Below are 55476 nucleotides of genomic sequence, written 5' to 3'. Positions count from 1 at the left end.
GCGCACCTCCAGATCGTCGACCACCCGTACGTGCTCGCCGTCGAACAGAACACCTCTCACTGGCCCCGGGCCTCCCTCGGCAGGCCGAGCACGCGCTCGGCGATGATGGTGCGCTGGATCTCGTCCGAGCCGCCGTAGATGGTGTCGGCCCGGGAGAAGAGGAACTGGCGCTGCGCTTCGTCGAGTTCGTACGGGTCCTGCTCGCTCCAGTCGCCTGGTCCGGCCGTCGCGGCCGGGCCCCGCACCGCCATCGCGAGCTCGCCCAGGCGCTGGTGCCAGCCGCCCCACAGCAGCTTGGCGACGCTGGGGGCGGCCGGGTCGCCGGCCGGACCGCCCAGGGTGCACAGGGCGTTCCAGCGCATGGTGCGCAGTTCGGCCCACTGGCGGACGAGGCGGGCGCGCAGCAGGGGATCGGTGTTCCCGCCCGCCGCGGCCCGCGCCAGCACCTGTTCCAGCTCGCGCTCGAAGCCGATCTGCTGGGCGAGGGTGGAGACCCCGCGCTCCACCGCCAGCAGGCCCATCGCGACCTGCCAGCCGTTGCCCTCGCCGCCGACCACGTGGTCGCGGTCGGCGCGGGCGCCGTCGAAGAACACCTCGTTGAACTCGCTCGTCCCCGTCAGCTGCCGGATCGGGCGCACCTCCACGCCCGGCCGGTCCATCGGTACGAGGAGGAACGAGAGGCCGTGGTGGCGGTGCGAGCCGGGTTCGGTGCGGGCCAGCACGAAGCACCAGTCGGCGTCCTGGGCCAGCGACGTCCAGATCTTCTGGCCCGTGACGCGGTAGCTTCCGTCCGCGTCCCGGGTGGCGGCGGTGCGGACCGCGGCCAGGTCCGAGCCCGCGCCCGGCTCGCTGTAGCCCTGGCACCAGAGCTCCTCTCCTCGGGCCACGGGGGGCAGGAAGCGGGACTTCTGGGCGGGGGTGCCGAATTGGATGAGGGTGGGGGCCAGGAGGTTCTCGCCCATGTGGCCCAGGCGGGGCGGGGCCTGGCTGCGGCTGTACTCCTCGGCCCAGATGACCTGTTGGGTGAGGGTGGCTCGGCGGTTGCCGTACGTCTCGGGCCAGCCGAGGCCGATCCAGCCTGCGGTGCCGAGGGTGTGTTCCCAGGTTCTGGGGGTGGCCGTGGGGTCGGGCCGGTTCGTGGCCAGCCACTGCCTGGCTTCCGTCCGGAACGCGTCGTCCTGCACGGAGAATCCGAACTCCACTGCACCCTCCCACGTGTCGTCGTGTCCCCCGCCCCGCCCCTTCCCTCAACCCTCCGGGGGCGGGAGGTCCGCCTGCGGACCGTGGCGGGCTTGTCGCGCAGTTCCCCGCGCCCCCAGGTGGGGCGGTTCGTTCGTCTGCGGGCTGTACTGGGTTGCTCGCGCAGTTCCCCGCGCCCCTCAAAAACCTCGTTCATCTGCGGACCGTGCCCGCTCCTCGCGCAGTTCCCCGCGCCCCTGAAGGGGCGCCCCGCAGGGGCGCATTCAAGGGGCGCGGGGAACTGCGCGAGCAACCCAGCACGGTCCGCGGACAAAGACCGGCCCGATCAGGGGCGCGGGGGACTGCGCGAGCAGCCCCCACCGGCCCGCGGACCAAGACCGGGCCAAAAAGGGGCGCGGGGAACTGCGCGACCAGGCCCCACCGGCCCGCACTCGGCCGTCCGTCGTCGCTATCCGTTCGGCCGCGCCCCCGAGGACGCCGCTCGGGACATTTCCTCCAGGCGTTCCAGCAGCGGCATCGGGTCCACCCCCACCACCCCCGGCACCACCTCGGCCAACCGCTCGGGCGTCCACGCGCCCCCCTCCGCGTACGCCGCCCGCAACTCCCTCGGCTGGGCCCAGACGGCGATCTTGGGGCCCGCGACCGTGTACACCTGACCGGTGACGCCCGCGTCGCGGGCGGCCTCGCTGAGGAGGTAGACGACGAACGCCGCCACGTCCTCGGGCTCACCGATCTCCTTGAGCTCCATGGGCACGTTCGCGGACATCCGGGTACGCGCGACGGGCGCGACCGCGTTGGCCGTGACCCCGTACTTGTGCAGCCCGAGCGCCGCGCTGCGGACGAGCGAGATGATCCCGCCCTTCGCCGCGCTGTAGTTGGCCTGCGCCACACTGCCCTGGTGGTTGCCGCTGGTGAAGCCGATCAGCGTGCCGGAGCCCTGCTTGCGCATGACCGCCGACGCCGCCCGGAACACGGTGAACGTGCCCTTGAGGTGGGTGGCGACGACCGGGTCCCACTCCTCCTCGGTCATGTTGAAGAGCATCCGCTCGCGCAGGATGCCCGCCACGCACACCACCCCGTCGATCCGCCCCCACCGGGCCAGCGCGGTGTCGACGATGCGCTGGCCGCCCGCCATCGTGGACACGTCGTCGGCGACGGCGACCGCCTCGCCGCCCGCCGCGGCGATCTCCTTGACCACCGCGTCCGCGATCTCGCTGCTGGGTGCCGCGCCCTCGATCGAGACGCCGTAGTCGTTGACGACGACCTTGGCGCCCGCCGCCGCCGCGGCCCGCGCGACCGCGCGGCCGATGCCCCGGCCCGCGCCGGTCACGGCGACCACTTTGCCTGCCAAGAAGTTCCCCACGCCCGGCCCCTTCCCGCGGTTTCTGACGGACCGTTAGATTTTATGACCCGTCGGCCGCGAGAAGACAAGACCCGGGGAGGGCCGGATAGATGACACTGCCAGCCGAGTTCCACGAGATCGCCGAGCGCGTCAACAACTGGGGGCGCTGGGGGGCCGACGACGAGATCGGGACGCTCAACCTGATCACCGACGACGTGGTGCGCCGCGCCGCCGCCACCGTCCGCACCGGCCACCGCGTCCCGCTCGCCCTCCCCCTGGAACAGAACGGGGTGCAGACCGGACTCATCCCGGGCCGGATCAACCCGCTGCACACCATGGTCCAGATCAACCAGGAGCTCTTCGGCCCGGGTACGGTCGCGACCAGCGACGACGCCGTGACGTTCGGCCTCCAGGCGGCCACCCACTGGGACGCCCTCACCCACGTCTCGCACTCGGGCCGGATCTACAACGGCCGCCCCGCCGCCACCATCACCGCCCACGGCGGCGCCGAGTTCAGCGGCATCGACAAACCCCGCCACCTCCTCTCGCGCGGGGTGCTGCTCGACGTGGCGCGCGCCCACGGCGTGGACCGGCTGCCCGGCGGCCACGCGGTCACCCCGGAGGACCTGGCGGCGGCCGAGGAGCTGGGCGGGGTCACGGTCGGCGCAGGCGACGTCGTCCTCGTGCGCACGGGGCAGATCCAGCTCTGCCTGGGCGGCGACAAGCACGCGTACGGCTTTCCGTCGCCGGGCCTGTCGGTCCGTACGCCCGAGTGGTTCCACGCGCGCGACGTGGCGGCCGTCGCCAATGACACCCTGACCTTCGAGATCTTCCCGCCGGAGATCGAGGACCTGTGGCTGCCGGTGCACGCCCTGGACCTGGTGGAGATGGGGATGCTCCAGGGGCAGAACTGGAATCTGGAGGAGTTGTCCACAGCCTGTGCGCAAGAGCGGCGGTACGCGTTCCTGCTGTCGGCGATGCCCGAGCCGTTCGTGGGGGCGACGGGCACCCCGGTCGCGCCGGTGGCGGTCTTCTGAAGATCCGGGAGCGAGACGGAGTCGCGGGGCGGGGTCTCGCCGGGGCCGGGCCCACTCGGAGACCGGGGCCGCGAAGAGCCGGGGCCACTCCGGGGTCGAGGGTCCTCCCGGTCCGCTCGCATCACGGGTGGCGGCGCGTCATGCGCACCCCGAGCACGGCACGGCGGCCGCCACCCGGCACGACGTGCCCGCCCTGCTCCCCATGCCCTGAAGGGAGCCTTGCCCTGAGCCGGCGTCGCGCCACGACCCGCACTCGCCGAGGAGAGCCAGGACCGGCCCGCAACGGACCGAGGCCAGTCCGCGCCCTCGGCGTCCCCTCGCGACGAATCGCTCATCCAAGGGTGATCAGGGCAACACGGCGCGTCAACACCTAGTGAAGGCTATGACCGTTACACCCGATTTGTGACGGCGCACGACGGCTCATACGCGCCCGGCTCGAACGCCCCGCCCGTGAGCTCCGGCGCGCCCCGGTCGGCTTCGCAGACTCCTTCGACCCCGCAGCCCCGGTCGACCTCGCACCAGATCGACTTGCCGGCGCCCTCGGGCTGCCAGCCCCAGCGGTCGGCGAGGCCGTCGACCAGCTCCAGACCACGGCCGTTGGTGTCGTCGCCGTCGGCGTGGCGCGGCTTGGGGGCGCACGCGCTCTTGTCGGCCACCTCGACCCGGACCGTGCCGCTGTCGGCCGGTCCGCCGACGGGCCCGAACAGCATCCGCAGCACGGCCGGACAGCCGGTGTGCACGACCGCGTTGGTGACGAGCTCCGAGATCAGCAGGATCAGCGTCTCGGCGAGGGGCTCATCGAGCCGTATCCCGCACCCGGCGAGCCGCGAACGGGCCCATCTGCGAGCGCGCCCCACCTCGGCGGGGTCGGCTCCGACCTCCAACTGAACCTGAAGCACCTGCACCGCTCACACCATCCGAACCGGCGGACACATCGCCTCGCGCCTCGACGAGCTCACGGAACGTGATTTCCGTACGAGACAGCATGGTTGACGTACAGTCACCGCAACAAGCGCTTCAGGCATATTCCAGCGCGAAGGAGTACGCGTAGTGCATACTGTGCGACGCACATTGCGGGGGGTCGAACAGGGGCACGCAGGATGCCTGGGGGATCGCACCCCACGGAGGGTACCCGAGGGCGGCCCCGACTCCGGGACGTGACGAGTCCGGCGAAGGACACAACCCGATATCGACGCTCGGTGACGCTTCATCATGCTTCGGCCAACGCCGCGTCAGAGTGCGGGCGGGCCGCGCGCGTCCGGCCCGCCGGACAGCTACGGCGCCTCCGCCAGCGCGGCCGCCTGGAGCTCCAGGGCGCGGGCCGTCGGCAGCCACCGCTCGCGCCGCAGCCAGGCCCGCTTCAGATGGAGGTGGACCTCCGCCTCCCAGGTGAAGCCCATGCCCCCGTGCACCTGGAGGCAGTCCCGGGCGCACTCCACCGCCGCCTCGTCGGCCAGCAGCTTGGCGCCCGCGATCTCCACCGGGTCACCGGTGACCGCCGCCGCGTACACGGCGACCCGGGCCACCTCGGTGCGCACCAGCATCCCGGCGCACAGGTGCTTGACCGCCTGGAAGGCGCCGATCGGCCGCCCGAACTGGATGCGCTCCCGAGCGTGTTGCACGGCCGTCGCGGTGCTGCGGCCCGCGCTGCCGAGCTGCTCGGCGGCGGTGAGCAGGGCCGCCTCGAAGCCGCCGTCCGCGCTCCCCCGCGCCACCCGGTGCAGCGGTGTCAGCGGGTCCACCGACCGGATCGGCTCGGCGCCGGTCACCTCGCCCCGTACGACGTCCGCCGCCGCCAGCCACTCCACCAGCCCCCCGTCGGGCGCGGTCACCACCGTCTCGCCCTCGGCGGCGCCCCCGACGTACCCGGCCGCCAGATGGGTGGCGACCAGCGGGCCGGGCAGCAGCGCGCGGCCCGCCTCCTCGAAGACGAGCACGGCCTCGGGCAGCCCGAGCCCCACGCCCCCGGCCTCCTCGGGCAGCCGCAGCGCGAAGAACCCGGCCGCCCCCAGCGCGCGCCACAGCTCCCGGTCGAGCCCGCCGCCCCCGACGGCCGCCCACAGCGCCTCGCGCCCGAACCGCCGGGCCAGCAGCGTACGGATCGAGTCGCGCAAGTCCCTTTGCTCTGAGGTGAGTTGGAAGTGCATCAGCGGGGTTCCTTCGGCAGGCCGAGGATCCGCTCGGCGACGATGTTCCGCTGGATCTGGGAGGTCCCGGCGGCGATGGTGTACGAGAGGGAGGAGAGCCGGTCCAGGCTCCACGGCCGGTCCAGGTCGAGGGCGTCGGGCCCGAGGACGGCGGCGGCGGCCTCGTACAGGTCCTGGCGGGCGTGCGAGTAGCGCAGCTTGAAGACCGAGCCGCCGACCCCGGGCACCCCGGTGGCGCCCGCCTCGCTCACGTTCCACTGGATCAGCCGCCACAGCGCGGTGAACTCGGCGTGCAGCGCCCCGAGTCGGCGTCTGAGCACCGGGTCGTCCCAGCTGCCGTTCTTGCGGGACTCCCGGGCCACCTCGGCCAGCGTCCGGCGGCAGGCGACGACCTCCCCGACGAAGGCGGTGCCCCGCTCGTAGGAGAGGGTCACCATGGTCACCCGCCAGCCGTCGTTCTCGGCGCCCACCCGGTTGGCCACCGGCACCCGCACCCCGTCCAGGAAGAGCTGGGCGAACTCGGCGGACCCGGCGAGGGTGCGCAGCGGGCGCACGGTGATGCCGGGCGCGTCCATCGGCATGGCCAGCCAGCTGATGCCCCGGTGCGGGGGCGCGTCGGGGTCGGTGCGGACCAGCAGTTCGCACCAGTCGGCGATCTCGGCGTGCGAGGTCCAGATCTTGGCGCCGGTGACCACGTACGCGTCCCCGTCGCGCACCGCCCGGGTGCGCAGGGACGCCAGGTCCGAGCCCGCGTCCGGTTCGCTGAACCCCTGGCACCACACCTCGTCGCCGCGCAGCACCGGCTCCAGCCACCGGTCCCGCTGCCCGGCGGTGCCCTCGGCCGCGATGGTGGGGCCCGCGTGCAGCAGGCCCACAAAGTTGGCGCCGACGTAGGGGGCGCCCGCGCGCTCGGTCTCCTCCAGGAAGATCAGCCGCCGGGCGGGCGAGGCGTCCCAGTGCACCTGGGCGTACCCGGCGTCGTACAGCCTGCGCTGCCAGCCGGTGTCGTAGGCGCGCCGCCCCGGCCAGTCCAGGGGGTCGGGGCGGGGCGGCAGCGCGGGCAGCACGCCCGCCAGCCACTCGGTGAGCCGGGCCCGGAACTCCTCCTCCTCGGGAGTGCTGGCCAGGTCCACTACAGGTCCAGGCCGAGCATCCGGATCGCGTTGCCGCGCATCAGCTTGTGGACGGTCTCGTCGTCGAGCCCCTTGACGTGGTCGAGGGCGACTTCCTTGGTGTGCGGGAAGGTGGAGTCGACGTGCGGATAGTCGGTCTCGAAGGTGGCGTTGTCGCGGCCGACGACGTCCAGCGAGGCGATGCCGTGCTTGTCGCGGAAGAAGCAGCAGAAGATCTGGCGGTAGTAGTAGGTGGAGGGCGGCTCGGGGACCAGGTCCTTGACCCCGCCCCAGGCCCGGTGCTCCTCCCACACGTCGTCGGCGCGCTCCAGGGCGTACGGGATCCACCCCATCTGCCCCTCGGAGTACGCCAGTTTCAGGCGCGGGAACTTCACCAGGACCCCGCTGAAGAGGAAGTCCATCATCGACGCCATCGCGTTGTTGAAGCTGAGCGACGCCTGCACGGCCGGCGGCGCGTCGGGACTCGCGGCCGGCATCTGACTGCTGCTCCCGATGTGCATGTTCACCACCGTCCCCGTCTCCTGGCAGACCGCGAAGAACGGATCCCAATGGCCGGAGTGGATCGACGGCAGACCGAGGTGGGTGGGGATCTCGGAGAACGTGACGGCCCGTACTCCGCGTGCGGCGTTGCGGCGGATCTCGGCGACGGCGAGGCCGATGTCCCACAACGGGATCAGGCAGAGCGGGATCAGGCGCCCGCCGCTGTCGCCGCACCACTCCTCCACCATCCAGTCGTTGTAGGCCCGCACACAGGCCAGCGCCACCTCCTTGTCCCGCGCCTCGGCGAAGGTCTGCCCGCAGAACCGGGGAAAGGTGGGGAAACACAGGCTCGCCTCGACATGGTTGAGGTCCATGTCCGCCAGCCTCGCCTGCGGATCCCAGCACCCCCGCCGCATCTCCTCCCGCGTGATGCCGTCGAGCGTCATCTCGTCCCGGGAGAAACCGACTGCGGCGATGTTGCGCTTGTACGGGAACTTCAGGTCCTCGTAGATCCACCAGTCGGTCGGCGGGCCGTCCGGGTCCATGGTGATGCGGTACTTGCCGCCGACGTAGGCCAGTTCGCCGATTCCGGCGGTGAGCGGGCGCGGGCCGCGCTCGCGGTACTTCGCCGGGAGCCAGGTCTCGAAGAGGTGGGCCGGTTCGATCACATGGTCGTCGACGCTGACGATGCGCGGCAGTTCCGTCATGGATGGGCCTCCGCCCGGCTGAGATCTGATGCCCCGTCAGAAATCAGGCTAGCCCCGCACCCCTGGACCGACAAGGCGGTGCGGCCTACGCTCTGGCCGTATCTGACTACCCGTCAGTTCCAAGTGTCACCGGGGAGCCACTGGGGGCCGAAGTGAACGACACCGCACACGCACTGGGCGCCGCGCCCACCCTCTGGGAGCTGGCCGCCCGCCGCGCCGAACGCACCCCCGACCGGCCCGTCCTGCTCCAGGACGACCGCTCCCTCACCTTCGGCGGGCTGCGGGACCGGGCCGAGCGGGTCGCGGCGGGGCTGTACGGGATGGGGGTGCGGCCCGGCACCGTGGTCGCCTGGCAGCTGCCCACCCGGATCGAGACCGTCCTGCTCTCCTTCGCCCTGGCCCGGCTCGGCGCGGTGCAGTCGCCGGTGATCCCCTACTACCGGGACCACGAAGTGGGCTTCGCGCTACGGGAGTCGGGCGCCGACTTCTTCGCCGTACCCGGGGTGTGGCGCGGCTTCGACCACACCGCGATGGCGCGGCGGCTCGGCGCGAAGGGCGTCTTCGAGGCGTACGAGAGGCTGCCCGAGGGCGATCCGGCCGTCCTGCCGCCCCCGCCCTCCGACGGCACGGCGGTCCGCTGGATCTACTGGACCTCCGGCACCACCTCCGACCCCAAGGGCGTGCTCCACACCGACCGCTCGCTCATCGCGGGCGGCTCCTGCCTCGCCCACGCCCTGCGCCTGACGGCGGACGACGTGGGCTCGATCGCGTTCCCGTACGCCCACATCGGCGGGCCCGACTACACCGTGATGCTCCTCCTCTACGGCTTCCCGGCCGTGCTGGTCGAGCACTTCGCGCTGCCGGAGTCGCTCGCCGCCTACCGGCGGCACGGGGTGACGGTGGCGGGTGGATCCACCGCGTTCTACTCGATGTTCCTCGCCGAGCAGCGCAAGCGGCCCGGCGAACCGGTCCTGCCCACGCTGCGGCTGCTGGCCGGCGGGGGCGCGCCGAAGCCGCCCGAGCTGTACCACGCGGTGGTGCGGGAGATGGGGTGCGCGCTCAGCCACGGGTACGGGATGACCGAGGTCCCGATGATCACGATGGGCTCGCCCGACGACACCCCCGAGAACCTGGCCACCACCGAGGGACGGCCGCCCGAGGGCATGGAGATACGCATCGTCGACGGCGAGGTGCGGCTGCGGGGCGAGGCGGTGTGCCGGGGGTACCTGGATCCGGCGCAGACTGCGGCGGCGTTCGACGCGGAGGGGTTCCTGATCACCGGTGACGTCGGGCATCTGACCGCCTCCGGGCATCTGGTGCTGACCGGGCGGATCAAGGACATCATCATCCGCAAGGGCGAGAACATCTCGGCGAAGGAGATCGAGGACCTGCTGCACCGGCATCCCGGGGTCGCCGACGCGGCGGTGATCGGGCTGCCGGATCCGGAGCGGGGGGAGCGGGTGTGCGCGGTGGTCGAACAGCGGCCGGGGAGCGAGGAGTTGACCCTCGCGGCGGTCACCCGGCACCTCCGCGCGGCGGGGCTCTCCGTGCACAAGCTGCCGGAGCAGTTGGAGGTGGTGGGGGGGTTGCCTCGTAATGAGGCGTTGCGGAAGGTGCTGAAGTACAAGTTGCGGGAGAGGTTCGGGGGTTGAACGCCCGGCCCCTGTCCGCAAACCGTGATCGCTCCTCGCGCCGTTCCCCGCGCCCCCGAACCCCCGGTCGACTGCGGACCGTGCGGGGCTGATCGCGCAGTTCCCCGCGCCCCTGAACCCGCCCTCGTCCGCGGACCGTACCTGGTTGCTCGCGCCGTTCCCCGCGCCCCTTGTTTGCCGCTGCGCGGCATCACCGGGGCGGCCCGAAGGGCCGCATCTCAGGGGCGCGGGGAACTGCGCGAGGAGCCACGGACGGGTCGCGGGCGGGCAGGCTCACGCCGAGAGGGGTTCCGCTTCGTCCGAGGACGCCGCCTCCACATCCCCGTACACCTCGAAGAGCCGGCGAACCCCCAGCGCCGCCAGCACCCGGTTGACATGGGACCCCTCCACCGCCCCCCGCGCGGGCAGGATCAGCCGCAACCGCCCCCGGCAGGACCGGATCAGCCGCCGCGCGGCGATCAGCACCCCCACCCCACTGGAGTCACAGAACAGCACTCCGGACAGATCGAGCACCACATAGTGCCGCCCAGCCGCCACCGCCTCGTGGATCACCCTTCTGACCTGGGGTGACGTCACCAGATCAAGTTCGCCGCGGACGTGCACCACGGCCCATCCGCCCAGCTCGGCCTCGCTCACCACCAGCGTCACGCGTCCGGTACCTCTCTGTGCCGTCGGCCCCCGCCCATCGTCCGCGCGCCTTCCCGACCGGCACCGGACGAAACCCTTCCGCCCTACCACGGGCGGACCCCTCGGGGGCGCACTTGCCGCAAAGGAGCGCTTCTTTCCGGCCGGGCGCACTACATTCGAAGGGACACGAGTACACAGAGGTTCAGACAAAAGGCACAAATTCGTACACGGGGTACAGAGCGCAAGCACACGGTTTGGGGAGCCGCATGGCGAAGGACGCACCACCTCGCTGGGACCGGAGGATGCAGCAGCGACTCGCGCGCGGCGAGGCGGCGGCGCTCGGCGAGCTGTACGACAGATTCGCCTCCCTGGTCCACAGCCTGGCCCACCGGGTCCTGGGTGACGACTCCGCCGCCGACCAGATCACGCGCGAGGTGTTCGGATACGTGTGGGAGAACCCCGACGCCTACGACCCCAAGCAGGGCTCCATGCGCTCCTGGGTCGCCAAGCTCACCCAGCGCCAGGCCGTACTGCGGCTGCGCCAGGCCGAGGCCGCGCAGTACGCGGAGCACGGCGGCGGCTCCACCGAGGAACTGGAGGCGAAGGTGCGGCGGGCCACCGCGGCCGCCCGCGCCGACTACATCGTCACCTCCATGCCCGCACCCCTGCGCCAGGCCCTGGAGCTGGCCTACCACCAGCGCCGCGACTACCGGCAGGCCGCCGCCGACCTCGCCATCAGCGAGGACGAGGCCCGGCGCAGACTGCGCCTGGGACTCCAGCTGCTGGCCACCGCCAACACCCGCCCGGCCGAGGGCTCCTCGCCGCCCGGTTACGGACGTGCCCGGTGAGCGGGCCCGCCGAGCAGGACCCGGCCCTGCCGGACGACGAGAACGGCACCCCGCGCATACCGCCCCCGCGCCGGGCGGCCGACGACATCGAGGAGCTCCCGGCCGCCGTGCCCGGACAGCGTGAACCCCGGCCCCCGCGCCCCGAACCCGTGGAGCGCACGCACGCCGTGCTGAAGTCGCTGCTCGGCGCGTGGGCGCTGACCGCGTGCTCGGCCGAGGAGACCGAGGCGGTCGAGGCGCACCTCACCGAGTGCGCGCCCTGCGCGGAAGAAGCGTTGCGGCTGCGGGACGCGGTGGCGCTGCTGCACACCGACCGCAGCCTCGACCTGGACCCGCTGCTGCGCTCCCGGGTGCTGGAGAACTGTCTGGGCAGGCGCCCCGCCCGCATCCCGGTACCGGCCTGGGCCACGCCCTACGACGCCGAGACCGCCCGCCTGGACGCGCTGCTCAACGACTTCGGCGACGCGGAGTGGCACGCGCCGGTGCGGCTGAAGTGGTTCGAGGACGAGCGCCAGGTGAGCCGCCGCACCACGGTGGCCGGGGTGATCGGCCATCTGCTGGCGGTGGACGGGCTGGTCGCCACCGCCCTCGGCCTGGACGACCCGAGCGGCGACGGCCGCCCGGCGGGCCCGACCGCGCGGACCGAGGCGCTGTGGACCTCCACCCGCTATCCGCTGACGCGGGCGGTGCGCGAACCGTGGCGCGAGCAGAGCCACTCACTGATCCGCACGGTGTCGTTCGCGGGCCGCGGGGTCGCCGAACTCGACGTGTCGTACGGGGAGTTCGCGCTGCCGCTGCGCGACGCGCTGCTCGACCGGGCCTTCGAGTGCTGGATCCACGCGGGCGACATCGCGGACGCGGTGGACTATCCGTACGACCCGCCGTCCGGCGCCCATCTGCACAAGATGATCGACCTCGCGGCCCGGATCCTCCCGGACGCGCTGGCCGCCCGGCGCCGTGCGGGCCTCGCGCCGCCCGCGCGCGGCCTGGTCACGGCGGGCGCGCCGGGCCGTTCGCTGCGGCTGGAGATCGAGGGCGTGGGCGGCGGCGACTGGTACATCGCGCTGGACTCCCCGGCCGCCGTCGGCTCCCCGGACCACCAGGTGGCCCACATCGCCCTGGACGGGGTGGAGTTCTGCCGCCTGGCGGCCGGGCACATCCCGCCGGAGGACACGGCGGCGGGCCGCATCGGCGACCGGGAGGCGGTCCGCGACGTCCTCTTCGCGGCGGCGTCGCTGAGCAGACTGTGATCCGCGCGGCCGGCTCGGCCCTGAGCCAGGAGCCGGGCTGAGGGCTCAGGGCTGAGGGCTCAGGGCTGAGGGCTCAGGGCTGAGGAGGGCTCAGGGCTCAGGCGAAGACGACCGTGCGGCGGCCGTTGAGCAGGATCCGGTGCTCGGCGTGCCACTTCACCGCGCGCGCCAGCGCCTGGCACTCCACGTCCCGGCCGACCGCGACCAGCTGGTCCGGGGTGACCTGGTGGCCGACGCGCTCGACCTCCTGCTCGATGATCGGGCCCTCGTCGAGGTCCGCCGTCACGTAGTGGGCGGTGGCGCCGATCAGCTTCACCCCGCGCGTGTGGGCCTGGTGGTACGGCTTGGCGCCCTTGAAGCTCGGCAGGAACGAGTGGTGGATGTTGATGATCCGCCCGCTCAGCTCCTTGCAGAGGTCGTCGGAGAGCACCTGCATGTAGCGGGCGAGCACGACGAGCTCGACGCCCTCGGCCCGGACCAGGTCGAGCAGCTCGGCCTCGGCCGCCGCCTTGGTGTCCTTGGTGACGGGGATGTGCCGGAAGGGGATCCCGTACGACCCGACGAGCTCGGCGAAGTCCGTGTGGTTGGAGACGACGGCCGCGATCTCCACCGGCAGCGCGCCGATCTTGGAGCGGAACAGCAGGTCGTTGAGGCAGTGGCCGAACTTGGAGACCATCAGCACGATCCGCATGCGCTCGTCGGCGCGGTGGATCTGCCAGTCCATCTGGTACGAGTCGCCGACGGCGGCGAAGCTGGCGCGCAGCTTGTCCACGGTCACCGGGGCCTCGGCCGAGAAGTGGACGCGCATGAAGAAGAGGCCGGAGTCACGGTCTCCGAACTGCTGACTGTCCTCGATGTTGCAGCCGGTGATGAAGAGATAGCTCGACACGGCGTGCACGATGCCCTGTTTGTCCGGGCAGGAGAGCGTGAGGACGTACTGGTCAGTCATCCAGGCAGGATGCCACAAGCGGCCGGTCCCGCCGGTCACCGCTCAGGATGCGGACCACGGCGTGGACCGCCCCACGGCCGCGCGGCGCCTAGGCGGCGCGGGTCAGGATGCGCAGGACTTCGAGGGAGCGCGGCTGTGCGTCCGGGTCGTCCGCGTCGGCGGTCGCGAGCCGTACGTGCGCCTCGCGCGCCGCCCGGACCGCCTCGGGCCAGCCGTGGTGGTCCAGGAAGGCCGATATCGGGGCGTCCGCGCCCACCTGGTGCATGATCCGCAGCACCCGCAGCACCGCCACGTCCACCAGGGCGGCCTCGCCGGAGTCGCGGAAGACCGTGCCGACGTACTTCTCGGCCGACCAGTTGTCCAGCCAGGTGTCCTCCACCAGCCGGTAGACCGCGTCGGTGATGTCCCCGTACCCCTCCCGTCCCGCCAGCCACACCTCGTGGTGGAAGGTCTCGTCGGAGAGCATGTGCAGCGCGGACCGCACGTTCGCGCGCCAGCGCCACCAAGGCATGTCATTCAACGGCATGCCGCCCATGGTGGAGGAGCGACGGCCGCGACGGGAAGAGCTGGCTGAACCTTGCTGCACGCATTCGATCGTACGTTCCCCCTCCGGGCACCGGTCCCGGGCCCCCTGCCCTGCCGGTAATTCACCTGGACGTCACCCACTGTTGGTACCCGCTCACCGGCGCGTTACCCGTGGGGCGGAATTGTGCAGGGACATGACCGGATGGCGTAGCTCCTCCTCCTCCCGCCCCTTCCACTCCGCGACGGCCGCACTGGTCGCCGCGTGCACGGCGGTCGGAGCCTCGCTGGTCTCCGGCTGCGGCGCGGTCCCTGGAGTCGCGGGGGGCTCCAGGGAGCCCGTCACCGTGATGACCTGGGCCCCCGAGGGCACCCGCTCGACCAACATGCCCGGAATGCCGTCGATGACCGAGGCGTACGCGCGCTGGGTCAACTCCCACGGCGGCATCGACGGCCACAAGCTCCAGGTCCTCACCTGCAACGAGCACAACACCGCCACCGGCGCCGCCGAGTGCGCCCGGCGCGCGGTGAAGGAGAACGCGGTCGCCGTGATCGGCTCGTACAGCCAGTACGGCCGCGCCTTCATGGCCCCCCTGGAAGCCGCCGGGATCCCGTACATAGGCGGGTACGGAGTCGCCGACGAGGAGTTCACCAGCGCCCTCTCCTACCCCGTCAACGGCGGCCAGGCCACGCTCCTCGCGGGCACCGGCAAGCAGCTCGCCGTGTGGTGCGAGCGGGTCTCGCTGGTCCGCCCCGACACCGTCTCCGGCGACAACCTGCCCGTCCTGCTCAACTCCGGCCTCACCGCCGGGCACCGCAAGCCCACCGTCGACATCCGCACCACCGACGACGCCGGCGACTACACCCCGCAGGCGCAGGCCGCGCTCGTCGGGGCCGGGGCGGGACCGGACGAGCCCGGCCGGATCGGCCGGAAGGCGGCGGCCGACCGGGCCCGCAAGGGGTGCGTCACGGCGGTGCTGGGCGACCGCACCGAGACGTTCTTCGACTCGTTCCGGCGCGTGGAGAGCGACGGCCAGAAGGTGCAGATCGCCTCGGTGATCGGCTCGGTCGGCCAGCCGCTGGTCAACCGCACCGGCGGCGCGGACGGCCCGTTCGAGGGCGCGTACATCACCGGCTGGTACCCGGAGGCGACCGATCCGCACTGGGGGCCGATGCGCGAGGTCATCCGGGAACAGGCGTTCCGGGACGACACCATCGACGCGGCGGACCCGGGGGTGCAGACGACCTGGATCGCCTGCACCGTCCTGAAGAAGGTCGTCGAGTCGCTCCACCAGGACAAGATCGCCCCGCACGACCTGGTGCGCGCGCTGAACAAGGGGCTCACCGTGGACACCGGCGGGCTCACCCCCGCGCTGCGCTGGAAGTTCGACGACATGCTGGCCGCGCCCGACTTCCCCCGGATCGTCAACCGGGACGTGACCTTCCAGGTCGTCAAGGACGGCCGGCTGACCTCGGCCAAGCCCGGCTTCACCGATGTGAGCTCCACGATGGAGGACGCCTCGGCGCTGGGCTGAGGCTCCTGGGCCGAGGTCCCGCCCCGGGTCCCCCGCCGCCGCTCAGAGCTGGGCGGCCGAGCGCTTGGTCAGGCCGTACTTGCCGGCGACGGCGTTCCACAGCCCGGCCGCGTGCTGCTTGGCGAGCGTCGCCTCGCCGCTGGAGCGGTCGCCCTGGGCGGCCTCCGGCGTACGGCGGGCGTGGCCGTGCTTGCAGCCCTTGCCCTTGCCGGACTGGTCGGCCCAGGTGGCGTAGTGGTTGTCGGCGGCGGCCGACGCCTGCCACGCCTTGGTGAGTTCGGCCGTCAGCTTCGCGTGGTCGGGCAGCTTGTCCACGGCGACCTTCTGCAGCCGGGTGACCAGCTCGCCGCGCTGGCGGGCGGCGTCGCGCAGGGTCGAGGCGGCGGCGTCCAGCTTGTCGCAGCCCCGGATGTCGGCGACCGCGCCGATCACCGCGTCCCGGCTGTTGTTGCTGTCCGCGAGCAGCTTGTCGAGCTCGACGGCCTGCGCCTTCGCCGGGTCGTCGGCGGGCTTGGCGTCCCCGCCGCCGGTGGTCGGACTGGTGGCGGCGATGGGCGCGTTGTCGTCCTTCTTCGCCCCGCCGCCGTCCCCGCCGCCCTGGCTGATCAGATACCCGGCCCCGAGCCCGACGACGGCGAGGGCGACCCCGACGCCCGCGATGAGGCCGAGGCGGGAGCGGCGGGGCGGCTCGTCGTCGTACGAGTCGTACGCCTGCGGGCCCGCCGGGGGCGGGGGCGTCTGGTACTGCTGCGGGGCCTGCGGGGGCGCCTGCACCTGGACCTGTACGGAAGGGGTCTGCGTGAAGCGCGGCAACTGGCTGGACTCCGCGCCCCGTTGGGCGCCCGCCCCTCCGTCGGTGCGGAAGAGGCTGTCGAACTCGGCGGGCGGCTGCCGCTCCTCGGGGCCGCCCGGGCGTATGCCGTACGGGACGTCCTGCGGGGCGGCGGCCGGGGCGGGGTCCGCCGGGACGGGCGGCAGGTACCGGGTGGCCTCGGCCCCGTGCGTCTCCGGCGGCAGCGCGCCCGGCGGGGCCGCGGGCACGGGGGCGATGAACTGGGTGGCGTCCGAGGCGCCCGGCACGGGGGCGATGAACTGCGTCGCGTCCGAGGCGCCGGGGACGGGCGCGAGGTACTGCGTGGCCTCCGAGCCGGTCACCGGGGCGATGAACCGCGTGGCCTCACCCGCGCCCGGCGGGAGCGGGGCCGACGTCAGGTACTGCGTCTCCTCGGCGCCCGGGCCCGCCGGGACGGGGGCGATGTACTGCGTCGCCTCCCCGCTCTCGGCCGGCAGCGGCTGCGCCCAGCCCTGCTGCTCCGGCCCCCACGGCTGCCCCCAGGGCGCGGCGCCCGAGGGGGCGGCGGCGGGGGCGGGGGGCCAGGGGGTGGATCCGTCGGCGGGCAGCACGACGCCCTCGTGTGCGGGCCGTACAGCGGGCAGCTGCGGCTCGTCACCCTGTCGGCTCTGCGTCACCGGGACTCCTACACGTGGGACTACGGAATCCCCGCCACGCTACCGGTTACTCCCCCCGCACTGCCACGCCCCCCAACCCCCACGAACCCCGGCCCCACAAGGCACCACGCCCTGCCCACCACGCCCCGCAGAGGGCCGGGGGCTTGTCAGGGGCGCGAGGAACGCCGCGAGCAACCCACCCCAACCGGCCCATGGACGGGGCTTGTCAGGAGGCGCGGGGAACAGCGCGAGCAACCCACCCCAACCCGCAGCCGAACGAGGGTTTCCAGGGGCGCGAGGACCAGCGCGAGAAGCGACCACCGGCCCAAAAAGGGGCGCGAGGAACGGCGCGACCAGCCCCCACCAACCCGCAGCCGAACACCGGCCTGAAAAGGGGCGCGGGGAACGGCGCGAGCAGCCACCACAACCCGCAGCCAAAGCACCGGCCCAAAAAGGGGCGCGAGGAACGGCGCGACCAGCCCCCACCAACCCGCAGCCAAAGCACCGGCCCAAAAAGGGGCGCGAGGAACGGCGCGAGCAACCCGCCACAACCCGCGGGCGGGCGACGGCCCGGGCCCGAGGGGGGCCCGGGGAACACCCCGGGGGGTCTAGGCCGCCTGGACCTCCAGCCTCGCGCCGAATTCCCGCACCGCCGGCTCCTCCGCATACGGCTCCAACCGCTGCTGGAGATCGTCGAGATAGTCCGCCCCCCGATTGGTGCGGAGGGTCGCGAGGAGGTCCACCGCCCGCGCCCCCGTCGCGCACGCCTCCTCCACCTCCCGCTGCTGCACCTGCGCCGTCGCCAGCAGGATCAGCCCGATGGCCCGGCGCCGCGCCCGCGACTCGGGGTGCCCCGCCAGGGACTCCTCGGCGCGCCGGGCCGCCGCCTCGGGCTGCCCCAGGTCCCGGTGGCAGTGGGCGAGTTCGTCGGCGAGGTAGGCGTGGTCGAAGTGGGCGATCCACGACGGGTCGTCGCCGGACTCGGCCGACGCCGCCTCCATCGCGGCCAGCGCCCGCCCCGCCACGGTCTGGCAGGTGCGCGCGTCACCGAGCAGCGCGTGCCCGCGCGCCTCGGCGGCGAAGAACATCGCCTCGGCCCGGGGCGTGACCCGCCCGCGCGCGCCTTCCTGCGCGGCCCGGGCGAGTTGGGCGATCTCGCGCGGGTTGCCGAGCTGGGCGGCGAGGTGGCTCATGGAGGCGGCCAGCACGTACCCGCCGTACCCCCGGTCGCCCGCCGCCTGGGCGAGCCGCAGCGCCTGGATGTAGTAGCGCTGGGCGAGCCCGGGCTGGCCGGTGTCGACGGCCATGTAGCCCGCGAGTTCGGTCAGCCGCGCCACCGCCGCGAACAGCTGGCGGCCGACGGTCTCCCGGTAGGACCCGGCGAGCAGCCCGGACACCACGCTGTTGAGGTAGTGGACGACGACCGGCCGTACGTGCCCGGACCCGAACCGGTGGTCGAGTTCGACCAGCGCCTGGGTCATGGCCCGGACCGCGTCGACGTCCGCGACCCCGACCCGCTGCCCCGCGTTCCGCGCGACCTGCGCGTCCGCGCCGGTGATCAGCCAGTCGCGGCTCGGCTCGACGAGCGCGGAGGCGGCGACGGTGGAGCCGGTCAGGAAGTCCCGCCGCCCGACGTCGCTGCGCCACAGCTCGCAGACCTGCTCGATGGCGCCGAGCACGGTGGGCGAGAACTGGAGCCCCACCCCCGACGCCAGGTTCTTGCCGTTGGCCATGCCGATCTCGTCGATCGTCACGGTGCGCCCGAGCTTGCGGCCCAGCGCCTCCGCGATGATGCCCGGCGCCCGGCCCCGGGGCTGCTGGCCCCGCAGCCAGCGCGCCACCGACGTCTTGTCGTATCGAAGATCCAGTCCGCGCTCCGCGCCGACCATGTTGACGCGCCGGGCGAGTCCCGCGTTGGAGCACCCGGCTTCCTGGATGAGCGCTTGCAGCCGTTCATTGGGCTGGCGCGCGACTAGAGGCCTGGCTGCCATGTGAACCCCCTGATGGCGGCAGTCGATCACTCCTGTGATCACTGCCCTGCGAAAAGGCAGAGAATGCGGAAGAAGCGGAGGAAAGCGCAGGAAGCTGTGACGACCGCTGGATTGCCCCCTTCTCCATAGCCCCCCGCTTGTGGCTACCCGCAACGAGAGGCGCGACCGCACGCGCGCCCCCGTCCATGCACCCATGCGCCCCGGATGCAGGATCGATGCTCCCGCGCCGCCCGGCGCGCGCCCGTAACCCGAGGTGGCGGCGGGAGTTGAGTTCTGCGTGGAAGAGACCATCACAGGCACGGAAGCCGCACAGATCCCCAAGCAGCGCGGCGACCAGCTCCTCGACAGCGCGGTGCGGTACGCGGAAGAGCGGCACTGGGACGTGTTCCCCGGTACTTGGCTGGAGGCGGCCGAGGGCGGGGAGCACTGCTCGTGCGGCAACACCGCCTGCCCGGCTCCGGGCGCGCACCCCTCCCGGCCGGACTGGGCGACCCAGGCCACGGGGAGCGCGGTCGCCGCGCGCCGTCTGTGGTCCAAGCAGCCCAAGGCTTCCATCCTGCTGCCCACGGGACGCACGTTCGACGCCATCGACGTCCCCGAGTCCGCCGGGTTCCTGGCGCTGGCCCGGATGGAGCGCATGGAGCTGACGCTCGGCCCGGTGACCTGCACCCCGGACCGCCGCATGCTGTTCTTCGTGCTGCCGGGCGCCGGCGCGAAGGTCCCCGACCTGGTGCGCAAACTCGGCTGGACGGCCGCGTCCATCGACCTCATCACCCGCGGCGAGGGCGACTACGTGGCGGCGCCCCCCACCCGTATCGGCGGCCACGGCGCGGTGCAGTGGGCCTGCCGCCCCACCCCCGCCAACCGCTGGCTGCCGGACGCGGAAGAGCTGATCAGCCCGCTGGCGTACGCCTGCGGACGCGAGGCGGCGGCTGCCCGGGCACGCCGCTCGTAGTCTGGTCCCATGACGTACGTACGGACGTACGGACGGGGACGAAAGGCACAGCACCATGCCCGACCAGACAGTCGACGGCGGTTCGCGGACCGGGAGCGGGGAGGCGGGCGGGCCGCCCGCGGTCCGGGTCAGCGATCTGTGGAAGCGCTTCGGCGACCAGATCGCGGTCGCCGGGATCGACCTGGAGCTTCCGGCGGGCAAGTTCATCGGCCTGGTGGGGCCGAACGGCGCGGGCAAGACCACCACCTTGTCGATGGTGACCGGTCTGCTCCGCCCCGACCGGGGCACGGTCGAGATCGGCGGCCACGACGTGTGGCGCGACCCGGTCGCCGTGAAGTCCCGGATCGGCGTGCTGCCGGAGGGACTGCGGCTCTTCGAGCGCCTCTCGGGCCGCGAACTGCTGGCGTACACCGGGCGGCTGCGCGGACTGCCCGGCGCCGAGGTCGACAAGCGGGCCACCCAGCTGCTCGACGTCCTGGACCTGGCGGGCGCCCAGCACAAGCTCGTCGTGGACTACTCGACGGGCATGCGCAAGAAGATCGGGCTCGCCGCTGCGCTGCTGCACAACCCCGAAGTGCTCTTCCTCGACGAGCCGTTCGAGGGCGTCGACCCGGTGTCGGCGGCGACGATCCGCCGCGTCCTGGAGCGCTACACCGCCTCCGGCGCCACCGTCGTCTTCTCCAGCCATGTGATGGAGCTGGTGGAGTCGCTGTGCGACTGGGTCGCGGTGATGGCCGCCGGGCGCATCCGCGCCCAGGGCACGCTCGCGGAGGTGCGGGGCGGCGCGGACTCGCTGCAGAGCGCCTTCCTCGAACTCGTGGGCGCCCACGGCCGTGACACCGGCGAGGCGCTGGACTGGCTAGGCGGCGGTGCGGCCCGATGAGCACCACCTACGACGCCCCCGCGGGGCGGACCGCCCCCGGTCCGCCCTCGCTGACCCCCGTCTTCGTCCGGCTGAAGCTCTCGCTGCTCCGGAACGGGCTGCGGCAGTCCGGCGGCCGGCGGGCCGCCTACATCACCTCGGCCGTGCTCGCCCTGCTGTTCGCCGCGCTCCAGCTGCTCGGCCTGATCGCGCTGCGCGGGGACGCGCACGCGGGCACGGTGACCGTGCTGCTCACCGCCGTACTGGCGCTCGCCTGGGCGGTGATGCCGCTCTTCTTCCCCAGCGGCGACGAGACGCTCGACCCGACCCGGCTGGTGATGCTGCCGCTGCGCCCGCGCTCGCTGATCGTGGCGCTGCTGGCGGCCTCGCTGGTGGGCATCGGGCCGCTCTTCACGCTCTGCCTGGTGCTGGGTTCGGCGATCGCGGTCGCCGGGAGCTGGGCGGCGGGCGCGGTCGCGGCGGTCGCGGTGCCGCTGACGGTCCTGGTGTGCGTGGCGCTGGCGCGGGCGGTCGCGGCGGCCAACACCCGGCTGCTGACCTCCCGCAAGGGCCGCGATCTGGCGGTGCTGAGCGGTCTGGTGATCGCCGTCGGCTTCCAGGTGGTGAACTTCGGGGCGCAGCGCATCGGCGACTCCGGCGGCCTGTCCACGCTGGACCCGGCCGCGGACGTGGTGCGCTGGCTGCCGCCGGCGGCAGCGATCGGCGCGGTCGACTCGGCGGCCGACGGCGCGTACGGGCGGGCGGTGCTCCAGCTGCTGCTCACCGCCGCCGCCCTGGCCGCCCTGCTGTACGGCTGGCAGCGCTCGCTCACCCGGCTGATGACGAGCCCGGACGGCTCGACCGTGCGGCCCGCCGACACCGGCCGCGAGAAGTCCGGGGCGGGCCTGGCCGGGCTGCTGCCCGAGGGGCGCACCGGCACGGTGATGCTGCGCACCCTGCGGTACGCCTGGCGCGATCCCAAGACCAAGACGGCGTGGATCACTTCGCTGGCCATCGGTCTGATCGTGCCGCTGTTCAACGCCCTCCAGGGGCACGGCACGGTGTACTTCGCCTCGTTCGGCGCGTTCATGCTGGGCGCCCAGATGTACAACCAGTTCGGCCAGGACACCTCGGCGTTCTGGATGGTCGTCCAGACGATCTCCTCGTCCCGGGACGCCTATCTGGAGCTGCGCGCGCGGGCGTTGGCGATCCTGCTGGTGACCCTGCCGTACACGGTCCTGGTCGCGGTGGTCACCGCCGGGGCGATCGGCGACTGGGCGGCGCTGCCCGAGGCGCTGGGGCTCTCGCTGGGGCTGCTGGGCGCGATGCTGGCGACGGGCGCGGTCGCCTCGGCGGTGTTCGCGTACTCGATCCCGCAGGACAGCCGCAAGAACGTGGCGCCGGGCCAGGGCGGCATCGCGTTCCTGGCGATCACCGGCGGCATGCTGACCAGCGGGCTGCTCTGCGCGCCGCTGATCGCGCTGGTGATCTGGCTGCACGTGGCCGGCCACCACGACTCGCTTTGGCTGGTGCTGCCCGCGGGCGTGGTGTACGGGGCGCTCGTGGCGTACGCCGGGCTGCGCGCCGCGGCCCCGCGCACCGCCAGGCGGCTGCCGGAGATCCTGACGGCGGTCAGCCGGGGCTGAGCCGCTCCGCCGGGAGTCCTTACGGGTTCGCGGGCGCCACTCGCACGGGTGGCGCCCGCGGTCGCGTCCGGGCGGGGCGGGGCGACGGACGCGCCCGGCTCGCCGTTCAGGAGGACGGGACCGGCTCGTCGGCCGTCTCGCGCAGGAAGGGCTCGACCACGGCCCGCCAGCCCTCCGGCTGGTCGTAGTGGACCAGGTGCCCGGCGTCGGCCACCTCCGCGTACCTCCCCCGGGGCAGGACGCGGACCATCTCCTGGGCCTCGGCGCGGCCCAGCTCGCCGTCCAGGCCGCGCACCACCAGGGCCGGGCAGCGGACCTGGGCCAGCTCCTCCCAGTGCGCGTCGTAGACCCAGGTCTCGCGGGAGCGGAGCATCTGGCGGCGGGAGAAGACCGGGCGCCAGCCGTCGGCGCGCTCGGCCATCACCTCGGCGAAGAACTCGCCGCGCGCGGGGCTGGGCCGCTCCACCCAGGGGTCGTCCTCGCCGAACCACTTCCGTACGTCCGCGAGCGTCGCGAACGGCACCGGCCAGGACTTGAACCAGTCCTCCCACTCGCGCTGCGAGGCCGTGCCGAGCGCGGAGGCCCGCATGTCGCAGACGACCAGGGCGCGCACCAGGTCGGGGCGGCCGGCGGCGAGCTGCCAGGCGGTGAGGGCGCCCATGGAGTGGCCGATCAGGGTGACCGGGGCGAGGCCGAGCTGCTCGATGGCCGCCGCCGCGTCCGCCACGTACGCCTCGCGGGTGTACGGGCCTTCGGCGGGCTTCTCGCTGCGGCCGTGGCCGCGCTGGTCGAGGGCGACCGCCCGGTGCTTCTCGGCCAGCCAGCGGGCGGTGGACGCCCAGTGCGCGGCGCGGCCCATCAGGCCGTGGAGCAGGAGCACCCCCGGCGCGGGGTCGGCCGAGCGGCGGCCCTTGGGCGGGTCGGCGAACTCCCAGGCGGCGAGGCGCACGCCCTCGTGTCCCGTCACGTCGCTGCGTCGCACCATGTGTCCTGGCACCCCCTTCGGCTCCGAAGCTCTGAGGTCAGTTCACGGCAGGGTATCGAACCTCTATTCGAAAACTCGCGTCTCTCGCGCAACACCCCTCGTTCGAGTGACCGGACTCAAGGATTGACGGCTCGCGCCGAGGGGAGATCTCCTGCGGGAGGCGGGCGGCCACGACGAGCACGAGGGGCCGGCCGAAGGGGACTGACCCCGGGAGCTCGGGGCTCCGGGTCAGCACCGGGGAGGGCAGGCCCCGGCGCCGCAGGGCGCCGGGGTCCTCGTCCGTTCCAGGAGGTCCGGCGGCCGGGCCGAGGGGCACCAGGGGCGCAGGATCGTTCCGCACGAGCCCCCTCCCTCCCGGGCCGCGCGCCCGTACAGGTCATATGCCTCAAGCGACAGCCTGGCACGCGAACCGTCCGTCCGCTGCCGATCCGACCGGAATTCCCGGCCCGGCGGGCCGTCGGCGCCGCCCCGCCAACTCCCTTGCGCCCCAAGCGGAACGGGGGCGGCGCGGCGCCCTGCGCACGTCACCGGCCCCCGTCGTGGACCCTCGGGGCCGTCAGCCCCGCAAAGCCCTAGCGCTTGGCCACGAAGACGTGGGAGGCCACGTCGCCGTCGAGCTCGGCCGCCTCGCCGCTGCTGCCGACCAGGACGCCGCCCGGCGAGCGCGTGACGCTGACGACCGCGCCGGGCTGCACACCCGCGCGCCGCAGCGTGTACATCAGCTGGGCGTCCGTCTGGATCGGCTCGCCGATGCGGCGCACGACCACGGTCATGCCGTCCTCGGTCGCCTCCAGCTCGTTGAGGCTGATGATCCCGTCCTCCAGGAACGCGTCGGCCTCGGACTTCTCGCCCAGCTCCTCCAGGCCCGGGATCGGGTTCCCGTACGGCGACTCGGTGGGGTGGCGCAGCAGCTCCAGGACGCGGCGCTCCACCGCCTCGCTCATCACGTGCTCCCAGCGGCACGCCTCGGCGTGCACCTGCTCCCACTCCAGGCCGATCACGTCGACCAGCAGGCACTCGGCGAGGCGGTGCTTGCGCATCACGCGGGTGGCGAGCCTGCGGCCCTCGTCGGTGAGCTCCAGATGGCGGTCGCCCGCGACCTGGACCAGGCCGTCGCGCTCCATCCGCGCGACCGTCTGGCTCACCGTCGGCCCGCTCTGGTCGAGTCGCTCGGCGATCCGGGCGCGCATGGGGACCACACCCTCTTCCTCAAGTTCGAGGATGGTGCGGAGATACATCTCCGTCGTGTCGATCAGTCCGGACATACGTGCCCCTCGATGCTGTGACTGTTGAAAGCACTCGTGCGCTGGCCCTGACCCCAATTCTGACGCATCGCACTGACAACCGTGCCCCGGCGGGGGCCCCGGCCGGGGTGCGGGCGTATTGACACGGGAATGGTCCAGACCGCAACGTGTGCGGCGGCACCCCCCATTCCGACCCCCCGGCACCTCCCCGGCACCTCCCCGACCACCCCACCGATCTCACCCCCGGAAAGGGCCCAGGCGATGAGCGAGAGCAAACTGGCCGGTCAGTTCTTCGACGCGGCCATCGGGCTGCTCCAGCGGGTACGGGACGAGGAGGCGGACAGCGTCGCCGCCGCCGGAGCCGCCGTCGCCGACGCGGTGGCGGCGGGCGGGCGGCTCTTCGCGTTCGGCGCCGGGCACTCCTCGCTGGCCGCGCAGGACGTCGTCTACCGGGCGGGCGGGCTCGCCCTGATGAACCTCCTCGCGGTGCCCGGCACGGTCGGCGTGGACGTGACGCCCGCGCCGCTGGGGTCCGCCCTGGAGCGGGTGGACGGGCTCGCGGGCGCGGTCCTGGACTCCAGCCCGGCCCGCCCCGGCGACGTCGTCGTGATCATCTCCCTCTCCGGCCGCAACGCGCTGCCGGTGGAGATGGCCATGAACGCGCGCGCCCTCGGCCTGACCGTCATCGGCGTCACCTCCGTGGCGTACGCGGAGGGCACCAAGTCCCGGCACGTGTCGGGCACCTTCCTGCGCGACCACTGCGACATCGTCCTGGACAGCAAGATCGCGATCGGGGACGCGGAGCTCACCCACGAGGGGGTCGAGGCCCCCTTCGCGCCCGCCTCCACCGTCGTCACCAGCGCGCTGATGCAGGCCATGATGGCCGCCGCGACGGAGTCCCTGGTCGAGCGCGGCATCGAGCCGCCGCTGCTGCGGTCCGGCAACGTCGACGGCGGCCACGAGTGGAACGGCCGGGTGATGACGGAGTACAGGGACCGGATCTTCTTCCGGCACTGAGAGCGCGACGGGCCGGGCCCCGGTCACGGCGCCGGGCGCCCGGAGCTTCGAGGTGTCCGGGCCCCGGCGCGCCCGGCGGCTCAGTGCTCCAGGGCCCGCGCCAGGTCCAGGGACGCGGCCACCCGGACCGCCACGCTCTCCGCGTACGTCGCGTCCGGGCGCTCGAACGCCGGGCGGCCGGGGCCGCGCAGGAACGTCAGGACGCCGACCGTACGGCCCCGGCTGCGCAGGACCGTGCACAGGGCGTGGCGGGCGTCCGGCGGCCACTGGCGCTCCTCCGCCCAGCTCTGCGCCCCCGCGCCGCCGCTGGCCCGGACCGAGCCGATCCGGTCGGCCGCCTGGAGCGCGGGGTGGCCCGGGGCGTAGCGGACCGGGAAGCCGCCGCCCGCCACCGGGGCGACCGGGCCCGGCGCGGACGCCGGGGACGCCGCCGTCCGCACCAGCCGGTCCTCGCCGACCGCCAGATCGACCAGCGCGTGCTCGGCGAAGCCCGCGAGCGCGAAGTCCAGGTACGCGGTGGCCGCCTCCGCCGGGTCCTCGCACTCGGCCGCCGTGCGCGCCGCCCGGTGCAGCTGGTTCCACCGGAACCGCAGCCGGTCGGCCTCCTGCTCGGCGAGCTTGGCGTCGGTGACGTCCTGGAAGAGCCAGGCCACCCCGAGCGGCACCGGCTCCTCGGCCAGCGGCGAGGCGAGCCGCAGGAAGCCGCTGTGCCAGCAGCGCCGCCGCTCGCCCTCGGCGGTGCGCACGGTCGCCCACAGCTCGGCGGGCGAGGCGGGCGCGCCCTCCGCCAGTACGTGGTGGAGCGCGCCCTCCAGCTCGTCGACGCCCCGCACCACCAGCTCGCCCAGCGGGCGCCCGAGCAGGGTGGCGCGGCCGGTCCCCAGGGCGCGGGCCGCGTACGCGTTGACGACGGTGGGCCGCAGGTCCACGTCGACCAGGACGACGCCCCAGGAGCCGTCCTCGAACAGGGCCTCGCTGAGCGCGATCGAGCGCTCCAGGTCGATCTGCGCGTGCACCTCGCTGAACGCGCAGTACACGCCCGCCGGTGTGCCGTCCGCGCCCCGCACCCCGGCCGACTGGGTGCGCACCAGGACCCGGCCGCCGTCCTTGGTGAGCAGCGCGAACTCGTGGACCTGGCGGCCCGGCGCGTCCATCGCCGCCATCAGCCGGCCCTCCACCTCGCCCGCGTCGGCGGCCCGCACCGCCCACCCGGCGAAGCCCTTGCGGCCCACCGCCTCCCCGGCGCTCCAGCCGAGGATCCGCTCGGCCTCGCGGTTCCAGTGGGTGACCGCGCCGGCCGCGTCGAAGGCGCAGAGCGCCGCGTCCATGCCGTCGAGCAGGGCGGCGAGCAGATCGCCGCCGGGTTCGGGCTCGGCCGCCGCGCCGGGACCGTCCTCGTGCTCCCGGTCCGGCTCGTCGGGACCGAGGGCGTTGGTGGTCTCACTCCGGGAAGCACTCATCCTGGCACCCCCTGCAGGACGTGTCGCCGCGTCACGCCGACGCACCGACCCTCGTCGGATCATTCAACTGGAACGTGACGGATCCCACACCGACTTCCCCGAAATCCCTTCGCCCCAGGGATCGTTTTGCGACGCCGGGCCGGGCGGAACCGCGCGCGCCCGCTCCCCGGCCCTCAGCCGCCCGGCCCGCCGCTCCAGCGCACCTCGCCGTCCCGGCGCTCCCGCGTCGGGGCCAGCCCGGCCGCGCGCGCGACGGCGGCGGAGGCGGTGTGGTCGGGGTGGATGTGCGCGACGACGCGGCGGACCCCGTGCGCGGCGAGCCCGGCGACGAGCGCCCGCGCGGCCTCGGTGGCGTACCCGCGGCCCTGCCAGGGCGTGCCGATCACCCAGGCGACCTCCGCCGCGGCGCCCTCCACAGTGGCCTGGACCGTACCCACCGGACGGCCGTCCCCGCGCAGCCGCACCACCCAGTTGAGCCAGTGCACGGCCGGGTCGGGCGACCCGGCGGCCAACCTCTCGTACCGCGCGCGCAGTTCGTCCCGCGCATACGGGGCGCCGCCGGTGAACCGGTGCAGCGCGGGGTCGCCCAGCACGTCCGCCATCTCGTCGGCGTGCCCGGCCCGCAGGGGCTCCAGGTCGATCCGCGCGGCCGACATCGCCCACGCGCGCGTAAACGCCTTTTCCGGCCCGCCGTCTTCGAACATAGTGACGCCCATGACCTCACTTGTACGTCATGTGACGTTCGACTGCGCCGACGCCCACGCCCTCGGCACCTTCTGGGCCGCGGTCCTCGACGGCAAGCTCGCCGACGAGGACCTCCCGGGCGACCCGGAGGCCCTGGTCACCACCGAGGGCGCCGCGCTGCTCTTCGTGGCGGTCGAGGACGCCAAGGCCGTGAAGAACCGCGTCCACCTCGACCTCCAGCCCCAGGACCGCACCCGCGACGAGGAGGTGGACCGGCTGCTCGCCCTCGGCGCCACCCTGGTCGGCGACCACCGGCGCCCCGACGGCGGGGGGTGGGTGACCCTCGCGGACATCGAGGGCAACGAGTTCTGCGTGGAGCGGTCCGCCGGGGAACGGGCCGGGTGAAGAGCGGCCGTTAATTCGGTTGTCGCGCCCCGCGCGGCTTCCTAATGTGTGGTGCACACGAGAAGGGAGGTGGTTCGGCAGATGTATGGATACCGGACGCGTGAGGTGACTGCGGGCTAGCGCCTGCCAGTCGCACTCTCTGTGCGGTGCCGGCTTGTCGCCGGCCGAATTCCCAGCAGTCACCGACCCGCGGGCTCGCCGGCACGTCCGGCCGGCTCCTCTCCGGAGGAACCCGAGCCCGCGGGTTTCTGCGTGTCCCGGCCCCGCCGGGCGCTACGGGGCGAGGCGCTCGACGCGCCACTCGTCCGGCCCCGCCGGCACATAGCGCAGCCGGTCGTGCAGCCGGTTCTCATGGCCCTGCCAGAACTCCACCGCCTCCGGGACGATCCGGAAGCCGCCCCACTGCGGCGGCACCGGGACCTCGGTGCCCTCGGGGTGGCGGGCCGCCAACTCCTCGTAACGGGACGTCAGTTCCGCCCGGGAGGCGAGCGGGGCGGACTGGGGGCTCGCCCAGGCGCCGAGCTGCGAGCCGTGCGGGCGGGAGCGGAAGTACGCCTCGGTCTCCTCCCGCGGCACCTGCCCGGCGGTGCCGGTGACGATCACCTGGCGGGAGATCTGGTGCCAGGGGAAGAGCAGCGAGACGCGCGGGTTCGCCGCCAGTTCGCGGCCCTTGCGGGAGGCGTAGTTGGTGTAGAAGACGAACCCGCGGTCGTCGTACGCCTTGAGCAGGACCGTGCGCGTCGACGGGTGGCCGTCGGGGGTCGCCGTGGCGACGACCATGGCGTTCGGCTCGTGCAGCCCCGCGGTGACGGCCTCCTTGAACCAGCGGGCGAACTGGGCCATCGGGGTCGCCGCGAGGTCCGCCTCGTCGAGGAGGGTGGTGCGGTACTGGCGGCGCATGGCCGCGGGGTCGTGATCGGTCACGGCGTCATCCTGCCGCAGGGCGGCCGGGCGCGGCGGGGCGGCCGGGACGGATGCCGGAAGGGGCGGCCGGGACGGGCACCGGGGAGGGCGCCGGGAGGGGCTGCCGGGGCGGATGCGGCGGCCGGGGACGGAAGGCCATGTTCCAAATGGCACGGCGTGTCATTTTTCCCGGCACGGAGGGTCGCCAACCCTCCGCGCGGCAAATGGGGCAGTGTGCCGGATGTCACGCTTCCCCGCACCCGTCGAACCCGCCAAACTCTCCGCTGGGCCACTGTGGCCCCCCTACTACCCGGTGGGTGAGTTACCGCCGCAACGGGCAATACGGGGGAAAGGGGCACCCCCGCCCGCGTCCATCCCGCAGCTGTCGCACGCAACACGAGGAGCCGCCCGATGTCCGACTTCGTACCCGGACTTGAAGGAGTCGTCGCGTTCGAGACCGAGATCGCCGAACCCGACAAGGAAGGCGGTGCCCTGCGGTACCGCGGGGTCGACATCGAGGACCTCGTCGGCCACGTGTCGTTCGGGAACGTGTGGGGCCTGCTCGTCGACGGCGCCTTCAACCCCGGCCTGCCGCCCGCCGAGCCGTTCCCCATCCCCGTCCACTCGGGTGACATCCGCGTGGACGTGCAGTCCGCGCTCGCGATGCTCGCCCCGGTCTGGGGCCTCAAGCCGCTGCTCGACATCGACGAGCGCACCGCCCGCGACGACCTGGCGCGGGCCGCCGTGATGGCGCTCTCGTACGTGGCGCAGTCGGCGCGCGGACAGGGCCTGCCGATGGTGCCGCAGCGCGAGATCGACCGCGCCGAGTCCATCGTCGAGCGGTTCATGATCCGCTGGCGCGGCGAGCCGGACCCCAAGCACGTCAAGGCCGTCGACGCGTACTGGACGTCGGCCGCCGAGCACGGCATGAACGCCTCGACGTTCACCGCCCGCGTCATCGCCTCCACCGGCGCCGACGTCGCCGCCGCGCTCTCCGGCGCGGTCGGCGCGATGTCCGGCCCGCTGCACGGCGGCGCCCCCTCCCGCGTCCTCGGCATGATCGAGGAGATCGAGCGGACCGGCGACGCCACCGCGTACGTCAAGAAGGCCCTGGACAAGGGCGAGCGCCTGATGGGCTTCGGCCACCGCGTCTACCGCGCCGAGGACCCGCGCGCCCGGGTGCTGCGCCGCACCGCCAAGGAGCTGGGCGCGCCCCGCTTCGAGGTCGCCGAGGCGCTGGAGAAGGCGGCCCTCGAAGAGCTGCACGCGCGCCGCCCCGACCGGGTGCTCGCCACCAACGTGGAGTTCTGGGCCGCGATCATGCTGGACTTCGCGCAGGTGCCGGCGCACATGTTCACCTCGATGTTCACCTGCGCCCGCACCGCGGGCTGGTCGGCGCACATCCTGGAGCAGAAGCGGACGGGCCGTCTGGTCCGCCCGTCCGCCCGCTACATCGGCCCGGGTCCGCGCGACCCGCGCGAGGTGGCGGGGTTCGGCGCGATCCGGGGCTGAGCCCCGGCCCCCTTCCGCGCAGGTCAGCCGTGTGTGGCGCCGCCCCGGGGACGGGGGCGGCGCCACACCCGTATCCGGCCCCGGCCGAAACCCACTTGATCGACCACCGGCTCGATTCGATAGGGTTTTCGGGTACGACTCCCCCCACAACGGGCCTTTCCGGTCCGGGACTTGGAGCGCCCCCATGCGCCGAACCGCCACCGCCGTCCTGTCCGCCGTGCTGCTCGCCGGTGGTCTGGCCGTGACCGCCGCGCCCGCCGCGCAGGCCGGGATCATCACCTGCAAGCCGGCCGAACTGCGCCAGCAGGCCGCGCAGCTCGACCGCAAGGCCGAGGAGCTGAAGCACCTCGGCGAGCGCGCCGCCGCCGCCAAGGCCCACCAGCAGGCCAACGCCCTGCGCAACGAGGCCAAGGCGTGCGAGGACGCCGACAACAACGCCTGAGCGTGAAAGGAGGGGGGCCGGGCGTGCGCCCGGCCCCCTTCCTGGCCGTCGGCCCCCTCACGACCGCCGACGCCTCCGGGCCGACGGCCACGCGCGACCGTCGGCCCCGCCACGGCCACCGCCACCGCTAGGCCCGCCCCAGCGCCCCGTCCACCAGCTCCGCCCACTGCGCCACGACCCGCTCGCGCCGGGCCCGGTCGTCCGTGAGGACGTTGGCCAGGCCCAGGCCCCGGGCCATGTCCAGGAGGCCCTGGACCGTCTCGCGCACCCCGGGCACCGACTCGTCCGCGCCGAGCAGCGCCACCGCGATGCGGTGCGACTCCCGGCCGACCCGCGCCTCCAGCTCCCGCACCCGGGCGTGCAGTTGCGGCTCGTTGGCGGCGGCCACCCACAGGTGCAGCGCCGCCCGGAACAGCGGTCCCGTGTACAGGTCGACGAGGCTGGCGACCACGGTGTGGCGGTCGGTGGGGCCGAGCGCGCGCAGCGCCGAGGAGCGCTCCTCGGCCACGTACTCGACGGCCGCCGTGAACAGGTCCTCCCGGGTCGGGAAGTGGTGCTGGGCCGCGCCCCGCGAAACCCCGGCCCGCTCGGCCACCACCGACACCGTCGAGCCCGCCCAGCCGTGCTCGGCCAGACACGCCACGGCCGCCTCCAGGAGCCGCTGCCGGGTGGCCCGGCTGCGGTCCTGCTTGGGGCTCTTGGCGGCGGAGGTCACCACACCCATACGGGATCCCGTCGTTCCAGGAACGCGGTCACGCCCTCCCGTGCCTCGTCCGAGGCGAACAGGGCGGCCGAACGCGCGCTCAGCTCATCCGTCCAGCGGTCGAACGCCTCCACCACGGTAGCCGTGACCAGCGCCTTCGAGGCGGCCAGCCCCTGCGGGGAGGCCCGCCGAAGGCCGTCGAGCACGCCGTCGAGCGCCGCGTCGACGTCCTCGGCGGCCTCCGTGAGCAGCCCCGCGCGGGCCGCCTGCGGCGCCCCGAACCGCTCCCCCGTCAGGAAGTAGCGGGCCGCCGCCCTCGGTTCCATGCGCGGCAGGAGCGGCATGGAGATGACGGCGGGGGCGAGCCCCAGCCGGGACTCGGTGAAGGCGTAGCTGGACTCCGGGCCGCCCACCGCGATGTCGCAGGCGCCGAGGAGCCCGAGCCCGCCCGCGCGCACGTGCCCGGTCACCCGCGCCACCACCGGCTTGGGCAGTTCGACCAGGGCGCGCAGCAGCGCCACGAACGCCCCCGGGTCGGCCGGGGACTTGAGGTCGGCGCCCGCGCAGAAGGTGGTGCCGGTGTGGGTGAGCACCAGCGCGCGTACGCCCTTGTCCCCGGCGCACTCCTCCAGCGCCGCGCCCAGCTCGCCGACCAGCCCGGCGGACAGGGCGTTGCGGTTGGCGGGCGAGTCCAGGGCGAGCGTGCGGATCCCCCGGTCCTGCGACCGCTGTACGTAGGTCATGCGCTGCCTTTCTGACGTTCCCTCAGTTCACGGCGGAGGATCTTGCCGGTCGCCGCGCGCGGCACCCCGCCGACGAACTCCACCCGGCGGACCTTCTTGTACGGGGCGACCCGCCCGGCCACGAACTCCATCACCTCGTCGGCGCTCAGCTCCGGCCCGCCCGGCGCCCGCACCACGTACGCGCAGGGGATCTCGGCGCCGTCCGCGTCCGGGACGCCGACCACGGCCGCGTCCGCGATCCGCTCGTGGGTGAGCAGCAGCGCCTCCAGCTCGGCCGGGGCGACCTGGAAGCCCTTGTACTTGATGAGCTCCTTGACCCGGTCGACGACGAAGAGCCAGCCGTCCGCGTCGACCCGGCCGACGTCCCCGGTGCGCAGCCAGCCCTCGGCGTCGATCATCTCGGCGGTGGCCTCGGGGCGGCCGAGGTACCCCTTCATCACCTGCGGGCCCCGGATGGCGATCTCGCCCTCCTCGCCCGCCGCCGCGTCCCGGCCCGGCTCGTCGAGCGAGAGGATGCGCATCTCGGTGCCGGGCAGCAGTTTGCCGACCGTGCCCGGCGGGGGGCTCGCGGCCGACAGCGGCACCGCGTGGGTGCCGGGCGACAGCTCCGTCATCCCGTACGCCTGGCGCACCGGCGGCAGTCCGAGCCGCGCCGAACAGGCCGCGGCCAGACGGGCGTCGAGCGGGGCCGCGGCGCTGACGACGTACTCCAGCGAGGACAGGTCGTACTGCGCGACCGCGGGATGCTTGGCGAGCGCGAGCACGATCGGCGGCGCCACGTACAGCCCGGTGATGCGGTGGTGCTCGATCGCGCCCAGGAACTGCTCCAGGTCGAAGCGCGGCAGCACCACCACGGTCGCGCCGTGCCGCAGCGGGGCGTTCAGGAGCGCGGTGAGGCCGTAGATGTGGAAGAACGGCAGCACCGCGAGGATGCGGTCGCCCGGCCCCATCGGGACCAGCGGGCGCAGCTGGGCCAGGTTGGTGGCGATGGAGCGGTGGGTGAGCATCACGCCCTTGGGGACGCCGGTGGTGCCCGAGGAGTACGGCAGCACGGCGACGTCCTCGCCGGGGTCGATCTCCACTTCGGGTTCGGGCGCGGTGGAGGCGTACATGTCCAGGACCGAGCGGTGGCCCTCGGCCCGGTCGCAGACGAAGATCTCGGAGATGCAGCCGCTGAGTTCGGCCGCCCGGCGGGCCGTCTCCAGAAGTGGCGCGATCGTGACGATCCAGCGCGCCGAGGAGTCGGCTATCTGTTTGGCGAACTCCTCGGCCGTGGCCAGCGGATGGACGGTGGTGACCGACGCGCCCGCGCGGGTGGCCCCGTAGAACACGGCCGGGAAGTGGATCGAGTTGGGGCTGTGCAGGGCGACCACCTCGCCCTTGCGCACCCCGGCCGCGGCGAGCGCCGCCGCCACCCGGCGGTGCCGGACGTCCAGCAGGGCGTACGAGACGGAGGTGGCGCCGGTCGGGTCCGTCCCGTCGATCAGTGCGGGGGCGTCCCCGTACCCGGGCGCGGCCCGGCCGAGGACGGCCTCGTGGATGGGTGCGTCGACGACCGGGACGGCTGCGTACTCGCTGAGGAAGACCATGGGGGCACGTCCTAGTACGGCTAGTACGACTTGGGAAGCCCCAGCGTCTGATGCGAGACATAGTTCAGGATCATTTCGCGGCTGACCGGCGCGATCCGCGCCACGCGCGCCGCCGTGACCAGCGCCGCCAGCCCGTACTCCCGGGTGAGGCCGTTGCCGCCGAGGGTGTGCACGGCCTGGTCCACGGCCTTCACACAGGCTTCGGCCGCCGCGTACTTGGCCATGTTGGCGGCCTCGCCCGCGCCCGCGTCGTCGCCCGCGTCGTAGAGCGCCGCCGCCTTCTGCATCATCAGCCGGGCCAGCTCCAGCTCGATGTGCGCCTGGGCCAGCGGGTGGGCGATGGCCTGGTGGGCGCCGATGGGCTGCTTCCACACCTGCCGCTCGCGCGCGTACGCCAGCGCCCGGTCCAGCGCGTAGCGGCCCATGCCGATCGCGAACGCGGCCGTCATGATCCGCTCGGGGTTGAGCCCGGCGAAGAGCTGGAGCAGCCCCGCGTCCTCGTCGCCCACCAGCGCCTCCGCGGGCAGCCGCACCTCGTCGAGGACCAGCTCGAACTGCTTCTCCTCGGCCTGGATCTCCATGTCGATCATCGAGCGGCCGAAGCCCGGGGCGTCGCGCGGCACGATGAACAGACACGGCTTGAGGCTGCCGGTGCGGGCGTCCTCGGTGCGGCCGACGATCAGCGTGGCGTCCGCGATGTCGACGCCGGAGACGAAGACCTTGCGGCCGTCCAGTATCCAGCCGCCGCTCTCCGCGTCGCGGCGGGCGGTGGTGGTGATGCGGTGCGAGTTGGAGCCCGCGTCGGGCTCGGTGATGCCGAACGCCATGGTCAGCGAGCCGTCCGCGAGCCCCGGCAGCCAGGCGCGGCGCTGCTCCTCGGTGCCGAAGCGGGCGATGACCGTGCCGCAGATCGCGGGCGAGACGACCATCATCAGCAGCGGGCAGCCCGCCGCCCCCAACTCCTCCAGCACGATGGAGAGTTCGGCCATGCCGCCGCCCCCGCCGCCGTGTTCCTCGGGCAGGTTCACCCCCAGGTAGCCGAGCTTGGCGGCCTCGGCCCACAGCACCCGGCGGTCGTGGCCGCGGCCGTGGCGCTGCCCGAGGGCGGCGACGGCGGCCCGCAGGTCCTTGAGTTCCTGGCTCTCGATGGTGCTGCTTCGTGCGGTCATGACGGCTGGTCCTCCTGTGCTTCGGGGGCGGTGTGCACGACGGCGAGCAGGGCGCCGACCTCGACCTGGCGGCCGGGGGCGGCGTGGAGCGCGGTGAGGGTTCCGGCGGCGGGGGCGGTGATGGGGTGGGTCATCTTCATGGCCTCCAGCCAGATCAGCGGCTGTCCGGCGGCGACCTCGGCCCCTTCGGCGAGCCCGTCGGCGACCCGGACCACCACCCCCGGCATGGGGGCGAGCAGCGAGCCGGGGGCGACGAGTTCGCTGGGGTCGGTGAAGCGGGGGTGCGCGGTGAGGGCGTACGACCCGGCCGCGGTGTCGACGTACACCCGGTCGCCGTACCGGGTGACGGTGAACTCCCGTGCCACCCCGCCGATTTCGAGCCGCACCCGGCCCGGCTCGGCCGCCTCCACGCGTACGTCCGGGAAGCCCTCGGCATGGAGTCCTTCGCGGGTGCGGCGGTAGCGGATCTCGTGGTCGCCGTACCGCTTGCTCTGCGGCTGGGACGGCAGGTTGCGCCAGCCCCCGCCGAACCGGGAGGAGCGGGCCGACGCGTCGGCGAGCGCGGCGGCGAGCGCCGCGTGCGCCTCCCCCTCGCGCGGCGCGGTCAGCTCCGCCAGGTGCCGGTCGTAGAAGCCGGTGTCCAGGTGCCCGGCCGCGAAGTCGGGGTGGCGCAGGGAGCGTACGAGCAGGTCGCGGTTGGTGGTGGGGCCGTGCACCGCGGCCCGCTCCAGCGCGCGGGCGAGTCCGCGTACGGCGGCGGCGCGGGTCGGGGCGTGGACGACGACCTTGGCGAGCATGGCGTCGTAGTGGACGCCGACGGTGTCGCCGTCGCCGTAGCCCCGGTCCAGGCGCACCCCGTCCGGCACGGCCAGCCGGTGCAGGACGCCGGTCTGCGGGGTCCAGCCGCGGGCCGGGTCCTCCGCGTACAGCCGCGCCTCGACGGCGTGCCCGGACGGCTCGGGCGGTTCGGCGGGCAGGGCGTCGCCCTCGGCCACCCGGAGCTGGAGCGCAACCAGGTCGAGACCGAACACGGCCTCGGTGACCGGGTGTTCGACCTGGAGGCGGGTGTTCATCTCCAGGAAGTACGCCCGGCCCCCGGCGTCGACCAGGAACTCGACCGTGCCCGCGCCCCGGTAGGAGACGGCCCGGGCGGCGGCCACGGCGGCGGTGCGCAGCCGGGCGCGCAGCCCCTCGGGCAGTCCGGGCGCGGGCGCCTCCTCGATCACCTTCTGGTGGCGGCGCTGGAGCGAGCAGTCGCGGGTGCCGAGCGCCCAGACCGTGCCGTGCGCGTCGGCCATGATCTGCACCTCGACATGGCGTCCGCGCTCGACGTACGGCTCGGCGAACACCTCGCCGTCCCCGAAGGCGGCGCGGGCCTCCGCCGAGGCCGCCGCCAACTCGGCCTCCAGGACGTCCAGTTCGCGCACGATCCGCATGCCGCGCCCGCCGCCGCCCGCCGCCGCCTTCAGGAGCAGCGGGAGGTCGGCGGCGGTGGCCTTCGCCGGGTCGACGGGGGCCAGCAGCGGCACCCCGGCCGCCGCCATCAGCTCCTTGGCCCGGGTCTTGGAGGCCATGGCCCCGATGGCGGCGGGCGGCGGGCCGATCCAGGTCAGCCCGGCGTCCTCGACCGCGCGGGCGAAGCCGGCGTTCTCGGAGAGGAACCCGTACCCGGGGTGCACCGCGTCGGCGCCCGCCGCCAGGGCGGCCTTCACGAGCAGTTCGCCGCGCAGATAGGTCTCCGCGGGCGCGGCCCCCGGCAGCCGCACGGCCGCGTCGGCCTCCCGTACGTACGGGAGTGCCGCGTCCGGGTCGGAGTGCACGGCGACCGTGGAGATGCCCAGGTCGCGGCAGGTGCGAAAGACCCGGGAGGCTATCTCGGCCCGGTTGGCGACAAGAACGGACTGGATCATCAGCGCCTCACATCCTGAAGATGCCGAAGCCGCCGCGCGCGCCTTCGACCGGGGCCGTGTGGATCGCGGACAGACAGATGCCCAGGACCGTGCGGGTGTCGCGGGGGTCGATGACCCCGTCGTCGTACAGCCGCCCGGACAGGAACACCGGCAGGGACTCGGCCTCGATCTGCTGCTCGACCATCGCGCGCAGCCCGGCGTCCGCGTCGTCGTCGTACGGCTGCCCCTTGGCCAGCGCCGAGGCGCGGGCGACGATCGACAGGACCCCGGCGAGCTGCTGCGGGCCCATGACGGCCGACTTGGCGCCGGGCCAGGCGAAGAGGAACCTCGGGTCGTACGCCCGCCCGCACATGCCGTAGTGCCCGGCGCCGTAGGAGGCGCCCATCAGCACCGACAGGTGCGGCACCCTCGAATTGCTCACCGCGTTGATCATCATCGCGCCGTGCTTGATGATCCCGCCCTGCTCGTACTCCCTGCCGACCATGTAGCCGGTGGTGTTGTGCAGGAACAGGAGCGGGACGTCGCGCTGGTTGGCGAGCTGGATGAACTGGGCGGCCTTCTGCGACTCGGCGCTGAACAGGACGCCCTGCGCGTTGGCGAGGACGCCGACGGGGTAGCCGTGCAGCCGCGCCCAGCCGGTGACCAGGCTCGGCCCGTACAGCGGCTTGAACTCGTCGAAGTCGGACCCGTCGACGAGCCGGGCGATCACCTCGCGCGGGTCGAAGGGCGTCTTGAGGTCGCCGGGCACGATCCCGAGCAGCTCGTCCTCGTCGTACTCGGGCGGCTCGCAGACCACCGGCGTATCCGGGTGCGCCTTGCGGTGGTTGAGCCGGGCCACGATCCGGCGGGCCTGGCGCAGGGCGTCGTGCTCGTCCACCGCGTAGTGGTCGGCCAGGCCCGAGGTGCGGGCGTGCATCTCGGCGCCGCCCAGCGACTCGTCGTCGCTCTCCTCGCCGGTGGCCATCTTCACCAGCGGCGGCCCGCCGAGGAAGACCTTCGACCGCTCCTTGATCATGACGGTGTGGTCGGACATCCCGGGTACGTACGCGCCGCCCGCCGTCGAGTTGCCGAAGACCACCGCGATCGTCGGGATCCCGGCGGCGGAGAGCCGCGTGATGTCGCGGAAGAGCGCGCCGCCCGGGATGAAGATCTCCTTCTGCGAGGGCAGGTCGGCGCCGCCGGACTCCACCAGGCTGATGCAGGGCAGCCGGTTGGCGAACGCGATCTCGTTGGCCCGCAGCGCCTTCTTCAGCGTCCACGGGTTGGAGGCCCCGCCGCGCACCGTCGGGTCGTTGGCGGTGATCAGGCACTCGACGCCCTCGACGACCCCGATGCCGGTGACCAGCGAGGCACCGACGGGGTAGTCGCTCCCCCAGGCGGCCAGCGGCGACAGCTCCAGGAACGGGGTGTCCGGGTCGACCAGCAGCTCGATGCGCTCCCGGGCGAGCAGCTTGCCCCGCTCGTGGTGGCGCGCGGTGTACTTGGCGCCGCCGCCCGCGAGCGCCTTGGCGTGCTCGGTCTCCAGCTCGGCCAGCTTGGCGAGCATGGCCGCGCGGTGGGCGGCGTACTCGGGCCCGGCGGTGTCGAGCGCGGTGGGCAGGAGGGTCACAGCAGTACCTCCGGGATGTCCAGATGGCGCGAGCGCAGCCATTCGCCGAGCGCCTTGGCCTGGGGGTCGAAACGGGCCTGTGAGGCGACGCCCTCGCCGAGGAGGCCGTGGACGGTGAAGTTGAGGGCACGGAGGTTGGGCAGCTGATGTCTGACGACTTTCAACTGACGGCTTTCAGCTATCAGTTCCTGAAATCTGTCAACCGTCAGCGCGTGGACGAGCCAGCGCCAGGCGTCGTCCGACCGCACCCACACCCCCACGTTGGCGTCCCCGCCCTTGTCCCCGCTGCGGGCCCCCGCGACCAGCCCCAGCGGGGCCCGCCGGACCGGACCGGCGGGCAGCGGTGCGGGCAGCGCGGGCGGCTCGACCGGCTCCAGCGCCCGGGTCCGCGCCGGCGGCGGCACGGCCAGCCGCTCCCCGCCGGGCAGCACGGCCGTGTGCGCGACCTCGTCGTGCCCGACGCGGGCCGCCTCGAACACGCCGTACGGGGCGCCCCTGCCGGGCGGGGCCGTGAGGTGGAACCCCGGATAGCTCCCCAGCGCCAGCTCCACGGCGGCGCCGCTCACCGTCCGCCCCACCGCCTCCGGCTCCGGGTCGCGCACCACGAGCCGCAGCAGCGCGCCGGCCGTCTCCTGGGTCTCCGCGTCGGGCCGGTCGGTGCGGGCCAGCTCCCAGCGCACCTCGGCCGGACGCCGCCCGGCCCGCTCGAAGGCGTCCTCGGTCTGCGCCCGGACCAGCTCCGCCTTGGCCTCGACGTCGAGCCCGGTGAGCACGAAGACGACCTCGTTGCGCCAGCCGCCGATCCGGCAGAGCCCCGCCTTGAGCGTGGGCGGCGGCGCCTCGCCGCGCACCCCCTCGATCCGCACCCGGTCGGTCCCCTCGGACGTCAGCGCCACGGTGTCGAGCCGCGCGGTGACCTCGGGCCCGGCGTACCGGGCGCCGCCCGTCTCGTACAGCAGCTGCGCGGTGACCGTCCCGGGGTCGACCAGGCCGCCCGTGCCCGGGTGCTTGGTGATGACGCTGCTGCCGTCCGCGTGGATCTCGGCGAGGGGGAAGCCGGGGCGGCGCACGTCGTGGCCGCCGAAGAAGGCGTAGTTGCCGCCGGTGGCCTGGGTGCCGCACTCCAGGACGTGCCCGGCGACGACCGCGCCCGCCAGCGCGTCGTACTCCTGCGGGCCCCAGCCGTGCCACCAGGCGGCGGGCCCGGTGACCAGGGCCGCGTCGGTGACCCGGCCGGTGACGACGACATCGGCCCCGGCGGCCAGGCAGGCGGCGATGCCCGCGCCGCCGAGGTAGGCGTTGGCGGCCAGCACCCCGGGTCCGGGCACCAGCGCGTCGCCCTCCACATGGCCGACCCGCACCGGAACCCCGAGCTTGTCCGCCAACTCCCGTACGCCGTCGGCCAGTCCGGCCGGGTTGAGCCCGCCCGCGTTGGCGACGATCCGCACCCCGCGCTCGTGCGCCGTGCCCAGGCACTCCTCCAGCTGGCGCAGGAAGGTCTTGGCGTAGCCGAGCCGGGCGTCCTTCAGCCGGTCCCGGCCGAGGATGAGCATGGTGAGTTCGGCGAGGTAGTCGCCGGTGAGCACGTCGAGGGGGCCGCCGGTGAGCATCTCGCGCATCGCGTCGAAGCGGTCGCCGTAGAACCCGGAGGCGTTGCCGATGCGCAGGGGGCGGCGCATCAGGCCCCCTTGGGCGCGCGTCCGGGCCCGGCCGGACCGGCGAACGCCTGGGCGATGCCGAGCCAGCGGTCCGCGTCGGGGCCCTCGGCGCGCACGGCGGTGTCGGAGCGGTGGACGCGCTGGGTGACCAGGAGGCAGAAGTCGAGCGCGGGGCCGGTGACGCGCTGGGCCGCGCCCTCGGGCCCGTACGCCCAGGTCCCCCGCCCGTCGGGGGCGGCCAGCTCGACCCGGAACTCCTCGGCGGGCGCGGGGAGTCCGTGCACGGCGAAGGCGAAGTCGCGGGCCCGCACCCCGATCCGGGCGACGTGGCGCAGCCGGGCGGTGGGCTCACGGGTGCGGCCGAGGGCGTCCCACACGTCCTGGCCGTGCGCCCAGGTCTCCATGAGGCGGCCGGTGGCCATGGAGGCGGTGGACATGGGCGGGCCGTACCAGGGGAAGCGGGCGCCGGGCGGTGCGGCGAGCAGGGCGCGGCGCAGTGCGGCGCGGCCGTCGCGCCAGCGCCGCAGCAGCTCGCCGGCCGGGAGCCGGGCCCCCTCGTCGGCGCCCTCGTCGACGAAGGTCTCCGGCGCGGCGGCGGCCTTCTCGACCTCGGCCCCGAACGCGTCCGGGTCGGTGACGGCGAGCAGCGCGGCGCGGTCGGTCCAGGCGAGGTGAGCGACCTGGTGCGCGACGCTCCACCCCTCGGCGGCGGTCGCCCGCCGCCACTCCCGCTCCCCCAACCCGGCCACGAGCCGGTCGAGTTCCTCGTCTTCGTCGCGCAGATCATCGAGCACGGCGGACGGATCGGACACAGTGCGCTCCCCTCGGGACACGGCGGCGTGTGTCCGGGAGCATGGCAGTGGGGGCCAAAACAATCAAGCATGCTTGCATTGTTTTTTCCCAGGGGGGTGGGGAGTGCGCCGGGGGCGCAAGTCGGTTGGGGGAGTGCGCTCTTGACGGGTCCGGTGCGGTGTCGGGATGGTCGTGCATGCAAGGCCGTGCAATTTCCGTCGGCTCGGGAGGCTGACATGGCGCTGCGGTTCATCGCGAAGGACCCGGATACGGACGAGAGGAACTGCCCCACCGTCTGGGTGGACCTGGAGATGGAGGAGCTCCTGTTCCAGGGGTTCCAGGTCGACGAAGTCGTACGCGCCGCATGCCTGCGGACGGGGCCGATTCCGGACGGCGAGGCAGTGGTGCGGCTCCCCATGCGTATGGTGACCGCGATCAGGGAGGCGTGCGATGAAGCAGAGCGGGCCGGTGTACGACTTCGATGAGGTCCTGAGTCGTTGCAAGCGTTCCGCTGTCCATCTGGAGATGCGGGACTCCTACGCGGTGGACAACGAAGCGGAACGGTTCGAGAGCTGGAAGTCCGGCCACCGGGACGATCCCGCGGACCGCGCTTCGTGGTGGCGACCCTGGCACGATCTGGTCGCCGACGCCGTGGGTCGTGGCATCGCGGTCCGGCGGGCCCGCATCGTCTCCGAGCCCGTGAGCGAGTACATCCGTTTCGAGTACGACGGGACGTTCATGAACGTCGCAGCCGGTGAACTGGTGCGCTGGCTCCCCCGGCGCCAGGCATCCGACTTGGCGCTGCCCGGAAACGACTACTGGTTGTTCGACGGGACGATCGTGCGCTTCGGGCACTTCACCGGTGACAGCCGGTACGTCGGCGAGGAGTGGACGGAACACCCGCCGGTGGCCCGGCTGTGCGCGGTGGCGTTCGACAGTGTGTGGGAACGGGCCGTTCCGCACGAGGAGTTCAAGGTCTGATCGCTCGCGCCGCCCGGTAGCCGACCCGTGTCCGCCTCTCCGTCGTCCAGCGCGCAGAACGCCCGCGAGGCAGTCGCCGCGCGCCTGCGGGAGCTGCGCCTGGACGCCGGGCTCACCGGGCGGGAGGTGGCCGCGCGGGCGGGCTGGAGCGCGGCAAAATCGTCCCGCGTCGAGAACGCCAGGACGCCTCCGTCCGACGCCGACATCCGTGCGTGGTGCCGCGCCTGCGGCGCGGAGGAGCAGGCGGCCGACCTGATCGCCGCCAATCGCACCGCCGACTCGATGTACGTCGAATGGCGCCGCAAACAACGGACCGGACTGCTCAGGCTCCAGGAGTCCGCCGTCCCCCTGTTCGAGCGGACCCGCCACTTCCGCGTGTACTGCTCGAACGTGGTCCCCGGCCTGCTCCAGACCGACGGCTACGCCAGGGCGCTGCTGACCGCGATCACCGAGTTCCGGCAGATCCCCGACGACGTGGCGGAGGCCGTCGAGGCGCGCATGGCCCGGTCCCATGTGATCCACGAGGGCGACCACAGGTTCGCCCTGGTCATCGAAGAGGACGTGCTGTACTACGGCTTCGGCGACGCGCGGGTCATGGCGGGACAGCTCGGCCATCTGCTGGCCGTCATGTCGCTCCCGTCGGTGTCGCTCGGGATCATTCCCAGAACGGCGGCGCGTCGCATGTGGCCCATCGAGACGTTCATGGTGTTCGACGGCCGGCGAGCCGCCATCGAGCTGCTGTCCGCCGACGTGACGGTCACCGCCCCGACCGAAGTCGGGCTGTACGTGCGGGCGTTCGCCGAGTTGGCGGAGATGGCCGTCTACGGCTCGAAAGCCCGGGCTCTGATCACCGACGCGATTACCTCACTCGGGTGAGCCCGATGCAATCCCGTGCAACAACCTGGCCCCGCCCCCACCCCCCGCCGGACCATCACCCCATGCCCACCAAAAAGCAAACCCCCCGGTCCCCCGACCCCACTCCCCGGGGCTGGCGCGTCGACCCCATTCCGAGTCGGCCCGCCCGCCGGGACACCGACGGCAACGTGCGCGTGCCGCTGTGGCTCGCGCGGGACGGGGAGCACGTGGCCGACGCCGACATGGTGCTGCTGCCCTCCGAGGCCGCGCTGCTGCACGACCGGCTCGGCGAGGCCCTGCGCGGGGCGGCCCGGGACGCGCTGCACGGGCGGGCGGCGCCGATGGGGCCGCCCTGGGCTAGCGCCGTACCTGCGACCGCACCGCCCCCACGCTCGCCCCGATGACCAGCGCGATCGCCAGCGCGTCCGTCGCGGACAGGGACTGGTGCAGGACCAGGAAGCCCGCCGTCGCCGCGATGGCCGGTTCCAGGCTCATCAGGATCGCGAACGTGGACGCGGGCAGGCGGCGCAGGGCCAGGAGTTCCAGGGTGTACGGGAGGACGGAGGAGAGCAGGGCGACCGCCACGCCGAGGGCGATCGTGGACGGCACCAGCAGCGTGGAGCCCGACTGGACCGCGCCCAGCGGCAGCGACAGGACCGCCGCGACCGCCATCGCCAGGGCGAGGCCGTCGGCCTGCGGGAAGCGGCGGCCCGTACGGGCGCTGAACAGGATGTACACCGCCCAGCACGCCCCCGCGCCCACCGCGAACGCCGCCCCGACCAGGTCCAGCGACCCGAACCCCGCACCCCCGCCGCTGCCCAGCAGCGCCACACCGGCGAGCGCGAGGGCCGCCCAGACGAAGTTGACCAGGCGGCGCGAGGCCAGGACGGACAGGGCCAGCGGGCCGAGGACCTCCAGGGTCACCGCCGTGCCGAGCGGGATGCGGTCGACCGCCTGGTAGAAGAGGCCGTTCATACCGGCCATCGCGGCGCCGAAGGCGACCACCGTGCCCCAGTCCGCCCGCCGGTAGCCGCGCAGCTTCGGGCGGCAGAGGACCAGCAGGACCACCGCCGCCGCCGCGAGGCGCAGCGTCACCACTCCGGCCGCGCCCGCCCTCGGCATCAGCATGACCGCCACCGCCGAGCCGAACTGCACGGATATGCCCGCCGAGACGACCAGCGCGACGGGGGCGAGGGCCGCCCCCCGGCCGCGCGCGCCGCCGAGCCCGCCCGCCGCCTCCGGCGCGGTGACGGTCGCCGCCGTGGTGGCGGTCGGCTCTGCGGCGTGCTGAGTGGTCACCGGGTTCCCCTTGCTGGCTGGTTCGTCGCCACGCTGGACAGTTCACTTCACTGGTCTGCTTGTTTAAAATATTGCACCAGCCGTGGAGTCCGGTCCAGCTTTTTCCCGACACCGGCGGAACCACGCCCTCCATTTAACGTAAGCGGTGCTCGGCCCGTCTACCCCTCACCACCCCGCCCCGCTCCCAGCCCCTCCGCCAGCACCTCCGCCAGATGCCGGCCCCGCCGCCCCGCCAGCTGTTCCAGCTGCGTACGGCAGGAGAAACCGTCCGCCAGCAGCTCCGTACCGGGGGCGGCGGCCCGTACCGACGGCAGCAGCCGCTCCTCCGCGCAAGCCACCGACACCTCCCAGTGGCCGCGCTCGAAGCCGAAGTTTCCGGCCAGTCCGCAGCAGCCGCCGCTGAGCCCGCCCGTCAGGCCCGCGCGCTCGCGCAGCCGCGCCTCGGCCGCGTCCCCGAGCACCGCGTGCTGGTGGCAGTGGGTCTGCCCGACGACCGGGCGCCCCACGTACGGCGGGGTCCACTCGGGCGCGCACTCCTCCAGCGCCTGCGCGAACGTCCGCACCCGCGCCGCCAGCCGCGCCGCCCTCGGGTCGTCCGGCAGCAGCTCCGGCAGATCGGTGCGCAGCGCCGCCGCGCAGCTCGGCTCCAGGACGACGACCGGCAGCCCGCGCGCAAGCAGCGGCTCCATCACGTCCAGCGTGCGGCGCAGGACCGCGCGGGCGCGGGTGAGCTGGCCGGTGGAGACGTACGTCAGACCGCAGCACACCCGCCCCTCGGGCACCGCGAGCCCCACCCCGGCCGCCTCCAGGACCCGTACCGCCGCCCGCCCCACCTGCGGCGAGAGGTGGTCGGTGAAGGTGTCCGGCCACAGGACGGCGGAGGCCGTCCCGGGAGCCTGGCCCACGCAGGCCCGGCGCCGCCGCAGCCAGGCCCGGAGCGTCCGGGGCGCCAGCACCGGCAGCGCCCGTTCCGGCGCGATCCCCGCGATCCGTCTGACCAGCGACGCCAGCGGACGCACCCGGGCCAGCGCGTTCAGCACCCGCGCCCACGGCGCCGCGAGCCGCAGCCAGCGCGGCAGCCACCCCATCGCGTAGTGGGCGGCCGGGCGCAGCCGCCCCGCGTAGTGGTGGTGCAGGAACTCCGCCTTGTACGTGGCCATGTCCACCCCGACCGGGCAGTCGCTGCGGCAGCCCTTGCAGGACAGGCACAGATCGAGCGCGTCCCGCACCTCCGGGGAGCGCCAGCCGCCGGTGACGACCTCGCCCGCCAGCATCTCGTGCAGCAGCCGGGCCCGCCCCCGCGTCGAGTGCGCCTCCTCGCCGGTGGCCCGGAAGGACGGGCACATCACCCCCGAACCCGCCTCTGCCGTACGGCACTTGGCCACCCCCACGCACCGCCGCACCGCCGCCGAGAAGTCCCCGCCGTCCTGCGGATAGCCGAACTCCACCGCCACCGGCCGCCTCGGCAGCACCGCGAACCGCAGGTTCTCGTCCAGCCGCGCCGGGCGCGCCAGGATCCCGGGGTTGAGCACGCCCGCCGGATCCCAGATGTCCTTGAACTCCCCGAAGAGTGCTACGAGTTCGTCCCCGTACATCTTCGGCAGCAGCTCCGCCCGCGCCTGCCCGTCGCCGTGCTCGCCGGAGAGCGAACCGCCGTGCGCGGCCACCAGCCCGGCCAGCTCCTCGGAGAAGCGGCGAAAGCGCGCCACGCCCGGCGCGCTCAGCAGGTCGAAGTCGATGCGTACGTGCACACAGCCGTCACCGAAGTGCCCGTACGGCGTGCCGCGCAGCCCGTGCTCCTTCAACAGCGCCCGGAAGTCCCGCAGATACGCGCCGAGCCGCGCGGGCGGCACCGCGCAGTCCTCCCACCCGGGCCACGCCTCCGTGTGGTCCGGCATCCGCGTCGCCGTCCCGGCCGCGTCCTCCCGCACCCGCCACAGCGCCCGCTGCCCGGCCGCGTCGGTGACCACGGCCGCGTCCAGCGCCCCGGCGGCCCGCACCACCTCGCGGGCGCGCGCCCGCGCCTCGGCGGGGGTCGCGCCGCCCGTCTCCACGAAGAGCCAGGCGCCGCCGCGCGGCAGCCCGGCCGCGCCGCGCACCAGGTCGGCGGCCATGCCCTCGACGGTGAGCGGCCCGTACGGCAGCAGCGCGGGCGCCGCCTCGGCCGCCGCGCTCTCGTCCGGGTAGCCGAGCACCGCGAGCGCCCGCGCCCGGGGCGCCTCCACCAGCCGTACGGTCGCCTCGGTCAGCACCCCCAGCGTGCCCTCCGAGCCGCAGAACGCGCGTGCCAGATCCGTGCCGCGCTCCGGCAGCAGCGCGTCCATCGCGTACCCGGAGATCCGGCGCGGCAGGTCCTGCGGATAGCCGGTGCGCAGGGCGGCGAGCCGGGCGCCGACGAAGTCGCGCAGGCCCGCCGGGGCGCCGCTCCAGCCGCGCCCGAGCCGCAGCGCCCCGCCCGAACCGCCGACCACCGCCAGCTCGTGCACGTTGTCGGCGGTCGTCCCGTACGCCACCGAGTGCGAGCCGCAGGCGTTGTTGCCGATCATCCCGCCGAGCGTGCAGCGGCTGTGCGTGGACGGGTCGGGCCCGAACGTCAGGCCGTACGGGCGGACCGCCGCGCGCAGCACGTCCAGGACCAGCCCCGGCTGCACCACCGCCGTGCGCGCCTCGGCGTCCACCGCCAGCAGGGACCGCATGTGCCGGGTGAAGTCCAGCACGACCCCGGTGCCGGTGGCCTGCCCGGCGATCGAGGTCCCCGCGCCGCGCGGCACCACCGGCACCCCGTGCGCCCGGCACACCGCGAGGACGGCGGCCACGTCGTCGGCGTCCCGGGGCGCCACCACGGCCCGTGGGACGCGCCGGTAGTTGGACGCGTCCATCGTCGTCAGCGCCCGCGCGCCCGGCGAGAAGTCGGCCTCCCCGCGCACCACCCCGCGCAGCTCCCGCTCCCATGCGCCCTGTGCCGCCGCCGCGTCCGTACGCCCCTTGTCTCCCATGGCCCCCAGCCTGCCCCGGCGGGCCCGCCGGCGGTGGGCGCGGCGGCGGGCGCGTCTCGGGAGGTGGACCGGAACGCCGCCGTCCCCGGTGTGCCGATACCCTGCGCTCGTGGCTGAGATCCAGATTCCCGCTGACATGAAGCCCGCCGACGGCCGTTTCGGCGCGGGCCCCTCCAAGGTGCGGACCCAGGCGCTGGACGCCCTGGCCGCCACCGGTACCTCCCTGCTGGGCACCTCCCACCGCCAGGCCCCGGTGAAGAACCTGGTCGGCGAGGTCCGCCAGGGCGTACGGGACCTGTTCTCGCTGCCCGAGGGGTACGAGGTCGTCCTGGGCAACGGCGGCTCCACCGCGTTCTGGGACGTCGCGACCCACGGGCTGATCGAGAACAAGTCGCAGCACCTGAACTTCGGCGAGTTCTCCTCCAAGTTCGCCAAGGCCGCCAAGCTGGCGCCGTGGCTGGCCGACCCGTCGGTGATCGCCTCCGAGCCCGGTACGCACCCGGACCCGGCCGCCGAGGCGGGCGTCGACGTCTACGCCCTCACCCACAGCGAGACCTCCACCGGTGTCGCCGCCCCCGTCAAGCGGGTCGCGGGCGCCGACGCGGGCGCGCTCGTCCTGGTCGACGCGACCTCGGGCGCGGGCGGCCTGCCGGTCGACATCGCCGAGAGCGACGTCTACTACTTCGCCCCGCAGAAGTCCTTCGCCTCCGACGGCGGTCTGTGGATCGCGGTGTTCTCCCCCGCCGCCCTGGAGCGCGCGGCGCGGATCCACGCGTCCGGCCGCCACATCCCGGAGTTCTTCAGCCTGCCGACCGCGATCGACAACTCGCTGAAGAACCAGACGTACAACACCCCGGCCCTGTCCACGCTCTTCCTGCTCAACGAGCAGCTGAAGTGGATCAACGGGCAGGGCGGTCTGGCGTGGTCGACCGGTCGTACGGCCGCGTCCGCGAAGGCGCTGTACGGGTGGGCCGAGGAGTCCAAGCACGCCAGCCCGTTCGTGGCCGACGCGGCCAAGCGGTCGCAGGTCATCGGCACGATCGACTTCTCCGACGAGGTGGATGCGGCGGCCGTGGCGAAGGTGCTGCGGGCGAACGGGATCGTGGACACCGAGCCGTATCGCAAGCTGGGGCGCAACCAGTTGCGGATCGCGATGTTCCCGGCGATCGACCCGGCCGACGTCCAGGCCCTGACGGCCTGCGTCGACTACGTGATCGAGCAGCTCTGAGGTTCTCCGTCCGCAGGTAGAACGTGGCTGCCCGCGCAGTCCCCCGCGCCCCTGGACCCGCTGTCACCTGCGGGCCGGTGGGGGTTGCCCGCGCAGTTCCCCGCGCCCCTGAGAACCCCGTTCGCCTGCGGACCGTGCCCGCTTCTCGCGCAGTTCCCCGCGCCCCTGAACCCGCTGTCATCTGCGGGCCGTGCCCAGTTGCGCGCGGCCCTGAAGATGGGCCCGCAGGGCCCTCCTAGGGGCGCGGGGAACTGCGCGAGCGAGCCAGCACGGCCCGCAGCCAAAGACCGGCCCGACAAGGGGCGCGGGGAACTGCGCGAACGGCCCCCACCGGGCCGCAGGCAAAGAAACCAGCTCCGGAAGGGGCGCGGGGAACTGCGCGACCAGGCCAACCACCGCGCCGCAGGCGGAGGGCGAGTGGTTACCGGCGGCGGCGCCGCAGCCCCACCCACGCCGCCCCCACACCCACGACCGCCAGCCCCCCGTACACGAGGTTCCGATTGCCCTCGCCGGAGGCGGCGTCGCCCGGCGAGGAACTCCCCCTGCCCCCGGGGGACTCGGCACCCGCCGCGACGGCGACCCGCGAAACCGGACTCTGCTCCCCCTCACTGCCGAACAGCAGCGCCTTCCCGTCCAGCGTGTACGTGACGGACTCGGCCTGCCGCATCAGCGGGGCCTCCACTCCGTGCCGGGCCCCCATCCTGCCGCCCTTCCAGTCGTACTCGGCCGCCCAGAAGTAGCCGCGCAGCGCCAGCTTCGTGCCGTCCGGGGAGAAGGCGCCGTCGGTGACCCACGGCACGTCGCCGACGCGCCGGAAGACGTTGGTCCCGGCCGTGGAGAGGTGCGCGGGCCCCTCGTACAGCCCGCCGCCGCCCTCCTTCTTGGACGCGATGTACACCCGGCCCGTCGTGGGGTGGACCATCAGCGCCTCGGCGTTGCGCGGCCCGTCGGCGTACTTCACCACGTACTGCGTGGCCCTGACCGTCGCGTCCTTGAGCCGCTGGGGCTCGGGGAACTTGTAGATCCAGACGTTCTTCCAGGTCCCGCCGAGGTTGTCGCCGATGTCCCCGACGTACACGTTCCCGTCCGCGCCGACCGAGATCGCCTCGACGTCGCGCGGGCGCCCGACGCCCGTCATGGTGATCCGGGCGACGGTCTCCCCGGTCTTCGAGTCGATGGCGTAGACGTACGGCCCGTCGTCGCTGTCGTTGTGCGTCCAGACGATCCCCGGGTGGGCCCGGCTGGCGGCGAGACCGCTGGACTCCTTGATCCGGGGGTCCTTGATCGTGAAGTCGCCGTCGTCGGCGGCGGCCGGTCCGGCGGCCGGCCCGAGCAGCCCGGCGGCCGTGACGACGGACAGGAGCGAACGCATCGGGAAACGCATGGGATCAAGTGTCCATCGTCACGTGGCCGCCCGTCGAAGCCGCCCGGGTGATCCGCCATCATGACCTCATGCGTTTCATGTTCGTCGGCGATTCCATGACCATCGGACGCGCCGGCGACATCACCTGGCGCTACCGGATGTGGCAGCACCTGAGCACGGCCTTCGGCGCCCCCTGCGAGATCGTGGGGCCGCGCACCGAGCTGTACGACACGGAGGCGGGCGCCCCGCTGTCGTCCGCGTACGGCGCGCCGGACTTCCCCGCACCGGCCCGGCGCCACCTCTCCGGCTGGGGCGAGGGCTGGCTCCACATGGCCCCGCTGATCCGCGAGGCGGCGGCCGGGGCGGGCGCGGACGTGCTGCTCGTCTCGCTCGGCCTGATCGACCTCGGCTTCTACACCGACAGCGGCCAGACGGCCGAGAACGTCCGCCTCTTCGTCGCCGAGGCGCGCGCGGCCAACCCGGCGATCAAGATGGTGCTGCTGCCGGTCATACCCAACGTACGGGCGGAGACGGACGCGCCCTTCGCCGCCGAGGTCGCCCGCTTCAACGAGCTCCTGGCGAAGGCGGTGGCCGATCTGGACCAGCCGTCGTCACCGCTGCTGCTCGCCTCGCACCCGGCGGCGTACGACATCCACGTGGACACCTACGACGGCACCCACCCGGCCGCGTCCGGCGAGCACAAACTGGCGGCGGCCTTCGCGGACGCCATGCACCAGGGGTGGGGCCTCGGCGGGGCGTACGCGGCGGCCGTCTGATCCCCGGGGCGCGCGGCCGGATCCGCCCCGGCCGAACTCCCCTTGCTTCGAGCGCACTTCAAGAGGTTCGCTGGTCCCTCATGGAGTACACGCAGCTCGGACGCACCGGACTCAAGGTCAGCCGTCTCGTCCTCGGGACGATGAACTTCGGCGGGCTGACCGACGAGGCCGACAGTCACGCGATCATGGACGCCGCCCACGACGCGGGCATCAACTTCTTCGACACCGCCAACATCTACGGCATCGGCGAACACAAGGGGCTCACCGAGGAGATCGTCGGGTCCTGGTTCGCGCGCGGCGGCGGGCGCCGGGACCGGACCGTCCTGGCGACCAAGGGGTACGGGAACATGACCCCGGACGGCAGCCCCTGGAACACCAGCGTCTGGCCCAACGACAACAAGCTCTCCGCGCTCAACATCCGGCGGTCGGTGGAGGCCAGCCTCAAGCGGCTCGGCACCGACCACATCGACGTCTACCAGTTCCACCACGTCGACCGGCAGACGCCCTTCGAGGAGATCTGGCAGGCCATGGACGTCCTGGTGCGCCAGGGCAAGGTGCTCTACGTCGGCACCTCCAACTTCCCCGGCTACAAGATCGCCCAGGGCAATGAAGTCGCCGCCAGGACCGGCCGGTTGGGGCTGGTCAGCGAGCAGTGCCTGTACAACCTCGCCGAGCGGCGCGCCGAGCTGGAGATCATCCCCGCCGCCCAGGAGTACGGCGTCGGGATCATCCCGTGGTCCCCGCTCCACCAGGGGCTGCTGGGCGGCGCGCTGCGCAAGGAGCGGGAGGGGAGCGGGGCCCGCACCAAGGGCGGCCGGTCCGCCGCCGGGCTCGCGGACCCGGCGGTGCGGCCCCGGGTCCAGGCGTACGAGGACCTGCTGGCCGAACACGGGCTGGAGCCGGGCGAGGCGGCCCTGGCGTGGCTGCTGACCCGGCCGGGCGTGACCGGCCCCATCGTCGGCCCGCGCACCGCCGAGCAGCTCGCCTCCGCCGTGCGCGCGGTGGAGCTGGAGCTGGGCGGGGAGGTGCTGGCCGGTCTGGAGGAGATCTTCCCGGGGCCGGGGCCCGCCCCGGAGGCGTTCGCCTGGTAGCGGCGGGCGCGGCGGCCCCCGCCGGGGACGTCAGCCGCGGGCCGCCGCCACCGCCACGACGACGAACATCAGCACGAGCACACCGGCCATGATCCGGTTCCTGGTCTTCGGGTTCACGCGTACGAGCGTAACGAACACCGCGGCGCCCCCCGGGCTCCGCCCCCTCCCGTACCGCCCGTACCGCCCGTACCGCCGTCTCACGCCCCGAGTGGCCAGCGGCCCACCACGTCGTAGCGGGGCAGCTCGGCCGGGACCCCGGAGACCGGGAGGTTGCTGCGGACCAGGAACACCTCGGCCACCCGCCAGGCCGTGCCCTCGAAGGGGGCCAGGGCGTCGGTGTACGGGCGCAGGTCGGCGCCGGCGCGGCTGCGGGCCAGGGTGAGGTGGGGGTGGTAGCGGCGGTGCTCCTCCATCGCCACGCCCGCGCGGCGAGCCGCCGCGTCCACGCGTTCGGCGAGCAGCCGCAGCGGGTCGAGCCCGCCCGCGACGCCCGCCCACAGCACGTGGTCGCCGAACCGGCCGCCGCCGTGCAGGCGCAGCTCGAACGGCGGGGTGCGGCGGGCGGCGCGGGCCAGCCGTTCGTGCAGGTCCGGCCGGACGGCGTCGTCGACCTCGCCCAGGAAGGCGAGGGTGAGGTGCCAGTTGTCGCGGCCCGCCCAGCGCAGTGCGTCCGCGCCGGGCAGGGCGCACAGCGCGTCGACCGGCCGGCCGAGCTCGGCCAGCCGGTCGGCCGGGGGCAGCACCGCGGCGAAGAGTCTCATGGGACCAGTCTCGCGCCGGGCGCCGCAGGGGTCACGCGGCCGTGGCCAACTGCTCCCGGGGGACGAACTCCAGGTGCCGCCGGCCGCGCCGCAGGTCGACCTTGAGCCGCAGGTTGGCCGCCCGGGCCAGCATCAGGCCGACGCCGAGCGCCGCGAGGGCGCAGATCAGACCGCCCAGGGCGAGGCTGACGCGGACGCCGTAGGTGTCGGTGAGCCAGCCGAAGAGCGGGCCGCCGAGCGGGGTGCCGCCGGTGAAGACCATCATGAACAGGCTCATCACCCGGCCGCGCATCTCCGGGTCGGTGGCCATCTGGACCGAGGCGTTGGCGGTGACGTTGACGGTGAGGCCGAGCACGCCGACCGGGATCAGCAGCGCCACGAAGAGCGCCATGCCCGGGGCCGCCGCCGCCGCGATCTCCAGGACCGCGAACAGGCCCGCCGCCCCCGCCAGCAGCCGCAGCCGCGTGGTGCCCCGGCGGGCCGCGAGCAGCGCGCCGATCAGGGAGCCGATCGCCATCAGGCTGTTGAACAGGCCGTACATCCCGGAGCCGCCGTCGAAGACGTCATGGGCGAAGGCGCTGAGCCAGATCGGGAAGTTGAACCCGAAGGTGCCGACGAAGCCGACCAGGACGATCGGCCAGATCAGCTCGGGCCGCTTGGAGACGTAGTCGAGGCCCTCGCGGAGCTGGCCCTTGCCGCGCGGCGCGAGCCGGGTGGGCCGCAGCTCCGCGGTGCGCATCAGGGCGAGACCGGCCAGCGGCGCCAGGAAGGAGAGGCCGTTGGCGAGGAACGCCCAGCCGGGGCCGACCGCCGCCATCACACCGCCGGCGACCGCCGGGCCCACGAGCCGCGCCGACTGGAAGTTGGCGGAGTTGAGGCTGACCGCGTTGCGGACCTGGTCGGGGCCGACCATCTCGGAGACGAAGGACTGCCGGGTCGGGTTGTCGACGACGGTCACCAGTCCGGTGAAGAACGCCGTCAGATAGACGTGCCAGACCTGGACGTGGCCGGAGAGCGTCATGGCCGCCAGGAAGAGCCCGCCCAGGCCCATCGCGCTCTGGGTGACGAAGAGGATGCTCCGCTTGGCGAAGCGGTCGGCTATGACGCCGCCGTACAGCCCGAAGAGCAGCATCGGCAGGAACTGCATGGCGGTGGTGATGCCCACCGCCACCGAGGAGCCGGTGATCTGGAGGACCAGCCAGTCCTGGGTGATCCGCGCCATCCAGGTGCCGATGTTGGAGACGATGGCACCGGAGAAGAACAGCCGGTAGTTGCGGATCGCGAGGGAGGAGAAGGTCCCTCGTCTGCTGCCGGCGGCAGCCGGGTCGTGGGTGGAGTTGTGTGCGGGGGCGGAGTCTGCTCCGTTTCCCGTACTCAAAGGGGTTCGCCTCCAAGCGTGCGCGGTCAGTTCACAGGTGTGCGAGCTTCTCCAGTACGGGTGCGGCGGCGCGCAGCTTCGCCCACTCGTCCTCGTCCAGGCCCTCCGCGAGGGTCGTCAGCCAGGCGTTGCGCTTGCGGCGGCTCTCTTCGAGCATCGCCTCGGCCTCTTCGGTCTGGCTGACCACCTTCTGGCGGCGGTCGTCGGGGTGCGGCTCCAGCCTGACCAGGCCCTTCGCCTCCAGCAGCGCGACGATTCGGGTCATCGACGGCGGCTGTACGTGCTCCTTGCGGGCCAGCTCACCGGGGGTGGCCGAGCCGCAGCGGAAGAGGGTGCCGAGCACCGACATCTCGGTGGGGCTCAGCGACTCGTCGACGCGCTGGTGCTTCAGGCGCCGGCTCAGCCGCATGATCGCCGAGCGGAGGGAGTTCACGGCGGCGACGTCTACGTCAGTGCCGTGGGACAGGTCAGACATGTTCGTTAGAGTAACTCATTACTCTGGCTAAATACCAGCCGTGTACCACCGGCGCGCCTAGACTGCGGTCCCGCACCACGACACACATCACCCGAATGAGTGAGAGCTATCGGAAAAGTGACGCACCAGGGCAGGGCCTGCGGCGACCCTCGACCCATGGGGACCAGCGTGCTCAGCCTGCGGATAGACGGTGAGCTGCTCGAACGGCTCCGGCAGCATGCCGCCAAACGCCAAATGAGCGTCCAGGACTATGTGGTCCGGACGCTCATTCGCGATGACTTCGACGAGCGCTTCAACGCCGCCGTCGACGAGACGGAGAAGTTCTACGGCGCCGCCTAGCGCGGCCCCCGGCGGGGCCGCGGGGCCCGCGGCCTAGGTGAGGCCCAGCGCCGGCATCAGGTAGTAGAAGGCGAACACCGCCGAGACGACGTACATCGCCACCGGCACCTCACGGCCCCGGCCCGCCACCAGGCGCAGCACGGTGAAGGTGAGGAAGCCCATACCGATGCCGTTGGTGATGGAGTACGTGAACGGCATCATCAGCATCGTCACGAACGCCGGGATCGCGATCGTCCAGTCGTCCCAGTCGATCTGCCGGATCGAGCCGGACAGGATCAGGAAGCCCACCGCCAGCAGCGCGGGGGTGGCCGCCTGGGACGGGACCATGGTGGCCAGCGGGGTCAGGAAGAGCGCGACCGTGAAGAGGCCGCCGGTGACCACGTTGGCGAGGCCGGTGCGGGCCCCCTCGCCGACGCCCGCCGTGGACTCCACGAAGCAGGTGGTGGCCGAGGAGGACGAGGCGCCGCCCGCCGCGACGGCGATGCCGTCGACGAACAGGACGCGGCTGATGCCGGGCATGTTGCCCTCGGCGTCGGTCAGCTTGGCCTCGTCGCCGATGCCCATGATCGTGCCCATGGCGTCGAAGAAGCAGGACAGCAGCACGGTGAAGACGAACAGGACGCCGGTCAGCACGCCGACCTTGTCGAACCCGCCGAACAGGCTGACCTTGCCGACCAGCCCGAAGTCGGGGCTCGCGACCGGGTTGCCGGGCCACTTCGGGGTGGTCAGGCCCCAGGACGGCACGGTGGCGACCGCGTCGATGATCATCGCGGCACC

General features: G+C 73.6%; 52 protein-coding genes (2 of these 52 only partly in view). 20 read left to right on the top strand and 32 right to left on the bottom strand.

Annotation, left to right across the window (positions count from 1 at the left end):
* From AB5J87_RS20065 to AB5J87_RS20055, 3 genes are all read right to left on the bottom strand, one after another.
* A protein-coding gene (locus AB5J87_RS20065; protein ID WP_369378254.1) for a Zn-dependent alcohol dehydrogenase crosses the window boundary here: on the bottom strand, positions 1–60 show its 5' portion. 990 nt of this gene lie to the left of the window's left edge; 60 of the gene's 1050 nt are visible here — the first part of the coding sequence; the start codon lies at positions 58–60; its stop codon lies beyond the left edge, outside the window.
* Complete coding sequence (locus AB5J87_RS20060; protein ID WP_369378252.1) at positions 57–1202, bottom strand: acyl-CoA dehydrogenase family protein; 1146 nt, start codon at positions 1200–1202, stop codon at positions 57–59. The genes AB5J87_RS20065 and AB5J87_RS20060 overlap by 4 nt, the downstream gene beginning before the upstream one ends.
* A gap of 446 nt (positions 1203–1648) precedes the next feature.
* Positions 1649–2563, bottom strand: a complete 915-nt coding sequence (locus tag AB5J87_RS20055; RefSeq protein ID WP_369378250.1) for an SDR family oxidoreductase — start codon at positions 2561–2563, stop codon at positions 1649–1651.
* Between the two features lie 89 nt (positions 2564–2652).
* Here AB5J87_RS20055 and AB5J87_RS20050 point away from each other — a divergent pair, with 89 nt between their 5' ends.
* Positions 2653–3579, top strand: coding sequence for a cyclase family protein (locus AB5J87_RS20050; RefSeq protein ID WP_369378248.1), 927 nt, complete (start codon positions 2653–2655; stop codon positions 3577–3579).
* Between the two features lie 389 nt (positions 3580–3968).
* Here AB5J87_RS20050 and AB5J87_RS20045 read toward each other — a convergent pair whose 3' ends face one another.
* From AB5J87_RS20045 to AB5J87_RS20030, 4 genes are all read right to left on the bottom strand, one after another.
* Positions 3969–4484: an ATP-binding protein gene (locus tag AB5J87_RS20045; protein ID WP_369378247.1), complete on the bottom strand. Its 516-nt coding sequence runs from the start codon at positions 4482–4484 to the stop codon at positions 3969–3971.
* A gap of 369 nt (positions 4485–4853) precedes the next feature.
* Complete coding sequence (locus AB5J87_RS20040; protein ID WP_369378245.1) at positions 4854–5726, bottom strand: acyl-CoA dehydrogenase family protein; 873 nt, start codon at positions 5724–5726, stop codon at positions 4854–4856.
* A complete protein-coding gene (locus AB5J87_RS20035) occupies positions 5726–6859 on the bottom strand; it encodes an acyl-CoA dehydrogenase family protein (protein WP_369378242.1) in 1134 nt (377 codons plus the stop codon). Before AB5J87_RS20035 ends, AB5J87_RS20040 begins: the two co-directional genes overlap by 1 nt.
* A complete protein-coding gene (locus AB5J87_RS20030; protein WP_369378240.1) occupies positions 6859–8046 on the bottom strand; it encodes an amidohydrolase family protein in 1188 nt (395 codons plus the stop codon). Before AB5J87_RS20030 ends, AB5J87_RS20035 begins: the two co-directional genes overlap by 1 nt.
* Positions 8047–8198: 152 nt before the next feature.
* On the opposite strand from AB5J87_RS20030, the gene AB5J87_RS20025 reads away from it, so the two are divergent.
* Positions 8199–9698 (top strand): class I adenylate-forming enzyme family protein, encoded by a 1500-nt coding sequence (locus AB5J87_RS20025; RefSeq protein WP_369378238.1) that lies wholly within the window; start codon positions 8199–8201, stop codon positions 9696–9698.
* 273 nt (positions 9699–9971) lie between these two features.
* Here the strand turns inward: AB5J87_RS20025 and AB5J87_RS20020 are convergent, their stop codons facing one another.
* The gene (locus tag AB5J87_RS20020) at positions 9972–10346 is read right to left on the bottom strand and encodes an STAS domain-containing protein (RefSeq protein ID WP_369378237.1); all 375 of its coding nucleotides are present in this window, start codon (positions 10344–10346) and stop codon (positions 9972–9974) included.
* Between the two features lie 245 nt (positions 10347–10591).
* On the opposite strand from AB5J87_RS20020, the gene AB5J87_RS20015 reads away from it, so the two are divergent.
* Together AB5J87_RS20015 and AB5J87_RS20010 are read left to right on the top strand one after the other, a co-directional pair.
* Positions 10592–11173 (top strand): sigma-70 family RNA polymerase sigma factor, encoded by a 582-nt coding sequence (locus tag AB5J87_RS20015; RefSeq protein ID WP_369378234.1) that lies wholly within the window; start codon positions 10592–10594, stop codon positions 11171–11173.
* A complete protein-coding gene (locus tag AB5J87_RS20010) occupies positions 11170–12423 on the top strand; it encodes a zf-HC2 domain-containing protein (RefSeq protein ID WP_369378232.1) in 1254 nt (417 codons plus the stop codon). Before AB5J87_RS20015 ends, AB5J87_RS20010 begins: the two co-directional genes overlap by 4 nt.
* A gap of 97 nt (positions 12424–12520) precedes the next feature.
* Here the strand turns inward: AB5J87_RS20010 and purU are convergent, their stop codons facing one another.
* Together purU and AB5J87_RS20000 are read right to left on the bottom strand one after the other, a co-directional pair.
* Entirely contained in the window at positions 12521–13372 is an 852-nt protein-coding gene (gene purU, locus AB5J87_RS20005) for a formyltetrahydrofolate deformylase (RefSeq protein ID WP_369378230.1), read from the bottom strand.
* Positions 13373–13460: 88 nt separating this feature from the next.
* Positions 13461–13907 carry a hypothetical protein gene (locus tag AB5J87_RS20000; protein WP_369383593.1) on the bottom strand — a complete coding sequence of 149 codons (447 nt, stop codon included), beginning with the start codon at positions 13905–13907 and terminating at the stop codon, positions 13461–13463.
* Between the two features lie 184 nt (positions 13908–14091).
* On the opposite strand from AB5J87_RS20000, the gene AB5J87_RS19995 reads away from it, so the two are divergent.
* Positions 14092–15429: an ABC transporter substrate-binding protein gene (locus tag AB5J87_RS19995; protein WP_369378228.1), complete on the top strand. Its 1338-nt coding sequence runs from the start codon at positions 14092–14094 to the stop codon at positions 15427–15429.
* A gap of 42 nt (positions 15430–15471) precedes the next feature.
* Here the strand turns inward: AB5J87_RS19995 and AB5J87_RS19990 are convergent, their stop codons facing one another.
* Both AB5J87_RS19990 and AB5J87_RS19985 read right to left on the bottom strand, forming a co-directional pair.
* Positions 15472–16899 (bottom strand): hypothetical protein, encoded by a 1428-nt coding sequence (locus AB5J87_RS19990; protein ID WP_369378226.1) that lies wholly within the window; start codon positions 16897–16899, stop codon positions 15472–15474.
* A gap of 587 nt (positions 16900–17486) precedes the next feature.
* Positions 17487–18869 (bottom strand): transcriptional regulator, encoded by a 1383-nt coding sequence (locus AB5J87_RS19985; RefSeq protein WP_369378224.1) that lies wholly within the window; start codon positions 18867–18869, stop codon positions 17487–17489.
* A 277-nt stretch (positions 18870–19146) separates the two neighbouring features.
* Between AB5J87_RS19985 and AB5J87_RS19980 the strand changes: the two genes are divergently transcribed.
* The 3 genes from AB5J87_RS19980 to AB5J87_RS19970 are packed head-to-tail and all read left to right on the top strand — an operon-like array spanning position 19147 to position 22332.
* Positions 19147–19824, top strand: coding sequence for a bifunctional DNA primase/polymerase (locus AB5J87_RS19980; protein ID WP_369378223.1), 678 nt, complete (start codon positions 19147–19149; stop codon positions 19822–19824).
* Positions 19825–19879: 55 nt separating this feature from the next.
* A complete protein-coding gene (locus AB5J87_RS19975) occupies positions 19880–20707 on the top strand; it encodes an ABC transporter ATP-binding protein (protein ID WP_369378222.1) in 828 nt (275 codons plus the stop codon).
* Positions 20704–22332, top strand: a complete 1629-nt coding sequence (locus tag AB5J87_RS19970; RefSeq protein ID WP_369378221.1) for a transporter — start codon at positions 20704–20706, stop codon at positions 22330–22332. Before AB5J87_RS19975 ends, AB5J87_RS19970 begins: the two co-directional genes overlap by 4 nt.
* A gap of 106 nt (positions 22333–22438) precedes the next feature.
* Here AB5J87_RS19970 and AB5J87_RS19965 read toward each other — a convergent pair whose 3' ends face one another.
* Positions 22439–23317: an alpha/beta fold hydrolase gene (locus AB5J87_RS19965; protein ID WP_369378220.1), complete on the bottom strand. Its 879-nt coding sequence runs from the start codon at positions 23315–23317 to the stop codon at positions 22439–22441.
* Between the two features lie 572 nt (positions 23318–23889).
* Positions 23890–24582: an iron dependent repressor, metal binding and dimerization domain protein gene (locus AB5J87_RS19960; protein ID WP_369378219.1), complete on the bottom strand. Its 693-nt coding sequence runs from the start codon at positions 24580–24582 to the stop codon at positions 23890–23892.
* Between the two features lie 240 nt (positions 24583–24822).
* Here AB5J87_RS19960 and AB5J87_RS19955 point away from each other — a divergent pair, with 240 nt between their 5' ends.
* Positions 24823–25578, top strand: a complete 756-nt coding sequence (locus AB5J87_RS19955; RefSeq protein WP_369378218.1) for an SIS domain-containing protein — start codon at positions 24823–24825, stop codon at positions 25576–25578.
* Positions 25579–25658: 80 nt separating this feature from the next.
* Here the strand turns inward: AB5J87_RS19955 and AB5J87_RS19950 are convergent, their stop codons facing one another.
* Both AB5J87_RS19950 and AB5J87_RS19945 read right to left on the bottom strand, forming a co-directional pair.
* On the bottom strand, positions 25659–27038 hold the full coding sequence (locus tag AB5J87_RS19950) for a PAS domain-containing protein (RefSeq protein WP_369378217.1): 1380 nt from the start codon (positions 27036–27038) through the stop codon (positions 25659–25661).
* Between the two features lie 173 nt (positions 27039–27211).
* On the bottom strand, positions 27212–27694 hold the full coding sequence (locus tag AB5J87_RS19945) for a GNAT family N-acetyltransferase (protein WP_369378216.1): 483 nt from the start codon (positions 27692–27694) through the stop codon (positions 27212–27214).
* 58 nt (positions 27695–27752) lie between these two features.
* On the opposite strand from AB5J87_RS19945, the gene AB5J87_RS19940 reads away from it, so the two are divergent.
* Entirely contained in the window at positions 27753–28127 is a 375-nt protein-coding gene (locus tag AB5J87_RS19940; RefSeq protein ID WP_369378215.1) for a VOC family protein, read from the top strand.
* 273 nt (positions 28128–28400) lie between these two features.
* Here AB5J87_RS19940 and pdxH read toward each other — a convergent pair whose 3' ends face one another.
* Positions 28401–29027, bottom strand: a complete 627-nt coding sequence (gene pdxH, locus AB5J87_RS19935; RefSeq protein ID WP_369383591.1) for a pyridoxamine 5'-phosphate oxidase — start codon at positions 29025–29027, stop codon at positions 28401–28403.
* Between the two features lie 414 nt (positions 29028–29441).
* On the opposite strand from pdxH, the gene AB5J87_RS19930 reads away from it, so the two are divergent.
* Complete coding sequence (locus AB5J87_RS19930) at positions 29442–30542, top strand: citrate synthase 2 (protein ID WP_369378214.1); 1101 nt, start codon at positions 29442–29444, stop codon at positions 30540–30542.
* A gap of 184 nt (positions 30543–30726) precedes the next feature.
* Positions 30727–30984 (top strand): hypothetical protein, encoded by a 258-nt coding sequence (locus AB5J87_RS19925; RefSeq protein WP_369378213.1) that lies wholly within the window; start codon positions 30727–30729, stop codon positions 30982–30984.
* Positions 30985–31111: 127 nt separating this feature from the next.
* Here AB5J87_RS19925 and AB5J87_RS19920 read toward each other — a convergent pair whose 3' ends face one another.
* Genes AB5J87_RS19920 through AB5J87_RS19885 form a run of 8 tightly spaced genes read right to left on the bottom strand, consistent with a single transcriptional unit; the run spans position 31112 to position 41177 of the window.
* Positions 31112–31708 (bottom strand): TetR/AcrR family transcriptional regulator, encoded by a 597-nt coding sequence (locus tag AB5J87_RS19920; RefSeq protein ID WP_369378212.1) that lies wholly within the window; start codon positions 31706–31708, stop codon positions 31112–31114.
* The gene (locus tag AB5J87_RS19915; RefSeq protein ID WP_369378211.1) at positions 31696–32430 is read right to left on the bottom strand and encodes an enoyl-CoA hydratase family protein; all 735 of its coding nucleotides are present in this window, start codon (positions 32428–32430) and stop codon (positions 31696–31698) included. Before AB5J87_RS19915 ends, AB5J87_RS19920 begins: the two co-directional genes overlap by 13 nt.
* Positions 32427–34019, bottom strand: a complete 1593-nt coding sequence (locus AB5J87_RS19910; RefSeq protein WP_369378210.1) for a 4-coumarate--CoA ligase family protein — start codon at positions 34017–34019, stop codon at positions 32427–32429. Before AB5J87_RS19910 ends, AB5J87_RS19915 begins: the two co-directional genes overlap by 4 nt.
* Before the next feature lie 20 nt (positions 34020–34039).
* Positions 34040–35188, bottom strand: coding sequence for an acyl-CoA dehydrogenase family protein (locus tag AB5J87_RS19905; RefSeq protein WP_369378208.1), 1149 nt, complete (start codon positions 35186–35188; stop codon positions 34040–34042).
* On the bottom strand, positions 35185–37098 hold the full coding sequence (locus tag AB5J87_RS19900) for a biotin carboxylase N-terminal domain-containing protein (protein WP_369378207.1): 1914 nt from the start codon (positions 37096–37098) through the stop codon (positions 35185–35187). Before AB5J87_RS19900 ends, AB5J87_RS19905 begins: the two co-directional genes overlap by 4 nt.
* Positions 37099–37105: 7 nt before the next feature.
* Positions 37106–38707: an acyl-CoA carboxylase subunit beta gene (locus tag AB5J87_RS19895; RefSeq protein WP_369378206.1), complete on the bottom strand. Its 1602-nt coding sequence runs from the start codon at positions 38705–38707 to the stop codon at positions 37106–37108.
* A complete protein-coding gene (locus AB5J87_RS19890) occupies positions 38704–40386 on the bottom strand; it encodes an acyclic terpene utilization AtuA family protein (protein WP_369378205.1) in 1683 nt (560 codons plus the stop codon). Before AB5J87_RS19890 ends, AB5J87_RS19895 begins: the two co-directional genes overlap by 4 nt.
* Positions 40386–41177 carry a TIGR03084 family metal-binding protein gene (locus AB5J87_RS19885; protein ID WP_369378204.1) on the bottom strand — a complete coding sequence of 264 codons (792 nt, stop codon included), beginning with the start codon at positions 41175–41177 and terminating at the stop codon, positions 40386–40388. The genes AB5J87_RS19890 and AB5J87_RS19885 overlap by 1 nt, the downstream gene beginning before the upstream one ends.
* Before the next feature lie 216 nt (positions 41178–41393).
* On the opposite strand from AB5J87_RS19885, the gene AB5J87_RS19880 reads away from it, so the two are divergent.
* The 4 genes from AB5J87_RS19880 to AB5J87_RS19865 all read left to right on the top strand — a co-directional run bounded on the left by AB5J87_RS19880 (position 41394) and on the right by AB5J87_RS19865 (position 43397).
* Entirely contained in the window at positions 41394–41642 is a 249-nt protein-coding gene (locus tag AB5J87_RS19880; RefSeq protein ID WP_369378202.1) for a hypothetical protein, read from the top strand.
* A complete protein-coding gene (locus tag AB5J87_RS19875; RefSeq protein WP_369378200.1) occupies positions 41608–42138 on the top strand; it encodes a DUF6879 family protein in 531 nt (176 codons plus the stop codon). The genes AB5J87_RS19880 and AB5J87_RS19875 overlap by 35 nt, the downstream gene beginning before the upstream one ends.
* 27 nt (positions 42139–42165) lie before the next feature.
* On the top strand, positions 42166–43014 hold the full coding sequence (locus tag AB5J87_RS19870; protein ID WP_369378199.1) for a helix-turn-helix domain-containing protein: 849 nt from the start codon (positions 42166–42168) through the stop codon (positions 43012–43014).
* 62 nt (positions 43015–43076) lie between these two features.
* Complete coding sequence (locus AB5J87_RS19865; protein ID WP_369378196.1) at positions 43077–43397, top strand: hypothetical protein; 321 nt, start codon at positions 43077–43079, stop codon at positions 43395–43397.
* On the opposite strand, the gene AB5J87_RS19860 is transcribed toward AB5J87_RS19865, so the two are convergent.
* Positions 43351–44292 (bottom strand): DMT family transporter, encoded by a 942-nt coding sequence (locus tag AB5J87_RS19860; RefSeq protein ID WP_369378194.1) that lies wholly within the window; start codon positions 44290–44292, stop codon positions 43351–43353. The genes AB5J87_RS19865 and AB5J87_RS19860 overlap by 47 nt on opposite strands.
* A 158-nt stretch (positions 44293–44450) precedes the next feature.
* The gene (locus tag AB5J87_RS19855; protein ID WP_369378192.1) at positions 44451–47288 is read right to left on the bottom strand and encodes an FAD-binding and (Fe-S)-binding domain-containing protein; all 2838 of its coding nucleotides are present in this window, start codon (positions 47286–47288) and stop codon (positions 44451–44453) included.
* Between the two features lie 109 nt (positions 47289–47397).
* On the opposite strand from AB5J87_RS19855, the gene serC reads away from it, so the two are divergent.
* Entirely contained in the window at positions 47398–48516 is a 1119-nt protein-coding gene (gene serC, locus AB5J87_RS19850) for a phosphoserine transaminase (RefSeq protein WP_369378191.1), read from the top strand.
* Between the two features lie 421 nt (positions 48517–48937).
* Here the strand turns inward: serC and AB5J87_RS19845 are convergent, their stop codons facing one another.
* On the bottom strand, positions 48938–49888 hold the full coding sequence (locus AB5J87_RS19845; protein WP_369383590.1) for a WD40 repeat domain-containing protein: 951 nt from the start codon (positions 49886–49888) through the stop codon (positions 48938–48940).
* Between the two features lie 80 nt (positions 49889–49968).
* Here AB5J87_RS19845 and AB5J87_RS19840 point away from each other — a divergent pair, with 80 nt between their 5' ends.
* Positions 49969–50655, top strand: coding sequence for a GDSL-type esterase/lipase family protein (locus tag AB5J87_RS19840; RefSeq protein ID WP_369378190.1), 687 nt, complete (start codon positions 49969–49971; stop codon positions 50653–50655).
* A gap of 80 nt (positions 50656–50735) precedes the next feature.
* Positions 50736–51746 carry an aldo/keto reductase gene (locus AB5J87_RS19835; RefSeq protein WP_369378188.1) on the top strand — a complete coding sequence of 337 codons (1011 nt, stop codon included), beginning with the start codon at positions 50736–50738 and terminating at the stop codon, positions 51744–51746.
* A 197-nt stretch (positions 51747–51943) separates the two neighbouring features.
* Here AB5J87_RS19835 and thpR read toward each other — a convergent pair whose 3' ends face one another.
* From thpR to AB5J87_RS19820, 3 genes are read right to left on the bottom strand one after another with little or no spacing between them, the layout of a single operon-like run.
* On the bottom strand, positions 51944–52507 hold the full coding sequence (gene thpR, locus AB5J87_RS19830) for an RNA 2',3'-cyclic phosphodiesterase (protein ID WP_369378186.1): 564 nt from the start codon (positions 52505–52507) through the stop codon (positions 51944–51946).
* 31 nt (positions 52508–52538) lie between these two features.
* A complete protein-coding gene (locus AB5J87_RS19825) occupies positions 52539–53885 on the bottom strand; it encodes an MFS transporter (protein WP_369378185.1) in 1347 nt (448 codons plus the stop codon).
* Positions 53886–53916: 31 nt separating this feature from the next.
* Positions 53917–54360, bottom strand: a complete 444-nt coding sequence (locus tag AB5J87_RS19820) for a MarR family winged helix-turn-helix transcriptional regulator (RefSeq protein ID WP_369378183.1) — start codon at positions 54358–54360, stop codon at positions 53917–53919.
* Positions 54361–54516: 156 nt separating this feature from the next.
* Here AB5J87_RS19820 and AB5J87_RS19815 point away from each other — a divergent pair, with 156 nt between their 5' ends.
* Positions 54517–54699, top strand: a complete 183-nt coding sequence (locus tag AB5J87_RS19815; protein WP_369378181.1) for a ribbon-helix-helix protein, CopG family — start codon at positions 54517–54519, stop codon at positions 54697–54699.
* Between the two features lie 33 nt (positions 54700–54732).
* On the opposite strand, the gene AB5J87_RS19810 is transcribed toward AB5J87_RS19815, so the two are convergent.
* Positions 54733–55476: the 3' portion of an NCS2 family permease gene (locus AB5J87_RS19810; RefSeq protein ID WP_369378179.1), read on the bottom strand. The gene runs 705 nt beyond the window's last position; only the last 744 of its 1449 coding nucleotides appear in the window; the start codon falls outside the window, past its right edge; the stop codon is at positions 54733–54735.

This window comes from Streptomyces sp. cg36 (genome assembly GCF_041080675.1).
Classification (GTDB): domain Bacteria; phylum Actinomycetota; class Actinomycetes; order Streptomycetales; family Streptomycetaceae; genus Streptomyces.
This window is presented reverse-complemented; position numbering and strand designations above follow the sequence as displayed.

Excerpts from the sequence above, each read along its gene's own strand:
- AB5J87_RS20050 (WP_369378248.1), top strand. The coding sequence starts at position 2,653 with ATGACACTGCCAGCCGAGTTCCACGAGATCGCCGAGCGCGTCAACAAC.
- AB5J87_RS20040 (WP_369378245.1), bottom strand. The coding sequence starts at position 5,726 with ATGCACTTCCAACTCACCTCAGAGCAAAGGGACTTGCGCGACTCGATC.
- AB5J87_RS20030 (WP_369378240.1), bottom strand. The coding sequence starts at position 8,046 with ATGACGGAACTGCCGCGCATCGTCAGCGTCGACGACCATGTGATCGAA.
- AB5J87_RS20015 (WP_369378234.1), top strand. The coding sequence starts at position 10,592 with ATGGCGAAGGACGCACCACCTCGCTGGGACCGGAGGATGCAGCAGCGA.
- purU (WP_369378230.1), bottom strand. The coding sequence starts at position 13,372 with ATGACTGACCAGTACGTCCTCACGCTCTCCTGCCCGGACAAACAGGGC.
- AB5J87_RS20000 (WP_369383593.1), bottom strand. The coding sequence starts at position 13,907 with ATGGGCGGCATGCCGTTGAATGACATGCCTTGGTGGCGCTGGCGCGCG.
- AB5J87_RS19995 (WP_369378228.1), top strand. The coding sequence starts at position 14,092 with ATGACCGGATGGCGTAGCTCCTCCTCCTCCCGCCCCTTCCACTCCGCG.
- AB5J87_RS19985 (WP_369378224.1), bottom strand. The coding sequence starts at position 18,869 with ATGGCAGCCAGGCCTCTAGTCGCGCGCCAGCCCAATGAACGGCTGCAA.
- AB5J87_RS19975 (WP_369378222.1), top strand. The coding sequence starts at position 19,880 with ATGCCCGACCAGACAGTCGACGGCGGTTCGCGGACCGGGAGCGGGGAG.
- AB5J87_RS19970 (WP_369378221.1), top strand. The coding sequence starts at position 20,704 with ATGAGCACCACCTACGACGCCCCCGCGGGGCGGACCGCCCCCGGTCCG.
- AB5J87_RS19965 (WP_369378220.1), bottom strand. The coding sequence starts at position 23,317 with ATGGTGCGACGCAGCGACGTGACGGGACACGAGGGCGTGCGCCTCGCC.
- AB5J87_RS19960 (WP_369378219.1), bottom strand. The coding sequence starts at position 24,582 with ATGTCCGGACTGATCGACACGACGGAGATGTATCTCCGCACCATCCTC.
- AB5J87_RS19955 (WP_369378218.1), top strand. The coding sequence starts at position 24,823 with ATGAGCGAGAGCAAACTGGCCGGTCAGTTCTTCGACGCGGCCATCGGG.
- AB5J87_RS19950 (WP_369378217.1), bottom strand. The coding sequence starts at position 27,038 with ATGAGTGCTTCCCGGAGTGAGACCACCAACGCCCTCGGTCCCGACGAG.
- AB5J87_RS19945 (WP_369378216.1), bottom strand. The coding sequence starts at position 27,694 with ATGTCGGCCGCGCGGATCGACCTGGAGCCCCTGCGGGCCGGGCACGCC.
- AB5J87_RS19940 (WP_369378215.1), top strand. The coding sequence starts at position 27,753 with ATGACCTCACTTGTACGTCATGTGACGTTCGACTGCGCCGACGCCCAC.
- pdxH (WP_369383591.1), bottom strand. The coding sequence starts at position 29,027 with ATGCGCCGCCAGTACCGCACCACCCTCCTCGACGAGGCGGACCTCGCG.
- AB5J87_RS19930 (WP_369378214.1), top strand. The coding sequence starts at position 29,442 with ATGTCCGACTTCGTACCCGGACTTGAAGGAGTCGTCGCGTTCGAGACC.
- AB5J87_RS19925 (WP_369378213.1), top strand. The coding sequence starts at position 30,727 with ATGCGCCGAACCGCCACCGCCGTCCTGTCCGCCGTGCTGCTCGCCGGT.
- AB5J87_RS19920 (WP_369378212.1), bottom strand. The coding sequence starts at position 31,708 with ATGGGTGTGGTGACCTCCGCCGCCAAGAGCCCCAAGCAGGACCGCAGC.
- AB5J87_RS19915 (WP_369378211.1), bottom strand. The coding sequence starts at position 32,430 with ATGACCTACGTACAGCGGTCGCAGGACCGGGGGATCCGCACGCTCGCC.
- AB5J87_RS19910 (WP_369378210.1), bottom strand. The coding sequence starts at position 34,019 with ATGGTCTTCCTCAGCGAGTACGCAGCCGTCCCGGTCGTCGACGCACCC.
- AB5J87_RS19905 (WP_369378208.1), bottom strand. The coding sequence starts at position 35,188 with ATGACCGCACGAAGCAGCACCATCGAGAGCCAGGAACTCAAGGACCTG.
- AB5J87_RS19900 (WP_369378207.1), bottom strand. The coding sequence starts at position 37,098 with ATGATCCAGTCCGTTCTTGTCGCCAACCGGGCCGAGATAGCCTCCCGG.
- AB5J87_RS19890 (WP_369378205.1), bottom strand. The coding sequence starts at position 40,386 with ATGCGCCGCCCCCTGCGCATCGGCAACGCCTCCGGGTTCTACGGCGAC.
- AB5J87_RS19880 (WP_369378202.1), top strand. The coding sequence starts at position 41,394 with ATGGCGCTGCGGTTCATCGCGAAGGACCCGGATACGGACGAGAGGAAC.
- AB5J87_RS19875 (WP_369378200.1), top strand. The coding sequence starts at position 41,608 with ATGAAGCAGAGCGGGCCGGTGTACGACTTCGATGAGGTCCTGAGTCGT.
- AB5J87_RS19865 (WP_369378196.1), top strand. The coding sequence starts at position 43,077 with ATGCCCACCAAAAAGCAAACCCCCCGGTCCCCCGACCCCACTCCCCGG.
- AB5J87_RS19855 (WP_369378192.1), bottom strand. The coding sequence starts at position 47,288 with ATGGGAGACAAGGGGCGTACGGACGCGGCGGCGGCACAGGGCGCATGG.
- AB5J87_RS19845 (WP_369383590.1), bottom strand. The coding sequence starts at position 49,888 with ATGCGTTCGCTCCTGTCCGTCGTCACGGCCGCCGGGCTGCTCGGGCCG.
- AB5J87_RS19840 (WP_369378190.1), top strand. The coding sequence starts at position 49,969 with ATGCGTTTCATGTTCGTCGGCGATTCCATGACCATCGGACGCGCCGGC.
- AB5J87_RS19835 (WP_369378188.1), top strand. The coding sequence starts at position 50,736 with ATGGAGTACACGCAGCTCGGACGCACCGGACTCAAGGTCAGCCGTCTC.
- thpR (WP_369378186.1), bottom strand. The coding sequence starts at position 52,507 with ATGAGACTCTTCGCCGCGGTGCTGCCCCCGGCCGACCGGCTGGCCGAG.
- AB5J87_RS19820 (WP_369378183.1), bottom strand. The coding sequence starts at position 54,360 with ATGTCTGACCTGTCCCACGGCACTGACGTAGACGTCGCCGCCGTGAAC.
- AB5J87_RS19815 (WP_369378181.1), top strand. The coding sequence starts at position 54,517 with ATGGGGACCAGCGTGCTCAGCCTGCGGATAGACGGTGAGCTGCTCGAA.